Origin of the sequence: Pseudomonas sp. H26/SER47-MNA-CIBAN-0231 (assembly GCF_040310465.1) — a bacterium.
In the GTDB taxonomy this organism is placed as follows: domain Bacteria; phylum Pseudomonadota; class Gammaproteobacteria; order Pseudomonadales; family Pseudomonadaceae; genus Aquipseudomonas; species Aquipseudomonas atacamensis.
In genome coordinates this window covers 1-55,527 of the sequence record NZ_JBEOPW010000021.1, presented here as the reverse complement: position 1 = coordinate 55,527, position 55,527 = coordinate 1, and the positions used below count along the sequence as shown (strand labels likewise).

Genomic DNA, 55,527 nt, shown 5'->3' with positions numbered 1-55,527 from the left:
GAAACCGCTTCTCGGGTATTCACTGCACCAGTGCCGACGATGGTCGGCACCCCGGCAGCGACCAGGCGCGCCACGCCTTCCTGGCGCTCGGCTTCAGTCAGCAGCGGCCAGTCGCCCATCGAGCCGCAATAGACCACGGCGCTCATGCCGACATCGATCAGCTCGCGTCCCTTGGCCACCAGCGCATCGAAGTCCGGTTTGCGCTGGGCGGTGCATGGGGTCATCAGGGCCGGCATGCAGCCGGTGAAGATGTTGTCGCTCATGGTTCAACTCCTTGGCATTTCGTTTGATTCGAGGTGGAAAAGCGGCGTGGCGGCTCAGATGCCCCACGCGAACGGGTCGGTTTCGTCGATCAGCAAGGTGCTGTCGGCGGTCATGTAGGCGCGGCCGGTGATGAACGGGCGAATGCGTTCGCCCTCCCATTCGAAGCGCCCTTCGAACTGGCTGCCGGTGATGCTCGCCTGGATCCACGGTGCGCCCGCTTGCAGCTTGTCGTCGGCGGCCAGGCAGGCAAGTTTGGCGCTGGTGCCGGTGCCGCATGGTGAGCGGTCATAGGCTTTGCCGGGGCACATGACGAAGTTGCGGCTGTCGGCCCGATCGTCATCGGCGAACAGTTCGATGTGGTCGATGACCGCGCCGTCTTCGCCAAAAATGCCCTGATCTTCCAGCGCCTTGAGCATGGCCCAGGTGTACGCGGTCAGGTGTTCGACGTTGTCCATCGTTAACCTCTGGCCATGCTCGGAGACCAGATAAAACCAGTTGCCGCCGTAGGCGATATCACCGACTACGCGACCAAAACCGGGCACGTCCACTGGTACTTGTTTGCGATAGCGGTAGGCGGGCACGTTGCCCAGAGTGACCGAGCCATCGTCGTGCAGCGTCGCGCTGACTTGCCCCACCGGTGTGTCGATCTTGTGCACGCCCGGGTGGATTTTCCCCAGATGCTGCAACGAATTGATCAGGCCAATGGTGCCGTGGCCGCACATGCCCAGGTATCCGGCGTTGTTGAAGAAGATCACCCCGCAGGTGGCATCAGGCGACACCGGTTGGCAATAGAGCGCGCCGACCAGCACATTGTTGCCGCGTGGCTCGAGCAGACAGGCGCGGCGCCACTGATCGTGCTGGCTGCGCAGGGCGTCGCGTTTCTCGACCATGCTGTTGCCGGACAGCTCGGGGAAGCCGCTCATCACCAGTCGCGTCGGCTCGCCGCCGGTGTGGGAATCAATGACGTGTACTCGTTTCATGAAGAGATCCCGTTGGATGATTTCAGTAGGCGCCGGCAGGGCGGGCGGTGACGGTTGGCGAGGGCGCAGGGCTTTCGCTTTCTTCGTCCTCGTCGTCCAGGCGCAGCAGATGGGCAGGCACGCCGGTCGCTGCGCCCCAGTAGTAAATACCGGTGGCGCAAGCGGCGACGACGATCGTATCGAACGGATGGGCGAGGATGCCCAGGCCCCCGAAGGTGCCGAGTTTAGACAGCACGATAGTCACCGCGTAGAACGCGATCAGCCACGCCGATGAGCGCACCTGACGCGCCAGACTCAGGTGTGCGGTCGGCACAAAGCGACCGCAGAACAGGTAGATGACAAACATCTGGATTTGCAGGCCAAGCAGCCACGATACGGTGTTCCAGCCCGACCAGTAGACGATCAGCGCGGCGATGATGAACGACACCGGCCCGAGCAGGCCCATGCTCTTGACCCGGAACGGGCGCGGCATGTCCGGCGCATTGCGGCGCAGCGCCGCAACCGACACTGGCGCCACCGCATAGCTCAACACCAGCGCGGCGGAGACCACGTTGATCAGCGCTTCCCACGACGGGAATGGCAGGGTCCAGAACACCGACAGGGCGAAAGTCAGCCACAGCGCCGGACGCGGGATGCCGGACTTTTCATCGATGTGGGTGAAGACCTTGAAGAAGGTGCCGGTCTGCGCCCAGCCGTAGATCACTCGCGGCGTGGCGTTCATGTAGATGTTGCCGCAGCCGCTCGGCGAGATCACCGCATCGGCGACCACCAGATAGGCCAGCCAGCCGACACCGAGCGCCAGGGCGATGTCGCGATAGGGCAGGGCGAATTCCTTGCTGATACCCGCCCAGCCGTTGGCGAGCATTTCCGTCGGGATGCTGCCGAGAAAGGCCATTTGCAGCAGCACGTAAATCAGGGTCGACAGCAGTACTGAAAGAATCAGCGCGATGGGAATGGTGCGCTGTGGATTCTTCACTTCGCTGGCCACGGAAATGATCGGCGTCAGGCCCAGGTAGGCAAAGATGATTCCGCCGGCAGAGACCGCCATCTCCACGCCGGACAGGCCGAATGGAGCGAATCCCTGAACCTGAAAGTTCTCCGGTTTGAAGAAAGTGAACAGCACGCCGATCACCAGCAGCGGCACGATGAATTTGAACACGCTGACCAGATTGTTGGCCTTGGCGAAGGTCTTCACGCTGCGGTAGTTGAGCAGGAAAAACACGCAGAGCAGGCCGAACTGCACCAGCCAGCCGAGGATCGTCGGATCGCCACTGCCAGCCTTGGTCAGGCCGGGAAACCACGCCGCCGCGTATTGGCGCGAGGCGACCACTTCGATCGCCACCAGACTGGAAAACGCAATCAGCGTAATGAAGCCCATCAGGTAGCCGAGCAGCGGGCCGTGGGAATAAACCGGGTAGCGCACCACCCCGCCGGCCCGGGGCAATGCCGCGCCCAGTTCGCAGTAGACGATGCCCAGCAGCAACACGGCAAAGCCGCCCAGCAACCAGGAGAAAATCCCCGCCGGACCGGCAATCGCCGAGACATGGCTGGCGGCGAACAACCAGCCGGAGCCGAAGATCGCGCCGAGTCCGATAAAGGTGAGGTCGATCAATGAAAGCTGTTTTTTGAACTTGCCTTGGCCTGACATGGCATCGCCTTCTTGTGAGTTATTGGATAGGCAGTTGTGTCACGGGGACGAGCAGACTTTGCACGGGTCGACGGCGGCGGCGATTGATGTTTTATGCAGGGATCGATGACGAATTCAGCACAATGGCGCTGGCGATTGCTGGGCCTCGACAGGGCCGTGACGTTGCTGCACTCTGCTCGCGGACAGCTTTTCTGGCGGTTCATCTCGAGGGGGAAGTGTTTGATGCAGTCAGCGTTTTCGATCCTGTGCCAGGGCACTGACGGCTTGCGTGCGCAGACCCTCGAAGAGATGGTCGCCGGTGCCGCGCAGTTGTTGCCGATACTCGATGTCATCCCCAATGCGGCGATCTTCATCAAGGATCTGCAAGCGCGCTATGTGCTGGCCAACCGTACGCTGGTGCAGCGCTGTGGCTTGAAGGACCTGCGCCCGTTACTCGGCAAAACCAGTGCGCAGGTGTTCCCGGCGCAGTTGGGCCCGGGTTATACCGAGCAGGATCGCAAGGTGCTGGAGGAAGGATTTGTGCTGGAGGATCAGCTCGAACTGCACCTGTATGGCAGTCGCGAACCGGGCTGGTGCCTGACCCACAAACGACCGATCTACAACCGTGACGGGACGATCATCGGCCTGGTGGGGATCTCGGTGGATCTGCAATCAGCCAGCGAAACCCACCCGGCGTTCGAGCGCCTGGCGGCTGTCGATGAATACATTCGCGGCAACTTCAACCGGCGGGTGACGCTGGGTGAACTGACGCGGATCGCCGGGATTTCCGTGGCGCAACTGGAACGCTACTGCAAACGCGTTTTTCACCTGACACCACGGCAGATGATTCAGAAAGTCCGCCTGGAACACGCGCATCGATTGCTGCACAGCGACTTGCCGATTACCGAGGTTGCGCTGCAATGCGGCTACACCGATCACAGCGCTTTCACCCGTCAGTTCAAGGCCTCGACCGGGTTTACACCACGCCAATACCGGCAAGCCACCGGGCATTAGACCAACACGGCCAGCCAGGCCGAGAGCAGCAGAAGAAGGGCCAGTGCCGCGTTCATTCGCTTGAACGCTTGCGGTGAGCTGAGCAACCGCGCGCTGCCGACGCCGAGCAGCGCCCAGAGCGTCATGCACGGCAGCGACACCAGCAGAAATGCCAGCGACAACACCAGCAGGCGCAGCGTCTTGTCGCCGCCGCCAACGAATACGCTGACCACCGCCACAGCCATCATCCACACCTTCGGGTTGATCAGTTGCAGTAGCGCCGCGCCGAATACGCTCAAGCCTTGTTCCTGAGCGGCATTCGGGTCCAGCGATGGCGGCGGGCTGCGAAAGATCTGCCACGCCAGCCAGCTCAACCAGAGCACGCCAGCCCAGGCCATGGCTTGCTGCACGCGCGGAAAGCGCAACAGGGTTTCGCCAGCGCCGAGCCCGACCACCAGCACGATCAACGCGGCCGCCGCACAGGCGCCGAAAATGATCGGCAACGTGGCAATCAATCCGCGCCGCGAACTGTGGCTCAGCACCAGAATATTGGTCGGCCCCGGAGTGATCGAGGCGACGAAAGCAAACAGCAGAAAGGGCAGTAAAGAAGCCATGGTGCAAATTCCTGAAAGTCGAAACAGGACACCATGATCGCCAGCGGGCGGGCCTCAGTCTGGAAGATTTGAGCAGCGTCTGCGGTAGTCCGCCGGGGTCAGTTGATAGGCGCGGCGGAACCAGCGACCGAGGTGACTCTGATCGGCAAAACCAAGCACGCTGGCCACCTGCGCTGGCGTCTCGCCGCGCGCGAGCAATTGCCGTGCCTTGGCCAGGCGCAACTGGATCAGGTAGGCGTGGGGTGCCAGACCGAAAGCGGCCTTGAACGCGCGGGTCAGGCGAAAACGATCGACACCACAGGCTTGCGCTAGGTCGTCGAGGCCGATGTCTTCGTAGGTGTGGGCATGCAGATAGTCGCGCGCAACCTGCGCAACCAGTGGCAGGCGCGGATCGAAGTCCTGACGCTTGCGCCAGTCGAGATGGCGGGTGAGGGACACCAGCAGGCCATCCAGCGCAGTCTGCCGGACGATGCGCAGATCGCCGTCATGTAACGCGTGGAAGGCTTGCACGATCGCCGTCGACAGGCGCGGATCGTGGCTCAGTGTGTCGGCAAAGCCTGGCTGACTGTCGGCGGGTGCCTCTTCGAACAGCGCGTGCAGTTCACGCTCCAGCCAGTGCGGATCCAGATACAGCATCGAATAGGTAAAGCCATCCTCGGTCGGCGCGTGGCCATCGTGGATTTCACCCGGCTCAAGCAGAAACACATGCCCCGGCGTACTGCGATGACGCACCCGGCGACAGTTGAATTGCTGGACGCCTTGCTCGGTAACGCCGACGAGAAAGCTGTCATGCCAGTGCGGATCGTAGGCATGCCCTCGGAAATGCGCACGAATCGACTCGATCCCGGTATCGACATCCTGGGAGAGAGAGATCCAGTTGCGTTTGTCCATGGGAGGATTCCATAGGGCGGTTGAGCAGGGGCGTTTCTAAAATACCGCGTGGAGGAGGAGAGTGTTTAGAAGATTTGTGCAGGTGCGCAGGGCGGGGCGCGTCAGGCAATGTGCCTTGGATGGGACCAGAAAACGCAGACGAAAAAAAACCGCCTTCGCGGGGCGGTTTTTAGTGGGCGTCGATTTGCGATCGAAGCCAGGTGCTTCACCAGCCACCCTAACCAGGATTGCCATGGTAGGGAGTTTTACCGTTCCTTGCAACGGTTGAACAGGCGTTCGAAACAAGCGCGTCTACAGCCCTGCGGAGAATTTATATGTTTATGTTTGTTGAAGAATGTCTGGCAGAAATAACATTTAACAAAGGCGGGTCGTTGTTTGATGGATAACGGTATGAGCGGCACTTTTGTCTTGGGGTTTTCAGGTTAATATGCCCGCGCTCAACTGATAGAGCGGCTGAGAGGTTTGGCCGGGGGCGCGAAAGGTTTTACGCCCTTCGACGCGGATTCGCACCCGTGCCGGAATGATGTCTCGAAGGGATTTCAACCGGCCGCCTCACCAGCCACCCTAACCAGTCGGCTGAAGGCACGCATGGTCCGGTAAGTTTGCTGGAGGTTTGGCCGCCAGCACTGGAGGCCAAAACGTATGAAGCTTTTGCTGCGTACGCTGAGCCTTGTATGGAGATTGTTGAAAGCCTTGCGCTTTTACGAGTTCCTGCGAGATCACTTTGACGACCTGAAATAAGGTCGTCTAAGTGGGGAAAGACCCGTTTCGGTTTCGACTGATACGGGTCTTTTTTTGTGCGCAAAAACTGTCAGAAACGAGATTGTCGGTTTTATGCTTTCGACTTTGTAGGGCGTTTCGCTTAACGACGTAAGCAACAGCATGAAGATCGATCCAATAGCGGCTCATGCTCGATCAGCCATTGATTGCGTCAATAACAACCATTAAGTCAATGAAGTTCTCATATCCACGGTGCGGCGTAAGATCGGCTCCATACCCAACCACTGCAACTCGGAGCACACCATCATGAAACGCCAGACTATCCTCGGTATCGCTTTCTCGGTTTTTGCACTGAATGCCTTCGCCGCCACCGAAACCGACCCACTGTTCAGCGACGCGGTCGCCTCCACTCAAACGGACCGCTTGTTCAGCGACGCAGTAGCCGCAACCGAAACCGACCCGCTGTTCAGCGATGCAGTCGCTGCGACCGAAACCGACCCGCTGTTCAGCGATGCAGTAGCCTCTGATGGCTCCGATCATCTGCAAGGCAATCGGGTCGCCGAAGGTGGCGCTGACCGTCTGCTCGAACGTCGCACCGCTTGAGCGCAACGATGAGCATCGATAACGAATGCCGCCTCAACCACAGGCGGCATTCGTTCTATTCATGCATTACAACTCTGCTCTAAACCGCACTCGGCAGCACGGCCTTGTCGCGATCGCGGCTCTTGAATGTCGCCCAGAAACACAGTAATACCGCCACGGAAAAACCGGCGGGGAACAGCCAGATGCTTCTCCAGTCATGCCCTGCGCTTGATGTGAAGTGGTCGGTAATTCGTCCCGCGATCCAGAAACCAATCAACATGCCCAATCCGTACGTAGCCAAGGTGATCAAACCTTGCGCCGAGCTGCGGAAGCGTTCCGGTGCCTTGGCATCGGTGTAGATCTGCCCGGACACGAAGAAGAAGTCATAGCACACGCCGTGCAGGGCAATGCCGATCAGCAGCATGAATGCCTGATCGTCGTTATTGCCGAACGCAAACAGCACGTAACGCAATGCCCAGGCAGCCATGCCGACCAGCAGGGCGATCTTGATGCCGAAACGATGGATGAACAGCGGCAGCAACAGCATGAACAACACTTCCGAGACCTGACCGATGGCCATCTTCGCTGTCGGGTTGGTCATGCCGATCTCCGCGAGAAACGGATTGGCATTCTGGTAATAGAAAGCCAGCGGAATGCAGATCAGGATCGAGGCGAGGAAGAACACCAGATAGCTGCGATCCTTGAGCAAACCCAACGCATCGACCCCGAGCATCTGCTTGAGGCTTGATGAGCCCGCTGCACTTTTCATCGGCGCAGTACTCGGCAGACTGAAGCTGTAAAGCCCCAGCAACAGCGACGCGACGGCGGACATCAGGAACGTATTGCGCAAGCCTCCGGCCGCGATGCTTTGCTGCGAGTCCCAGGCGAACACGAAGCTGATCACCACGCCGGCGACGATCCAGCCCACCGTGCCCCACACGCGTATGCGCGAGAACTCAAGCGCCGGGTCTTTGATCTGGCGGAACGCCACGGCGTTCACCAGTGCCAATGTCGGCATGTAGACCATCATGTAGGCGAGCACATAGGGATAAAACGCGCTGAAGTCTGCCGCGCGATAGAGCTGATAGAGCAACACTGCGCCAAGCAGATGCAGCACTGCCAGAATGCGTTCGGCATTGAAGAAACGGTCGGCAATCAAGCCAATGACAAACGGCGCCAGAATCGCGCCCCAAGATTGCGTGGCGAAGGCCATGCCGACCTGGCCGCCGCTGGCAGCGAGCGTGGTGGCCAGAAAAGTGCCGAGGGTGACGAACCAGCCACCCCAGATAAAGAACTGCAAAAACATCATCACGCTTAGTCGCGCATTCATTACGTTCATTTCAGATCACCGTATTGTTTTTATGTCGGTAACGCGGATGAATCAATCGTCAGTCAGACCGAGCAGGCGTCGGTTGGAAGCAGCGTCAGCGCTGACTCCGGCGAAATCGTCGAAGGCCTTGGCGGTCTTGCGGATCATGTGTCGCTCGATGAACGCCGCGCCTTGCGCCGCGCCCTGTGCGGAGTCTTTCAGGCAGCACTCCCACTCGAGCACGGCCCAGCCGTTGAAGTCGTATTGGCACAATTTGCTGAAGATCGATTTGAAATCGATCTGGCCGTCGCCCAGCGAGCGGAAGCGCCCGGGACGCTCGACCCAGCCCTGATAGCCGCCGTAGACGCCGGAGCGCGCATCGGGGCGGAACTCGGCATCCTTGACGTGGAACATGCGGATGCGTTGGTGGTAACGGTCGATGAAGCCGAGGTAGTCCATTTGCTGCAGCAGCAGGTGGCTCGGGTCATACAGAATTGCGGCGCGAGGGTGATGATTCACCGCCTCAAGAAACTGCTCGAACGAAGCGCCGTCATGCAAATCTTCGCCGGGATGGATTTCGTAGCACAGATCAACGCCAGCCTCTTCGAAGCAGTCGAGGATCGGCAGCCAGCGCTTGCCCAGTTCGGCGAAACCTTGCTCGACCAAACCGGCCGGACGCTGTGGCCACGGATAGACGTAAGGCCAGAGGAGGGCGCCGGAGAAGGTCGCATGGGCCGTAAGTCCCAAACGCTTGCTGGCACGAGCGGCCAGTTTCAACTGCTCAATGGCCCACTCGGTGCGCTCCTGCGGCTTGCCGCGCAGCGCGGGCGGGGCGAAGTCGTCGAACAGGCTGTCGAACGCCGGATGCACCGCGACCAATTGCCCTTGCAGGTGCGTCGACAGCTCACTGATCACCACACCCGCGCGGGCGCAGACGGCGATGAGTTCGTCGCAGTAATCCTGGCTCTCAGCGGCGCGCTGCAAGTCGATGAAACGCGTGCCGAGGGTCGGTAACTGAATGGCTTTGTAGCCTTGCGAGGCTGCCCATTCGGCGATGTTGGCGAGCGTGTCGAAAGGCGCTTCGTCGGCGATGAATTGCGCGAGGAAAATCCCCGGACCTTTCAGGCCAGTCGAATTTTGCTGATCACTGTGCATTGTGCTGGGCTCCTGTCAGTGGGCCGGGGATCTCGCTCCACTTTTCATTGCCAAGGTGATTGGCGATCGCGGTTTCAATGAAGGCCATGCCGCGCAGGCCGGTCTCGATGCCCGGTACGCCCGGAGCCTGGTGGCCCTCGGCGCCATGCACAATCGCTTCGGCGAGATCGCCGTACAGGTTGGCCATGGCTTCCAGATAACCTTCGGGATGCCCCGCAGGCAGGCGCATGCGTTGGGTTGCGGCGGCACACAGCCACGGCTGACCTACTCCGGATCGCAGAATGCGCATCGGTTCATTCAACGGTCGATGAATCAGACTGGCCGGCTCTTCCTGACGCCACTCCAGCCCACCCTTGTCACCGTAGACGCGGATCTTCAGCGGGTTTTCTTCACCGGCGCAGACCTGACTGGCGAGCAATACACCACTGGCGCCGTCGCGCATTTTGAACAGCATCGCGACATCGTCATCCAGTTGCCGACCCTCGACATGCGAGCCGAGCATCGCGCTGATGAACTGAATCGACTGGCCGGTGACGAACTCGGCGAGGGAAAACGCATGGGTGCCGATGTCGCCGATGCAGCCGCCGATCCCGGATTGCGTCGGGTCGTCGCGCCAGCCGGCCTGCTTGTTGCCCTGCCCGGCGACATCGGTGCTGAGCCAGCCTTGCGGGTACTCGACGAGGACTTTGCGCACGCGCCCGAGCACGCCGCTGGCGACCATTTCGCGGGCCTGCCAGACCATCGCGTAACCGAGGTAGGTGTGCGCCAGCCCGTAAATTCGCTGGCTGTTGATGACCACCGAGTGCAGCGCCTGCACCTCGGCGAGGTTCAGCGCCGCGGGTTTCTCGCTGAACACGTGAAAACCGGCGCTCAATGCCTCACGGGCAATCGGTGCGTGCAGATGATTGGGAGTGACGATGACCAGCAGTTGCATGCGCTGCTCGGCGGGCAGGGCGGCCTCGCGGGCGAGCAGGGTTTGCCAGTCGCCGTAACAACGCTCGGCCGCGACACCCAAGGACGCAGCGGTGCGCTGATTATTCTCCGAGTCGCGGCTGAACGCGCCACAGACCAGTTCGAAGCGTCCGTCGAGGCCGGCGGCTTGCCGGTGGGCACGGGCAATGAATGAACCTTCACCGCCTCCAACAAAACCCGTTCTTATTTTTGCGGCAGCGTACATGGCAGTCGTCTCGGTAGCTGGATGCAATGTTGATGAGTGATGTAACCGGTTACATCGTGGGCGAAATCTAGGCGTGAAATAGCCGGGTGTCAAATGGCAGCGGATGATCGACAGCGTTTCGATCGCTCGTCGCCTGCGGTAAGCTCCGCGCCTGATCGGCATGAAACAACGAGGTGTTTTTGTCCAATATTCGCGAAGTGGCTCGGCTGGCCGGGGTTTCCGTGGCGACGGTTTCGAGGACTTTGAAATCGCCCGAGCGCGTGCTCGCGCCAACCCGTGAGCGCGTCATGGCCGCCGTGGAGCAGGCCGGCTATCGGCCGAACCTGATGGCCGTGCAGTTTCGTTCGCGGCGCACCGGCAATCTGGTGATTCTGGTGCCGACCATCGCTAACACCTTTTTTGCCCGGGTCATCAGCGGCGCGCAGCAAGCGGCGCAGGCGGCCGGTTATCGCCTGCTGCTGTGCGACACCCAGGGCCGGGAAGAACTCGAGCGACAATTCGCCGAGCTGGTGTACGCCTATCAGGCCGACGGGGTGATCCAGTTGCGCGCCTACGATCCTTTCGAAAACGCCCCGGCCGACGCCGATGTGCCGCCGATCGTTAACGCCTGCGAAGTGCTCAAGGCCGGGCGTTATCCAACCATCAGCCTGGACAACGTCGCCGCCGCCAAAGCCATGACCGACCACCTGATCGCCTTGGGACATCGACGCATCGGCCTGATCAAAGGCTCAAAAAACAGCCCGCTGACCCTGGATCGACTGGCAGGTTACGAAGCGGCATTGCGCGAGGCCGGGATTGCCTTCGATGAAGCACTGATCTGCCATGGCAATTTCAGCCTCGAGGCCGGTTTTGCCGGAGCGCAAAAGATGCTCGGCTTGGCCGAGCGGCCCAGCGCGCTGTTCTGCGAAAACGATGAAATGGCCATTGGTGCGCTCAAGCGCATCCGGCAGGCCGGGCTGCGGGTGCCCGAGGACATTTCCCTGGTGGGTTTTGACGACATTCCGATGGCTGCGTACTGCGATCCGCCGTTGACCACCATCTCGCAACCGGCCGAGGCCTTCGGGGCCAAGGCGGTCGAGATGTTGATTGCGCTGATCGAAAAACAGCCGCTGACAGAGCGGCATGTCGTCTTGCCGTTCGAGCTGACGCCACGCAGCAGCGCGGCCCGCATCGACAACACGGGCAAGCGCTAACCGAATCACGCCGCTGGCGGTTTCGCCAGCGCAATCCCCGCTACGCCCAACCGCTTCAACACTTCGAACAACAAATCGCTCTTGGTCAGCCCGACAATCCTCGGGCTGCCGACATAGCCGGTGACCGTGAGGGTTATGCCGTCCGGCGACAATTTGCTGAAACGCACGAACGGCGCCGGTTTATCGAGGATGGTTTCGTTCTCGTGATACGCATCCAGCAGCAGCTGTTTGACCTGCTCAGGATCGATATCCAGCGGAAACACCAGCTCCAGCGATGCCACGCCTTGAGCACTGCCGCCGAGGGTAACGTTGCGCAGGTTCTGCGAGATCAGTTGCGAGTTGGGCACGATCACGATCGAGCGGTCGCTGAGCTGGATTTCCGTGGCACGCACGTTGATCCGGCGGATGTCGCCCTCGACGCCGCTGATGCTGATCAGGTCGCCGACTTTCACCGGGCGCTCGGTGAGCAGGATCAGGCCGGAGACGAAGTTCTTGACGATCTCCTGCAAGCCAAAGCCGATACCTACGGATAGCGCACTGACGATCCACGCCAGATTGGTCCACTGCACGCCCAGCGACGACAGCGTCAGCAGAATCACAAAGGCGTAGCCGATGTTGGAAAACAGCGTGCTCAGTGACGCGCACATGCCCGGGTCCATGTCGGTTTTGGGCAGGAACTCGTTGTCGAGCCAGCGGCTCAATGCACGGATCAGCCAGATACCGATCAGCAGTGCCAGCAGCGCGTTGAGCAGATGCGCCGGGACGATATTCAGCTTTCGCAAACCGGCGCCGCCAAGGATCGACATGATGTTGGTGACCAGTTGGCCGAGCGTGGTGCCGATGCCGCCGACAAACAACGAAATCAGCGCCATCAGCATCAGGCCGGCGCGGCTGACGCCGGACAACAGGATCGACGTCTGCTCAAGGCGCCGATCGCTGACGCCGAGCAATTGCTTGAGCGCCTGGCCGCTCGCGTGTTTCGGCGAAAACAGGTGCTCACAGGCGTCCTTGACCAGCTGAATCAGCAAGTAGAAGCCCGACAGCACGACATAGCCCCACACCAGCTCATAACTGATGAACCGTGCCAGCGAAACATAGCCGGCAAGCAGGGCGATGGCCGTCACCAACATAGAGAGACTGGCGACGCTGTAGATCAGCCCGGCGAACACGCTGTTCGTAGCCGACGCGTCATTGGCTGCGACCAAGGCCTTGCGCACTTTGCCGACGCGCAACAGCATCGTGCCGATGATCGCCAGCACCACAATGGAAATCACGCCGCGCCCGGCCATCACGATGTGGCTGCTCATGCCTGTGGCATTGGCGACTTGCACCAGCGTCACCAACACCAGCAATGAGCAGGCGAGGATTCGCGGATAAGGCTTGAGGGCCAGCGCCACTGGATCGGCAATCGACGGCAGGCGCCAGGACGGGTGCGCGGTGGAGAGCAATGCGCGGCTGAGCCCGGTGATCAGCACGCAGGCATAGACGACTTTCTCGAACTCTTCGGAGAAGGTTTCCAGCACCGGCGGCAGTGCGTCGTGGCGGGTGCAGGCGTAGAACAACAGCTTCAGGGCGATGGCGGTGGTGACGAACGTCGCGATAGCTGAGGCGAAGGCCAAGGCACTGCGGCGCAGTCGGCCCTCCGCCACGCGATGAATGCAGAACCAGGTCAGCCCGCGCTCAGCCAGACGTCGGCCGAAGGTCCAGATCAGCAGCGCCAACAGCACCAGTACGCAGGTGTAAAAACGCTCGCCCGGCGCCCAGACCGTGGCCCAGACGTCGCCCACCTGCTCGACGAACAGTCGCAGGCGCTGGCGGTCGTCTTCGCTTGGATTGACCAGCGGTGTCCAGAAATACGGGCTCAATACGCTGCGCGTGCTTAGGGTCAGTTCGCTTTCCAGCAGGGTGCGGCGGATGCCGGCGATTTGCGTGATCAGATCGGCGGCGTTCTGTTTCAGTGCGGCGAGGCTTTTCAGGGTGCCATCGACCTTGCTTTTCTGCTCCGCCAGCGCCGCCCGCTGCGCGACGATATCGGCTTGCTCGGCGGCCACCTCGGCGTCGGGCGCCGTGCCGAGCACGCCCAGTTGCACCGCCAGTTGCGCCTGTTGCGGCAACAGCGCTGCCGACAACCGATCGACATCGAGAATGAACGCCTGCACCCGATCCTGCGGGCCTTCGAGCTGGTTGTAATTGTTTGCCGCCGAAATCTGCTGCTTGAGCCCGTCCAGGCGTTGTTGCAGGGCTTGCAGATCGCTTTGCGAAATCACCGGCATTGGCGCTGCGCCGGAGTTTGCCGGCGCGGCAACATCCGCCGCCCACAGCGCAGCGCTGCCCGGCATCAGTAGCAGCAACAGAATCAAAAACAACGACTTGAATGAACAACGCATGGGGGCGGCGGGCTCGAGTGGTTCACACAGACTATGAGGGTAGGTGATCGCGCTGAACGGGGCGGAAAACTTTCACTGCAAGAGGCGCTTACACGCTCATCCAATCCGGCGGAATGATCCGCGCAGCGAGCGGTCAACCGGCAATAACAGCTTCGAGAACATGCCATGTCCATCGCCAAGGAAACGATTGAATACCTGCGCCAACATTCGCTGATCATCACCACCGCCGAATCCTGCACGGCCGGGGAAATCGTCATGTTGCTGTCGGAAGTCCCCGGCAGCGGCGAGCTGATCGAGTGCGGCTATGTGGTCTATTCGCCGCAAGCCAAGCAGCGCCTGCTGCACGTCAGCCCGGCGACCATGGATACCTTCAATCTGACCAGCGTGGAAGTGGCCAGTGAAATGGCCATCGGTGCGTTGCGCGACAGCACCGCCAACGTCGCCGTCGCCACCACTGGCATTCTCGGACCCGACGATATGGATGGCATCAAGGCCGGTACGGTGTGTTTCGCCTGGGCATTCCAGTTCGATGACAAACATTTTCTGTTCAGCACCCAGCAATGGTTTCCCGGATCGCGCAGTGAAGTGCAGACCCTCGCTTCTGAATTCGCCCTGCAGCAGTTGCCCGATTATCACCGTCGCGCCTTGCGCGGCGAAGGAGGGTGGCGCCGATGAAGCACGACGCTGACCATCCTGATCTGCGCAGTCGGCAGTTCCCGGTGCAGGAGGACATGGCCTATCAGTTGAAGGTCTGGCGCTTCGAGCACATCGGTTGGAACCTGTTGGTGCTGTGCATGCTGCTGGGCCTGCTGGGGCTGTTTTCCCGTGGCGTGCTCAGTTCGCAGGACGCCCGCAGCGACGACGGCAAAGTCCAGGTCGAATACGAGATGTTCCACCGCAACGGCTCGACCAACCCGCTGAAACTCAGCGTGCACGCGGCGCCTGAAGCCACTGTCGAACTCGACATCGGTGGCGAGATGCTCGATGGCTTCAGCGTCGAAACCATGCAGCCGGCCCCGGTGCGTATGCGCAGCTCAAAACAGGGTATGCGCTTGTGGTTGCAGGCGGATGCCCAAGGCCAGGCGACGCTCTATGTGACGCTGCGCGGTGACGGATTGGGCCTGTTTCGCAGCCAAATCCGCGTGCCTGGCTCGAGCGAAGTGAAGCTCACTCAATTCATTTATCCATAGGTGACCCATGGACTCGGTGTTGCGCGCACTCGCGATGTATCTGGCACTGATGGTGCTGTTCAAAATTGCCGGCCGGCGTTCGCTGGCCGAGTTGACGACGTTTGATTTCGTCCTGCTGATGATCATCGGTGAAGCCACCCAGCAAGCGCTGCTCGGTGATGATTTTTCTCTGACCAATGCGTTTCTGGTGATCATTACGCTGATCGCTGTGGATGTCGGTTTTTCCCTGCTCAAACAGCGTTCCAGTTGGGTGTCGCGGCTGATCGATGGCGAGCCGACGATCATTGTCGAGAATGGCAAGCTGTTGCACCGACGCCTGCGTCATGCGCGGCTGGTCGAGGCGGATGTCATGGAGGCGGCACGCTCCAGTCAGGGCATAGAAACCATCGACCAGATCAAATTCGCAATCATCGAGCGCAACGGCAAGATTTCCGTGATCCGCCAGGATCCGGAAGGCGGCTGAACCTTTGACGCCGCACGGCCGCAATTTTTTTGAACGCTGAAAAAGCCTCACAGCCCAATGCTTACAAGTCATCGGAGGATTGCGAAATGAACGAGGCAGCGAGTTACTTCTCCATCGCCGTGGCGGTGATCATTCTGCTGGTCGACCTGTGGGCGATCGTCAGTGTGTTTCGCAGCAACAAAAGCGTCGGCGTCAAAGCCGCCTGGGCGATCGGTCTGATCGTATTCCCGGTGCTCGGCCTGATCGTGTGGGGCATCGCCGGCCCGCGCGGCGTCAAGGAAGGGCCCTCGTCGCCGGAGCACAGTAAGGGTTGAGAGCCCGATGCACTCCTACAATGAATTTGCGCACATCCCGGAAGAGGGTAAACGATGCTAGGTCAAGCTTGAACCGGGTAGCGATACCACTGCTGACAGGAGATCGTCATGAAAAAAATCTGCGTATGTCTGGGGTTCTGCTCAATGTTTCTGTTGAGCGGCTGCTTCGATTCCAACGATGCACCCAACAAGGACGGTGACAAGAGCAAGCCGTCGGTGCAGATGCAGACCGAGAAGCCTGAGGAGGGCAAGTAACTGCTGGCCAATAATCCCTGTGGGAGCGAGCCTGCTCGCGAAGGCGTCGGGTCACACAACTCTGTGCTGACTGATGCTCCGTCTTCGCGAGCAGGCTCGCTCCCACATTGGTTCATTCGTGTGAATACACGTGTTCCAGCCACACCCAATACATCAGCGCCACAGCACTGATCCCGCCCCCGAGAAGACACACGGCCACCCAGCCAGATTGCGCATAGGTATACGTCGCCGCGATAGCGCCCAAACCACTGCCCACCGAGTAAAAGCACATATACGCACCGACCAGTCGACTCTGCGCATCGGGCCGTGCGGCGAAGATCAGGCTTTGGTTGGTGACGTGCACCGCTTGCACGGCGAAGTCGAGCAGGATCACTCCGACAGCCATGGCCAGCAGCGAACTGTCGACAAATGCGATGGGCAGCCAGGACAGCGTCAGCAGCGCCAGGGCGATGCCGGTGGTGCGATTGCCCAAGCCGCGATCGGCCAGGCGCCCAGCCCGTGCGGCGGCGAGCGCGCCCGCCACTCCGGCCAGACCAAACAGGCCGATCTGTGTGTGGGACAACGACAGGGGCGGGGCGCTGAGCGGCAGCACCATCGAGGTCCACAACACACTGAAGGCGGCGAAGATCAGCAGGGCGAAGATGCCGCGCACGCGCAGTACCCGCTCAGTCAAAAACAATTCCAATACCGAGCGCAGCAGTCGCCAGTAACTGCCCTGTGCGGGCGGTTTTAGGGAGGCGGGCAGGGTGCGCCATAACAGCAGGGCCAAGCCGATCATCATGACTGCCGAGACAAAATACACGCCGCGCCAGCCGGCCAGATCAGCCACTACGCCGGAAACGAAGCGCGCCAGCAAAATGCCCAGTACCACGCCACTGGTGACGGTGCCTACGGCGGCGCCGCGCTGTTCCGGACGAGCAAGGCTGGCGGTGCAGGCGACCACCACTTGCACCACCACCGCCAGCAGACCCACCAGCATCATGGCGCCGAGCAGCACTCCCCAGCTCTCGGACAGGCCCACGGCACACAGCGCCGTTGCAGACAACAGCAGTTGGCTGACGATGAGTTTCTTCCGATCGAGCAGATCACCCAGCGGCACAATGAACAGCAGCCCGACCGCATACCCGGCTTGCGTGGCCGTGACCACTACGCCGATTGCACCGGATGAAACCCCGAGGCTGGCGGCCATCGATCCCAGCAATGGCTGTGCGAAGTAAACATTGGCCACCGCCATGGCGCAGGTGATTGCAAAGAGAAAAGTCTGCAAACGACTCAGCCCGGTCGTTGCGCTGTCAGCTGCGGCTTGCGCATTGATCAGGGTTTGCGTCTGACACGGCATCCTTGCTTCCTCTTAGTGTGGTTTTGAATTGAAACCGAGGCGTTGATCTTTATTCATTCGGGTTGTTAAATGCAACCACATTCAATAGCCGATCCATCAGGAATCACATGGCCCGACAACAAACATTGGCGCAGAGCGAATGCCCGGTGGCCCGAACCCTCGAAGCCATTGGCGATCGCTGGGCCTTGATGATCATTCGCGATGCGTTCGATGACGTGCGCCGGTTCAGCGAATTCCAGAAACGTCTGGGCCTGGCCAAGAACATCCTCACGGTCAAACTGAAAATGCTCGTCGAGCTCGGCGTGTTGCAGATTCAGCCCGCGTCGGACGGCAGTGCCTACAAGGAATACGTGCTCACCGACATGGGCCGCGCGGTGTTCCCCATCGTGGTCAGCCTGCGGCAGTGGGGCGAGCGCTTTCTGTTTGCGGAAGGCGAGGAGCACTCGATTCTGCTCGACAACGAACGGGCCGAGCCCGTTGAAACCATTGTCGTACGCTCCAGAGCCGGTGCCGTGCTGAGCCCGGAGGATTGTCACCGACAGGTTGTCAGGCGCGGGCAGTGAAACCGGGCGGATAGCCGTGGCGCGTATCGATAGCCGCGCCTTCTCGTGACATGTCGGGTCGGCGTCTGGCGGGTTTTTGATCTAGGCTGTTTTCGATCCTCGATCAGCAGCGGTGCGCCGTTGCCATATTTCCAGCAACGCGATTACCGGAGTGCCTGATGAGCCTTTCACCTTTCCACCTCGCCATCCCGGTCTACGATCTTGCCGCTTGCCGGCGTTTTTACGGTGAAGTGTTCGGCCTGGAGGAGGGGCGGTCCAGCGCGCAATGGGTCGACTTCAACTTCTACGGCCACCAATTGGTGATCCACGAACAGCCGAAAACGGCTGCCCAGCAAAGCGTTAATAGCAACCCGGTAGACGGTCACGACGTACCGGTCCCGCACTTCGGCATCATTTTGCAGTGGGAGCAATGGGAAGCACTGGCCGAGCGACTGAAGTCATTCGGCACGCAATTCGTGATCGAGCCCTACATTCGATTCAAGGGTCAGGTCGGCGAGCAGGCGACCATGTTTCTACTCGATCCCTGCGGCAATGCGCTGGAATTCAAGGCGTTCAAAGACATGAGTCAGGTGTTTGCCAAATGATCACAGCGTAGTGGTCTGGCCGTTGCGATCGCGTTCATAAACCTTGTTGGCCTGCAGCTTCTCCTTCAGCCAGCGCTCGGCCGTGCCCAAGGGCCGTTGGCGCGCCCACAATAGATCGACGCCGATTTGCCAGTCGGTATGCGGGTACGCCGACAGCTGCAACTCGACCAGTTCGCCATTGCCCAGTTCACGCTGGATCAGCTGGCGCGGCAGGGTCGCCCAGCCGAGGCCGGCGCGGACCATTTCGAGCAGGGCCAGATAGCTTTCCGCTTGCCACAGTTGCGTCGAACGCAGGTATTCACTGCTCGGCAGTTTGCTGGCGTGCGCACTGAACGCCAGGCGCCGGTGCACGTGCAAATCGTCGAACGTGACATTGTCCAGTTTCGCCAGCGGATGATCGGGATGGCAGACGTGCAGCATGATCAGTTTACCCAGTTGCTGGAACGCCAGTTCCCGAGGATAGCCCGGCTGCGAAAACGCCACGCCCAGCACCGCCTCGCCACTGCTGACCAGTTCGCTGACATCGCCGTAGACCGGGTGGCGAATGATCAGATCGACAAACGGGAAGGCCTGCTCGAACGCTTGCAGCACCGGCATGATCGGGCCGTACGGCGTTTCAATCGCCAGGGTCAGGCTCGGTTCGACGCTGTCCGAGAGGCAATCGGCGTGGGCCTCGAAGGTCATGCAGCGCTCCAGTACCGCCTCTGCCTGCACCAGCAATTTATGCCCGCTGGCGGTGAGGGCAGGGCTGCGATTGCGGCGGTCGAACAACTCGACGCCAAGGTCGGTTTCCAGATTGGCAATAGCCGCGCTGATAGTCGACTGCGTCTTGCCCAGCTTGCGCCCGGCGGCGGAGAACGAGCCGCTTTTCACCACCTGGACGAACATCAGCAACTGATCGAGTGAGAAGCGCACGCGGTGTACTCCGGGTTTGAGCGAGACGGCGATTGTGCCGCGTCTTTGCCATCGAAAAAAGCGATGGTTGCCAATTTGTTTCATCGTTAAAAACATTCAAGGATGACCCCGCGTCTTCGAACGCCGGGGCCGATTCTGTTTGTGCGTCTGTCCCTGACCGCCCGCGATTACAACCAACGCTGCCCCTTCAGGAGCTTGTGCCATGACTACACAACGCGTTCACCCGGTCGATGAGGTGTTGCCCCTGCGGCAGCTGGTCACCTTCGGTCTGCAGCATGTTCTGGTGATGTATGCGGGAGCGGTGGCGGTGCCGCTGATTCTCGGCAGTGCGATGGGGCTGACGTCGGCTCAGGTGGTTTTACTGATCAACGCCAACCTGCTGACGTCCGGTGTGGCGACGTTGATTCAGACCCTCGGCTTCTGGAAGTTCGGCGCGCGGTTACCGTTGATTCAGGGCTGCTCGTTCATTGCGCTGGCGCCGATGATCATGATCGGCAAGGAGTTCGGTCTCAGCCAGATCTTTGGGGCGGTGATCGCCGCCGGCTTCCTGACCATCGCACTGGCGCCGGTGTTCAGCCGCTTGCTGCGATTCTTTCCGCCCGTGGTGATTGGCAGCCTGATCACCATCATCGGTATTTCACTGATGCCGGCGGCGGCAATCTGGCTGGGTGGTGGCAATCCCGATTCGCCTGACTTCGGTCGCCCGGGCAATCTGCTGCTGGGTCTGGCCACGGTCAGTGTGACGCTGGTGATTTATGCGAAATTCAGCGGCTTCATCGGTAACCTCAGTGTGCTCATCGGCTTGTTTGTCGGCAGCCTGATCGCTGCCGCCTGCGGCATGACGCACTTCAATCGGGTCAGCGAGGCGGCGTGGTTCGAATTGAGCGCGCCAATGGCGTTCGGTCCGCCGGAATTCTCTCTGGTACCGATTCTGATCATGACCCTGGCGATGCTGGTGATCATGGCCGAGACCACTGGTAACTGCCTGGCCATTGGCAAACTGGTCGGCAAAACGACTACGCAGCAGACCCTCGGCAACGCCTTCCGCGCCGACGGCTTGTCGACCATGCTCGGTGGTCTGTTCAACAGTTTTCCCTACAACGCCTTCACGCAAAACACCGGCCTGATTGCACTTTCGACCATCAAGAGCCGCTTCGTCGTTGCCGCCGCTGGCGCGATCATGGTGTTGATGGGCTTGTTCCCCAAGCTCGGCGCGTTGATTGCGGCGGTGCCCACTCCAGTGCTGGGCGGCTGCGCGATCGTCATGTTCGGCATGACCACGGTGGCGGGCATTCAGGAATTGTCACGGGTGCAGTTCGAAGGCACACGCAACGCCATCATCGTTGCGGTGTCGGTCAGCGTCGGCGTCCTGCCAATGTCGTTTCCGGCCCTGTTCGAACACGTCGGCCCGACGCTGAAAATGGTGCTCGACAGCGGCATTTTCCTCGGTGCGATCACCGCCATTCTGCTCAATGTACTGCTCAACAAACAAAAACCATCGACCGACGCCGTCGGCGCTTCCACGGCCGAACTGGCTGACTGACCTTTGTTCTTTCCCACTGCCCAGGAGTTACCCATGAATCAATTCACTCAGCTTGTTCCGGCCGGCGTCAGCGATCTGGACCTGGCATTGCTGCGCCAGACCATCGCCCTGTCGCAGGCGTCGAAACAACGTGGCCGGCACCCGTTTGCGGCGCTGGTGGCGGACCGCGACGGCAAGGTCATTGCCGAAGCGGGCAACAATTCGATGACGCCGGAAGGTGATCCCACCCAGCATGCCGAACTGGTCGCGGTCGCTGCGGCGGCGAAGCGGTTGTCACCCACGGAGCTGGAGGCGTGCACGCTGTACACCAGCGCCGAACCTTGCTGCATGTGCGCGGGCGCGGTGTATTGGACCGGTGTCGGGCGAGTGGTGTATGCGTTGTCGGAACATGCTTTGCTCGGGCTGACTGGCGATCATCCGGAGAACCCGACGTTCTCGTTGCCGTGTCGCGAAGTGTTTGCCAGAGGGCAGCGCACGGTCAGCGTTTTCGGGCCAATGCTGGAGGCAGAGGCAGCTGAGCCGCATAAAGGGTTCTGGTCTTAGTTGATATGGATCGTTCCCACGCTCCTGCGTGGGGACGCATCCCCTGACGCTCTGCGTCACTTTTACTTCGCCGGGATGACATCCACACATTCCCCAGCGGAATGCCCCCCATGAAATCATTGGATTTTTCTTCTCCACGCTCACCGCGTAGCGTGTCGCAAAGACAAGGAGAATCGCCATGACCCAACCCGCCACTGACGCCGCCGGCAAATTCGACACCTCCCGCGCCAATGAATATGCCCGGCAAAGCCGCATTGCCTTGGCTGGCTACGATGCCTGTCACGACCTGTCGGCCTGCATGCTCGCCGCCAGCCTTGGGCAGTCGCGTCCGGCAAACGTGCTGGTGGTGGGCGCGGGGGGCACCGCGCAGGAAATCATCGCCATGGCCGCGCTGGAGCCGGATTGGCACTTCACTGCGGTCGATCCTTCCGGGCCGATGCTCGATGCTGCGACCGAACATCTGCGCGCCAATGATCTATTGCACAGAGTCCAGATACATCTCGGTCATGTCGAAGACTTGCCGGCCGACGCATCTTTCGACGCCGCCACCCTGATCGGTGTACTCCATCACCTGGGCGGTGACGAGGCCAAGCAACAAATACTGCGCTCCATTCAGGCCCGCCTCAAACCCGGCGCGCCATTGATCGTGGCCGGCAATCATTACGCTTACGCCAGTCAGCCGTTGCTGCTGCAAGCCTGGAGCCAGCGCTGGCGACAGCAGGGCGCAACCGCTGACGAGGTGCAGGCGAAACTCGGGAAGATTTTGCAGGGCGCTGATCCGCCGCACTCGGAGGCGGCGGTACAGGCTTTGTTACATGGTGCCGGGTTCGGCGATGCAACACGGTTTTTCAGCAGTTTGTTCTGGAGCGCCTGGCTGACGTGCAAGCTCAGCCAGGCGACCCGATTTGCCTAAGCCTCCGTCCAGTCCAGCGCAGCCGTCTCGCGCCACTTCACCTCCGTAATCCCATAACGCTCGGCCTGGGGTTTGGAAACCACTTTCAACGGTGGTTTACCCGGTTTCGGAATCGGCGCAATACCGGCGTCACAGCTCGCCCAATGCCAAGCGTCGGCGTTGCGCATACTCTTGGCGCGGATGACGAATGATTTTGGCTGGTCGTGATGTTTGTATTCGATGACGAAAATATCGGTGCTACGCATGAGTTCCTCCTTACGCTCATACGTAAATGATTTTGTCCGACAAGAAAAATTCAAAGGATTTTCTGGCCGGATGATCAGCGTCACTCAGCGCTCTAAAACGCGGTTCTTCATGAAGCCGCGCAGGTTCATCAGGAACAGGCAAAGCTGCAGAACGATCAGCGCGTAAGCCCCGGCATGGACGCCCCAGATCACCCACAGAAAATTGCTCAGACTGAAACAAACGAAGCCGCTCATGCGCCGTTGCGGTTGTTGCGAACCGATCAGCCACGCGGCCAGAACGGTGACCAGCATCGCCGGCCATTGCACCCAATCCAGATATGCCAACACCCTTTCCTCTGCACAGATTTGCTTGATGCAGAAAGGGTACACAGCAACCGAAGGATGGTCACCGCCCGCACGGCTCTGCGTAGCAATGGCGGTGAAAAAGGTTTCGCCCGGCAGAAGCCGGGCGAAGATTTCAGGCGCGCAATCAGTAATCCCAAATCGCAGGTATCCAACGGAAAGCAGCACCATTGATCGCGACCCTACCCACCGAAGGGAAGGCCAGATGCGTGGCGACGAACAGCTCGCCGCTGGCGGCGGCTTCCTTGAGCATGCGCACGCGCACTTCCACCGATTTGGCCGGATCGTGTTCGAAACCGTTGTGCCAGTCGGGGTGATCGAACGCCACCGGGAACAATGCGTCACCGGCAAAGGTCAGGCGCTCGCCACCGGAGTTGACGTAGACCACGCAGTGCCCTGGCGTATGACCACCGGTGAGTTTTGCAACTACGCCAGGTGCAACCTGACATTCGTCTTCGAAGATGTGCAACTTGCTTTCATAGTGGTCGATGAACGCGTTGGCGGTGCTGCGCAGGACGTCTGGTACTGGTGCGGGCATGTCGGTGCTGGTGAAGTCTGGCGTGGACCAGAAATTCACTTCGGCCGCGGTGACGTGGATGCGCACGTCGTGACGCAGACGGCTCTTCACCGAGTCGACCAGCAGGCCGCCGATATGGTCCATGTGCATGTGCGTGATGACGATATCAGTGATGTCGGCGAGATCCACCCCGGCAGCGGCCAGGCGCTTGGGGAACTGCCCGGCACGCGGGAAACCGGGGAATTGGCCACCGAGGCCGGCGTCGACGAGGATGACTTGTTCGCCGCTACGCACCACCAGCACGTTGAGCGCCCAGTCGAAGGCGTCAGGGCCCAGATACATTTCCTTGAACCAGGCGGCACGGTCGGCGGGGTCGGCATTGGTTGACATGGTCTGGGTCGGCAACGGCAACACGCCGTCGCTGATCACCATCACGTCAATGTCGCCCAGGCGCAGGGCGTAGCGCGACGGCACCAGTTCTTCGCTTTGCGTTTGCAGGGCCACCGCGCGGTTGGCGGTGAAGGAATCCAGATGCAGGGTCATGGTGTTCTCCTTGTTTTCAGGGCTAAAGCGGAGGTGAAATCAGGCTACAGGGATCAGCGGATCGGCGGCCGCGAGGGCAGCGCGACGATCTGCGGCGGGCGGGTAGATCCACACCGTGTTGATCTGCGTCTTCAGCTCTTTGGCTTCGGCCTTCACCAGCTTCAGCTGACGATCCCAGCCTTCGGTGTATACCGCGCCCCAGGCGCCCAGATCCAGGCAAGTCACGTACTTGGGCTGGCGATACATTGTCGGAGCGACGCCGAGTAGATCGGCGGCGGCGTTGTTGCCGGCGTAGCGACCCAGGCTGATCGCGTGCTGGCAAGACATCGCAGCATAGTTGCCGAAGTCGTCTGTGGCGGCGCGAGCGACATCACCAGCGGCAAAGACGTGATCGATGCCGTGCACCTTGAGGTTGCCATCGACGTGCAGGCGGCCCTGGCCATCGCGTTCGGCGTCGAGTTGTTCGGTGAGCGGGCTGGCGCGGAAACCTACGGTCCAGATCACGGTCTGGCTTTCGATGTGGCGGCCATCGGCGAGGGTGACGCCATTGGCATCCACAGCGGCAACGCTGGCATCGACGATCCATTCGATACCCAGGTCATTGGACGCCTCGATGATCGACGGGCGAATGCCATCACCCATGGTCGCGGCGATGTCCTTGCTGCGATCGACAATGATCACGCGCAGGTCTTGATCCTCACCGAGGATCGCACGCAGGCGCGCCGGCATCCCCGTCGCAGTTTCAATCCCGGTGAAACCGCCACCCGCGACCACCACGGTGTTGCGCGCAACGCTGGGCGGTTGGTTGCCGAGGGCGATGAGATGACGTTCCAGACGCGCCGAGGATTCGATCTGATCGACATCGAACGCATGCTCCTTGAGGCCAGGCACCGGAGGCCGAGCGAGCTGGCTGCCGCTGGCGAGAACCAGCCGATCGTAGGCCAGTTCACCCGGACGCCCGGCCTCGTCGCGGTAGCCGACTCGGCGCGCCCGGGCGTCGATGCTTTCAGCGGTGCCTTTGACGAAGCGCACACCCACCGCATCGAACAGCGCGTCGAGCGGCGCGTACATGCTGTGCACGTCCGGCTCGTAGAAGCGCGGGCGAATACGCAATTCGGCTTGCGGGGCGAGCAGCGTGATCTCGACATCCTGACGGGCATGCATATCCAGCAAACGCGCAGCGCTCAGCGCACTCCACAGCCCGCCGAACCCTGCACCGATCACCAATAATTGCTGTTTCATAATGTGCTCCCTGACGCTGATGGATGGATGACACCCGAGTCTGATGCGGACTCTGGCGTGACGATCACTGGCCGCCGTAACTGCTTGCCGTACTGCCTGGCGCTCAATCGCCCGCTGTGTAGAGCCATGCTAGGGCGGGGAGGCTGCGAGCGCAGTTGTCCATCGGTGTGCGTGGGCTACGCATGGGTGGAAGGGGGGTATACGAAGGTATGGGGGGCGAGGTGGGAATACCGGGCGAGGTGTTGTTCGAAACGAACATCGCCGCGATCGGCGAAGTCCTTTCGGGTTATGCCTTTTTCGGAGCTGGTGAGAATCAAGGAATCGATCAACCGCGCGGTGCAGAACAACATTCGCAGCTTTCTGGTCAGCTTGGACAGCGCCCACCTGGCTCGCTGAAATGGGCGACGCAGCGCAGGTGCCAGCACGCCTGCGCGGCCGATGCCGTTGTTCAGTCTGTGGGCACTACGTTATCCAACGCTTTGTTGACGGCCAATTCTCCTAGCATGACCACCTGCGCGATGCCCAACAGGGGATTGCGTCGTGAACCTTCCAGCATTCCGGCGAAATCGCTGAGCATCACCGTGGCGGAAGCCAGGGATTCGCAAGCGTTGACCAACAGTGATTCTGTGTCGGACTCAGGATTGACCATAAACAACGTGTTGGGACTGTAGGGCGTGGCGTTGATCTTGGCCGGCGCGAGGTAATGGTCGAGCGCGCGCTCGGCGGCGTCGTGAAGTTTTTTTGAATGGAAGGATTCATAAGGCGATACCGATTCGGTGACCGGCGGATGGGACGGTGTCTGTGACATCAGCTGAAACTCCGATGAGCGCCGCTTGAGCGTCTGGGTATGAGGACGACGCGCCACGGCTGTGGCGCGTCCGCTGGCAGTGAGGGGAGCACGCCCCCTCATGCCTCGATGGCCGGCTAGTTCGACACGCGTCGGCTGTCGAGCACGCGATTGACGATGAGCTCACTCAACATGATAACCTGCTGCAACATCAGCAGCGATCGACGCTGTGGATGGTCAATCACGCCGCCGATTTCGCGGGCCATGTCATTGGCGGCTGCCAGCGATTCACAGGCTTCGACGAGCAACGTTTCCTCATCCACCGTCGGGTCAATGAGAAAGATCCTGCCTGGCTGGCGCTTGGGAATGGTGGTTTTGAGCGTCTGAGGGTCGAGGTAAAAGTTGATGGCGCGAGCAGCCGCATCTTTTATCCGCTGAGGTTCCAGAGCAGGGTCGTACGGGATTGAATCCGCTTCCGGCGGGTTTGGGGTTACTTTGAACATTGATGAAGCTCCTAACACATTTAAGGGAGGCTTCACCCTTTCGCTACCAAACGAAGGGTGGCGGCCATGCACAGGTTGGTAGACCGGGTGTTAGGATCCGGCGCGCCCTAGGACGCCCTATACATGGCCACCGCAAATCCGAGACAGAAATCTCGACGGCAGATCTGTATATCTAACACTGCGGGCTACCAAACCCGATCACCTATTTCAGTGACCGACAAACGATAGGACCCGCAGCCTAGACGCACAAGCCGGCGGATTCTGAAGTACCCGTAGGCAGCGGCGCAAGGCGTTGTAGGCTTTTTGGAGGAGAAATCGGTGTAATTTAAACGTGCTTGCCAAGTCGTGTTTATGCGCTGTACGTGCCTGCTCATCTCACCTTTTCAGAATATCGGAGACCCGAATCTGTTTAGGCCGATCTCAAGGCCGTTGCGCCGTGGGGCGGAGAGTTTCAAGCAAGTCGCGTCGTAGACGGGCTTTTTAGCTCTTCCACTGTTGGCCGTAGATCAGCAGAAAAACGCCTCGGCTGGCAGGTGAAAAAATTACTTGTCAACACTGGGATCACAAATGACATAGCGCTTAGTCTGCTTTGAAAACGAACTCAAAACCAATTCCCATTTTTCTCAGGAGCTCGGCCACGCGCTCGAAGAACAATTCCCCCTGCTCCGAAACCTCGTACTTGCCGTAAACACGGATTACAAGTGACTTGCCGAGTGCAGCGGGAATCTTGTTATAGATCTCACCGCTTTCGATGAAAGCGATGTAGCCGTTTATCTTCCGTTGTAGCGCGAGCAGGTGCTCGGCTTGTAGGGTCTTATTGCCCCATTCTAGGTGGTCAGCGATGCCCAGGATGATGGCGCCACTGTCCGATTTGGGGATTCCCCACATATCGATAATGTTCGGGTCTGTTAAGGACACTGCGGATCCTTGGCCTCCAGCCGGTTTGTTCAATCCCTCTGAGGGAACCGAGCTACAGCTCTGTGGCTTGCCGCCCTTTGCTTTGCTTTAGCTCTACTAGCTCACACGCCTAGTGTCGAACAGCAAAGTCGTCCTTAAGCACAAATTCCATTCCGATGCCTACGCCTTTGAGTACCTCGGTCACGCGGTCGACAAAGGTTTCACCTTGCTCAGGTAGCTCATATAAACCATTGATGCGAATTTTCGGATTCTTGCCCTTGGCTGGCGGATAGCTTTCCAGCAGTTCGCCGCTCTCGATGAAGGCGATGTAGGTATTGATCTTCTCCTGTAGCAACAACAGGTGTTCACCCTGTTGGGCTTTGTCGCCCCATTCCAAGTGATCAGTGATGACGAGTACGACATTGTCGGGTTCCCACTCGGGCACTGCGATGATGTCGACGACTTTTGTTTCGGTGATGGACATGTCTGCTCCCTCAGAGGGTCGGGTCAGGTCGAATGATGTCGACTCTGGTAGGTGGGATTCGGGTGCCTCCGGTGAAGCCGGGTTTACCTTTGCCGACGACGGTTGCGCCGGTCTTTTCTATTTCTGGAAAGCCCAATTTCTGATTGCGCGTCAGTGGCGCTGTTTCCGAAGATTTGCATTCGACGCAGGAGATGTTGCCGTCCGCATCGCGGCCCATCATATCAATGCGCGTGCGTACACCGCTGTCGGTTTTGACGGTGACCTCACGAGCGGCTTCAGGTTTGATCTTACTGAATTCGTCAAAGGACGCTTCTTCGAACGCTTTGCCCTTTTGCTTATTCTTCTCTAGCTGCGTGCTGAGCACGATGTAGATGGGCTCAATCCCCGCATCCTCCGGGAACCAGATGATCGCATCCTGGAACTCAGGTGGGTGCGCGGGGTTGGCCAGCAGCGTGTCCGACTGTGGTGTCGGCGGATAGACCCAGACGGGAGGTAGCTGAGGGGCACCTTCCAGCGCTGGGATCCCCAGCACTCCATCGGAGCTTGCTCCGGGTGTCCAGGTCAGACCGATGCCGTCGCCGATGTCGGCGATGAATTTTTCGCCGTCTTTCTGCGCTTTGATGACCGGTACATTTTCCCAGTCCTTCTTGCCGCCGGTGTAAAAGCCGTAGGCGTTGACGGAGCCGTCCGGCAACGTTTTTACGTTGACACGAACACGCGTTCGGCCGGTTTCAAGCGTGGCGTATTGCTCGTCCTTATAGAAGGCACTGTCCGGGGCGATGCTGGTGTTGGGCATCAATAGCGCCACCGTGCCCACGGCCGCGCCTGCTGCCATGGCGCCTGCACCGTCGAGTAGGCCTAGCGCGAGTGAGCCACCCAGCCGATGGGCAACGGCACTACCGGTTGCGGAGCCGCCGACAAACTGGAGGGGCGTGCCTTCGGCGGTAATCGCTGCGCCAGTGGCCAACACGCCCCATAGCCCGTAGTCCGCCAGTTTTTCAACGGGGACGAACCCTGTCGGGTTGCTGTGGTTGATTTCGCCGTCGGGCAGGTTGCAGCTTTTGGCGAAGACGCAACCCTTGAGGCCGGGTTTCGCGTCTGGCGCTGGCGGGAGTTCTTTGTATTGCGCCCAGTGTTGGGCGTTTAGGTCGACAGGTTCGACGCCGGTGTTGCGGTAACCCTTGGGTGGGTTGGGGACGTAGCCGCTCAATCCTTGGTTCCTTGTTCTGGTCCTTTTTGAACGGGGTGGAGGGTGACAGGCGGAGTTTGCAGTGGCAGTTAGTGGCGCTTTGATTCTAGATTCTGAGGCGCATCTCATTTCCGTGTGATCAAGTCAGCGCTTAAGGAAATGGGGTAGCTCAACTACCTCCGTAATCTCTGGAGCTTCCCCTCGCTCCCAGCCCTCTCCTCGAGGAGAGGGAGCCGACCGTGTTGTCTTCTGTCAGAAATCGGCCTGATCGACCGAGTCGATAGGGGGCGATAAATCCAGGCGACACGCAATTCAATGCGATGAGGGCCTTATCAAGTGTTTTCAGATTTACGCGGTGCAAACTCAACCCAGGCAAGTAGCTCGTCCGCCGCAAAGGGTTTACGCAGGCAGGCAACGACATCGGCTTCTCGAAACTTGGCGCAAAGCAAACCACTCTGATCCGCCGACACAAAAATCACCGGCATCCGCCAGCCTCGCGCCCGCAGTGCATCCAGCATCTGCAAACCACCCATGCCCGGCATCTGAATATCGGAGATCAAACAATCAGTCTGCACCGGCCCGTCCGAGTCAAGGTAGTCCGCCGGCGCCGCATAGCAGAACACCTGATACCCCGACGCCCGCAGCAGGCTGCTCAGCGATGTGCGCATTGCCTCGTCGTCGTCCACTACCGCAATGACATGCGTCTTGTGCATAACGCTCCCGGGCCGGGCGGCCGAGCTGGTGACTCCTGTCGTTCTTGCACCATACGCTGATGGCCAGCGGGCAAAACTATACGTAGGTATAGCGGTTCAGCCATCGCGGCTGAAGCGACTGCGGTAGTCGCGCGGGGAGATCGACAGGTGGCGCTGGAAGCAGGCGCGCAGGCGTTCTTCATCGTTGAAGCCGCAGATGCGGGCGATTCGTTCGATTTTGTGCGGGGAGTTTTCCAGTAAGCGTTTGGCCGCTTCGAGTCGGAACAGCTCGAGCGCTTTCGACGGTGTGCGCCCGGTGCGCGCTTTATAGACCCGCGTGAAGTTGCGCAGGCTCATTGCGGCTTGCTCGGCGAGGCGCTCCACCGTCAGATTCGGATCGCCGAGGCGCTCCATGAGCCAAAGGTGCAGATCATCGAACATTGCAGCGTCCTGCGCCTGCGATTGCAGCAGCGTGCTGTATTGCGCCTGGCCGCCGGGGCGTTTGATGTACACCACCAATTCCCGCGCGACTTGCAACGTCACTTCACGGCCGCAATCGGCCTCGACCAGCGCCAGCGCCAGATCGATCCCGGCGGTGACTCCGGCCGAGGTCCAGACCTTGCCTTGCTGAATGAAGATCGCGTCGGCATCTACCTCGACCGCTGGAAAGCGATCGCGCAAAGCGTCGCACATCGCCCAGTGAGTGGCAGCGCGGCGGGCGTCGAGCAATCCGGCCTGAGCCAGCAGAAACGCACCACTGCACACCGAGACCACGCGGCGGGCGAGGTGAGCATGGTCCTGCAGCCAGTCGCTCAGTTCGCGGTGCTTCTCAAGGGTCTGGCAGATGTCAGGGGCGCCGGGCACGACCAGCGTGTCCAGCGCGGCGGTGTCGAGCGTGGTTAACGCTTGGGTGTCGATGGACAGCCCTTCGACGGTCTGGATCAAGCCACCGTTGAGGCTGGCGGTGTGCAGTTGATATCCAGACTGCCCGCGCTCGGCCATGGCTTTGCTCGCGGCCCAGAACACGGTTTGCGCACCGCTGAGATCGAGCAGGCTCAGGCGTGGGTAGGCGATGAACACCACGTCGCGCGGAGCCGTTGTAAAAGCGGGATGAGTGGACATCGCGGGCCTGCCTGTTTGCAGCGCTGGCGGCGGACTGCCTCAGCCTGGCCGATTTTCAGGGGTTTCTGGCCGGCCGGCAATGGCGCTGACTGTTAGCCTGATTGCTGACCGTCCGGCAGGTGTCTGGATGCGGTGGCCATCCTGAACTAGATTTATTGACCAGCCCAACGCGTGCTGCGATCTCGCCGAGGAGACACAATGACCTTGTGGTCGCATTCCAGCCCTGCGCAAAGTCCCGGCGTGCTCGGCGAGCCAGTGGTGTACGTGGTCGATGACGATGCCTCAATGCGCCAGGCGCTCGACAGCTTGCTGCGCTCGATCGGCCTCCAGGTGCAAACCTTCGACAGCGCCGGAGATTTTCTCGCGCAAGCGCAACGTGAGGTACCCGGTTGCCTGGTGCTCGACGTGCGCCTGCGCGGCGAAAGTGGCCTGACGTTTCAGGAACAGATGGAAAAAAACGGCTTGCGCATCCCCGTGGTGTTCATGACCGGCCACGGCGACATCGCCATGAGCGTCAAGGCGATGAAGGCCGGCGCGGTGGATTTTCTGGCCAAGCCGTTCCGTGATCAGGACATGCTCGACGCCGTGGCCAGTGCGTTGGCTCGCGACCGTGCGCGGCTGGCAGCCGAACACTCCGGCGCCGTTTTGTGTCGGGCTTACCAAACCCTGACCGCACGTGAGCGCGAAGTGCTCGGCTTCGTCATTGCCGGGCTGATGAACAAACAGATTGCCGGACAGCTCAACCTCAGCGAGGTCACGGTCAAGGTCCACCGTGGCCAGGTCATGCGCAAAATGGCCGCACGTTCAGTGGCCGATCTGGTGCGTATCGCAGAAGCGCTGGGCATCGAGCCTGTCCAGCGCAACCCCTGAGCGCTGGCGACGTGCAACTCACCGTGCGGCAAAAAACCTGAGCAGTGTTGACGCAGATGGGCAGCAGAAAACAGATTTTGTGGGACGACGGCGAGCGGGTGCTGTCCCGTGAGCGCGGTTCGAATGATGGCAGCCTTCTGGCGGTGCGTCCGGCGATGGGCCAGCCATTGCCGAGCACCCTGGAGCGTCTGGCGCATGAATACAGCCTCAGGGACGACCTCAATCCTGCCTGGGCGTTGCAGCCGACAGCTTTCGAGCGTACGGGCACCCGAGTTCGTCTGCTGTTCGACGATCCGGGCGGCGAGCCGTTGTCGCGGTTGCTGGTCGCCCCGCTGGATATCGAAACCTGTCTGGAATTGGCCACGAACATCGCCAAGGCACTGGGCCATATGCATCAGCGTGGTCTGGTGCACAAAGACCTGAAACCGCAGCATGTTTTTGTCCATTGTCATGATGGGCAGGCGCGGCTGACCGGCTTCGGCCTGGCCACGCGCTTGCCACGGGAGCGGCAAGCGCCCACGCCACCGGAATCTATCGCCGGGACGCTGGCCTACATGGCGCCGGAACAAACCGGGCGGATGAATCGTTCGATCGATTCGCGTAGTGATCTGTATGCCTTTGGCGTGACGCTTTACCAGATGCTCACCGGCTCGCTGCCGTTCAGTGCAAATGACCCGACGGAGTGGGTGCATTGCCATATCGCGCGGCTGCCAATGCCCGTGTGTGAACGGGTGGCGACGGTGCCGCCGATGTTCTCGCGACTGGTCATGAAACTGCTGGCGAAAACGGCCGAGGAACGCTATCAGAGCGCAGCCGGTGTCGAGCATGACTTGCGCCGTTGCCTCGATGACTGGCGCCGTATGCGGCAGATCGAGACGTTCACGTTGAACGAGCAGGGCGCCTGCGAGCGCTTGCTGATTCCGGAAAAACTCTACGGCCGCGAACACGAAGTGCAAACGTTGATCGATGCCTTCGCCAATGTGGTGCAGACAGGCGCGCCGACACTGGTGCTGGTATCCGGCTATTCCGGCATCGGCAAATCGTCGGTGGTCAGTGAACTGCACAAGGTGCTGGTGCCGTCGCGTGGCTTGTTCGCCGCCGGCAAGTTCGACCAGTACCAGCGCGACGTGCCTTATTCGACCCTGGTTCAGGCCTTTCAGGGGCTGGTGCGGACGCTATTGGGTAAGCGCACCGACGTACTGGCGGGCTGGCGCGAAGCACTGTTGCGGGCACTGGAAGCGAATGCGCGGTTGATCACAGATCTGATCCCCGAACTCAAGCTGATCATCGGCGAGCCGCCGCCCGTGCCTGAGTTGGAGCCGCAACAGGCGCAGCAGCGGTTCCTTCAGGTCTTGCAGCGTTTTATCGGCGTGTTCGCTCAGGCCGAGCATCCGTTGGCGCTGTTCCTTGACGACCTGCAATGGCTCGACGCGGCCACCCTTGATCTGCTCGAAGATATGCTCAGTCGCGCAGAGACCCCTCATCTGCTGCTCGTCGGTGCTTATCGCGACAACGAGGTAGATGGCGATCACCCACTCAGCCGCACACTCAAGACCCTGCATCACGCCGACGTACACATTGACGAAATTCGTCTGGCGCCACTGGCTGGCGCGCACATCGAACAACTGATCAGCGAGTCACTGCGCTGCCCGCCGGCGAGCATTGTCGCGCTGGCGCGGCTGGTACTGGACAAGACCGCTGGCAATCCGTTCTTCGTCATCCAGTTTCTGCACGCCCTGGCCGAGGAGAAGCTGCTGACATACGAGCCTGCGCGCCAGCGCTGGCGGTGGGATGTGCACCTGATCAACGGCAAGGGCTACACCGACAATGTCGTCGATTTGATGGTCGGCAAACTGGCGCGGCTGCCCCAGGAAACCCGCCAGGCGCTGCAACAACTGGCCTGCCTGGGCAACGTCGCGCGTCTCGACACGCTGGCCACAGTCCTTGATGTGCCGGTGCCTCACGTTCACTCCGCATTGTCGCCGGCGGTGCGGCTGGAGTTGGTCGAGCGTCAGGACGGTGCCTACAGGTTTGTGCATGATCGCATCCATGAGGCGGCGTATTCGCTGATCGCGGAAACCGAACGGGCGCAAATGCACCTGCGCATCGGCCGGCTGCTGGCACTGCAAACCCAGGGTGAGCGGCGCGAGGAGGCGATCTTCGAGATTGTCGGCCAGCTCAATCGCGGTGCGCATCTGATCAGCCTGCGTGCCGAGCGCGAGCAGCTGGCCGAGTTCAACCTGCTCGCCGGCCAGCGAGCGAAGGCCTCGACCGCTTATACCTCAGCACTGACCTATCTGGGCGCCGGCGCAGAACTGTTGGGCGAGCAGGGTTATGACAGTCGGCATGAACTGGGTTTCGCTCTGGAGCTGAACCGTGCCGAGTGCGAATTTCTCACCGGCCAACTGCAGCTTGCCGACTCGCGCCTGGCGACATTGGCCGAGCGCGCCGTGACCACCGTCGAGCGCGCGGCGGTGGCGTGCATGCAGATGGATGTCTACTTGCTGCTCGATCGCAGTGACCGGGCGGTGACGGTGTGTCTGGCCTTTCTGCGTCAGGTCGGCATCGATTGGCCAGCGCGTCCGGACGATATTCAGGTGCGCGACGAATATCAGCAGGTCTGGACCAGGCTGCGCGGGCGCAGTATCGAGCAGATGATCGACTTGCCGCTGATGGAGGATCCTGCCGCGCGGGCCACCCTCGATGCGCTGGGCAAACTCTTCGCGCCGGCGGTGCAGTCGGATCTGAACCTCGCCAGCCTGACCATTTGCAAAGCGATCAGCCTGAGCCTGCAATATGGCAACTGCGACGCCTCCTGCCTGCTCTATGCCAACTTCGGGCGCGTGTCGGGGCCGCGTTTTGGCGACTATGCCGCTGGTTATCGATTTGGCCGTCTGGGCTGCGATCTGGTTGATCGGCGCGGGCTCACGCGTTATGAAGCGAGCACTTGGTTGTGCTTCTCGATCTTCGTGGTGCGCTGGATGCGGCCAGTGCGCGAGTGCCGCGAACTGTTGCGCCGTGCGCTCAACGCGGCCCATCGCAGCGGCGATCTGCCGTATGCAGCGTTCGCTGGAAACAGCCTGATTTCCGATCTGTTGTTTATCGGCGAGCCGCTGGCCGAGGTGCAGGCGCAAGCGGAATCAGGGCTGGTCTATGCACAAAAGGTCGGTTTCGGTCTGGTGGCGGATTTCATGCGCTGCCAGTTGACGCTGATCCGCATGCTGCGCGGGCAGACGCCGACGTTCGGCTGTTTCGACGATGAGGGGTTCGATGAAACAGCTGTCGAAGCGCATCTGGCCGGTTCGGCGGATCTGGCGCTGGCGCGCGGCAAGTACTGGGTACGCAAGTTGCAGGCGCGCTATCTGGCCGGGGATTACGCGGCGGCCGCTGAGTGCGCGGCCCAGGCGCAGGGACTTTTGTGGGTGGTTTCGGCGTTTTTCGAGGAGGCCGAATACCATTTCTACGCGGCTTTGACCTTGGCGGCCCACGGCGAAACTGACGCCGGTGCTTTGCAGCGTCTGGGTCAACATCATGAACAGTTGCAGACGTGGGCGCGCTTGTGTGCAGAGACCTTCGCCAGTCAGGTGGCGCTGGTCGGCGCGGAAATGGCGCGCGTCACCGGGCAGTTGCTCGAAGCCGAATTGCAGTACGAGCAAGCCATTCAATTGGCTCAGGACAATGGTTTGCTCCATATCCAAGCGCTGGCCAACGAACTGGCCGCACGGTTCTACAGCGCTCGCGGTCTGGCCAGGATATCCCGCGTCTACCTGCGCGACGCACGTTATGCCTATCTGCGTTGGGGGGCTGCTGGCAAGGTGCGGGAGCTGGAGCGACGTCATCGTTTTCTGCGTGCCGAAGAGGCGCAACCGAATCCGGTCACCACGCTCATTACGCCAGTTGAACATCTCGACCTGGCAACGGTGCTCAAGGTCTCTCAAGCAGTCTCCGGCGAGATCGTCCTGGACCGTTTGATCGAAACGGTGATGCGCACCGCGATCGAACAGGCCGGGGCCGAGCATGGCCTGCTTATTTTGTTGAACGCCGACGTTCCCTATGTCGCTGCGCGAACCCGTATCGGCGACGGTGCCACGCAGTTGTGCAACGCGCCGCTGCACACGGTGGCGCTGGCAGAGTCGGTGCTCTACCAGACGCTGCGCACCGGCGAAAACCTGTGCCTGGACGACGCGGTTGCCGATCCGCTGTTCGCCGCTGATCCATACGTTCAGCAACGAGGCGCGCGCTCGATCCTTTGCCTGGCATTGATGAATCAGGCGCGGGTCGCCGGGGCGCTGTATCTGGAAAACAACCTGTCCGCCGGGGTGTTCAGCCCGACGCGTCTCGCCGTGTTGCGCCTGGTGGCGTCGCAGGCAGCGATCTCGCTGGACAACGCGCGCCTGTACCGCGACCTCGCCGAGCGAGAAGCGAAGATCCGTCGGCTGGTCGACGCCAACATCATCGGCATCATCGTCTGGGGCGTGGAAGGGGAAATCATCGAGGCCAACGACGCGTTCCTGCGCATGGTCGGTTACACCCGTGATGAGTTGCTTTCGGGCAATGTCCATTGGCGTGACATGACCCCGCCGGCGATGCGCGCTAACAGCGATATTGCACTGGCAACGGCGATCCACACCGGCCGGGCCCAGCCATTCGAAAAGGAGTACATCCGCAAGGACGGCAGTCGGCTGCCGGTGATTGTCGGTCTGGCCGCCTTCGAAGCGAGTCAGCAACAGGGCCTGGCCTTTGTGCTGGATATCAGCGAACGCAAGCTGGCTGAAGAGCAAGTGCGCGAAGGCGAGCGTCGTTATCGTCAGGTGCAAACGGAACTGGCCCACGCCAATCGTGTGGCAACCATGGGCCAGTTGGCCGCATCGATTGCCCACGAAGTCAATCAGCCGATCGCCGCCACGGTGACCCATGCCAATGCCGCGTTGCGCTGGCTCGGTGCAAAGCCACCAAATATCAACGAAGTCGAGCAGGGCCTGCGGCATATCATTCTCGACGGCAACCGCGCCGCCGACGTACTCGGGCGCATCCGCGCGCTGATTCACAAAACGCCACCGCAGCGTCAGCCTGTCAGCCTCAATCTGCTGATTGAAGAAATGGTCGGTTTCAGCCGTGGCGAAGCGCTCAAGCACGGCGCCGAAGTCAGCGTTGAGCTGGCGGCAGATTTGCCTTTCGTAGTGGCGGACCGGGTCGAACTGCAACAGGTGCTGCTTAACCTGATCATCAACAGCCTCGAAGCCATGACGATCATGGCAGAGGGGCAGCGACGTCTGCTGATTCGCAGTGAGGCGCTGGGTGATAACGTGCACATCAGTGTCAGCGATTCAGGGCCGGGCTTTGCCTGCGAGCGGGCGGAGCAAGTGTTCACGGCGTTCTACACGACCAAATCCACCGGGCTGGGCATGGGCCTGTCGATTTGCCGCACGATCATTGAAGGACACGGCGGCAAATTGTGGGCCGAGCGCAATGAGCCGAGCGGGGCGCGGGTGGTGTTTGGCTTGCCGCGTTGTGAATGAACATGATCAACAGCCAGGCTACCCGGGCATTGAGCCCGGGTGTTTCTGTCGGTGAGTTCAGGCCACCGGAATAGGATTTTCCAGCAGCGACAGATTGAACTGCTCGATCAACCCATGCTCGTTCGCGCCCTGGTTGGCTCGCAGCGGCAAGACTCGGTCAACCAGCACTTCGGTAGTGGCGGTTTCCAGCTTGATCAGGGTTTCCTCGATAAACTCGCCCAGCGGCATGGCGCGCTCGTCGCCGCTCTTGTGAATCAGGTCGGTATCAACCCAAGGCGGCGCGATTTCCAGGACCTTGACGCTGGTGTCGCGCAGCATGAAACGCTGCGACAGCGAGTAGGAATGGATCGCCGCTTTGGTCGCCGAATATAGCGCCGTGGTCGCCAGCGGCAGGTAGGCCAGCACCGAGCTGTTGTTGATGATGTAGGCCTCGGGCTGGCGCTTGAGGTGTTCGACGAACGCCGCGCTGACGCGCACAGGGCCGAGCAGGTTGGTCTGCAACAGACCGACGGCCTGCGCATCGTCGTAGTCGCCGGAACCCGCGTTGTCGAAGGGCATGATCCCGGCGTTGTTGATGATTACGTTCAACGACGGATGGCGGCGGATGACTTCGGCGGCGACGTCCTTGATCTGCTGCGCATCGTTGATGTCCAGCTGCACGGTATCGATGCCCGGATTCGCTTGGGCAATCTCTGCCAGCAGGGTCTGGCGACGACCAGCGATGATGACCTTGTTGCCGCGCTGATGCAGGGCCTCGGCCAGTGCGCGGCCGATGCCGGAAGTGCCGCCGGTGATGAAGATCGTGTTGGCTTCAAGTTTCATGAGCTGCGTCCCGCAAGTGGATTGATTGGTATGTGAGCCATGATGGAGAAAACCTGCTCCGACCTGAATGACGTATGTGGTAGTGTTTCAGGACATTCAACAAACGGAGCGCGACCATGCATCGAGTCGGGTATCTGCTCACGGAAGGTTTTCAGGTCATGGCGCTGGCGACCCAGTCGGTGTTCGAGTTCGCCAACATCGTCACCGGCAAAGCCGTGTACAAGGTGCAGAACTTTTCCCAGGCCGGCGGCATCGTCAGCTCCTCGCTGGGCTTGCACGTCGATACGTTGCCACTGACGCAGGCGGGGCTGGCCGACAGTTGGCTGGTGGCTGGCACGCTGACTCCGCTGACGCCGCCCGATGCTGACGTGCTGCAAAGCGTGCGCGGGCTCGCCGACGGCGCACGCCGCGTGGCCGGCATCTGCACCGGCTCGTTCGTACTGGCGCAGGCCGGTGTACTGGATAATCGCCGCGTGACCACGCACTGGGCGTTCGCCCCGGCGCTGCGCAGGATGCATCCGTCGGTGAATGTCGAGGACGACCGCATCTTCATCATCGACGGTCCGGTGTGGACATCGGCGGGCATGACCGCTGGTGTCGACATGGCGCTGGGTATGGTCGAGAAGGATCTGGGCAGCGAAATCGCCCGCTCGGTCGCCCATCGAATGGTGATGCATCAGCGTAGGTCCGGAGGGCAGTCGCAACATTCGGAATTGCTGTCGCTGTCGCCCAAATCCGACCGCATTCAGAGTGCGCTGGATTACGCGCGCAAGCACCTCAATCGCCCGCTGAGCGTCGAAGAATTGGCCGAAGTGGTGCACTTGAGTCCGCGGCAATTCACCCGCGTTTTCACCGCCGAAACCGGCCAGTCACCAGCCAAGGCGATAGAGAGCCTGCGCCTGGAAGCGGCGCGTTTGCTGATCGAGCAGAGCAGTCACAGTCTGGATGTAGTCGCCAGGGAAACCGGGTTTCGTGACCGCCGGCACATGCGCGAGGTGTTCATGCGCGGCTTTGGCGTGCCGCCGCAGGCGGTACGGCGGGATTCGCGGCGGATGGTGTGAGGCTCGTGTTGGTTAATCAACGTCCCAATACCAAGGAGCGAGCCTGCTCGAGATGACGCAGCCCATTCACAGCCACATAAACAGAAAACCCTCAGCCCGTTTAAACAGTTACTCCAGCCTTAAGCAAACGGCTACAACGCCTTGCGCCATTCCCTACGACTACGCCAGAATCCGCCGGCTTGTGCGTCTGCCGTTCCCTCCGTAACTTGATTCCTGTCACTGCTCATCAGTGATCGGGTCTGCAAGCCCGTCGGAAATCAGTCGCATAGCCCTGCCAAGGACACTCGTTCGTGTCCGCTCAATGGCGGCTTTGTGCGGGAGACCTTCGGGTCTGCCGGGTTCCTGATTTCCCGGTCTTGCAGACCCGCACACAGCTGCCACCCATCATCTGCAAGTGATGTTGGTAGCTCCAGACGAATAATCAGGAGTTTCACCATGTTCAAAGTCACACCCAATCCCCCAACCACCGACCCCGCATCGCCCTACGAATCCTGCGGCTCGAAAAAGCTTCACGAAGCCGCCGAACGCGCCCTCGATCACTACCTCGGCCCCGCCGAAATCCTGGCCAGCACCAACACTCCGGAACAGATGTTCCTCGCCAACCCGAAATACGACACCGAGTCCCTGCTGGCCAACGCCAGCGAATCCCTCGGCTCGGCCACCACCATGCTCTACGACTTCGCCGCGCTGCTCGACAACCCGCGCCGCAAGACGCTGCTGGGCATTGCCCAGGTCGTCATGCTTGGCGAGATCGCGGTAAATCAGGCGTTGGATAAAGTCGAAGTAGCCAAATGACCCGCAATGCGACGAGCGCAAAACCTCGTCCCAATCCCCGGGCGCGCCATGGCTGGCACACGGCCACGGCTTGCACCACCCGGCCTCGACTGTCACCCTTCGGGCCGTTCTTCAAGGATTAGAACAAGGAATCAAGGATTGAGTGGCTACGTTCCAAACCCGCCGAAAAACTACCGCTACGAACAAGCCAAACCCGTCGACCTGCACGCCCAGCACTGGGCCGAGTATGAGAAACACGGGAAAGAGCCCGCGCGCGAGCCTGAGAAAATAGGCATTGCGTTGAGGATCGGGGTTTTCTTTGATGGCACAGGCAACAATGCGAACAACTCTGCTGCGGGGTTGTTGTGTGGTGCTCAGCATCCGATTGCGCCTGAGGATATTCCAGCTAGCTGCATGCCTTATATGAGTGACCCGGATAGTAGTTATGGTGCCGGGCCTACGAATATCAAGAAATTGTTTTCTCTGTATAAAAAGACCCAGAAAGCCGAAGGCGATGGCTTTCTTAAGTACGTCTCAAGCCCAATATATGTCGAAGGTATAGGCACTGAAAGCAATCAGATGGATAGCGCTGTAGGTGCTGGAACGGGGCGAGGTGAGACTGGTGTCACGAGTCGCGTACAAGCGTCCTTCACGCAGATAAAACAAGCTATCGAAGAGGCACTGCAAGAGAACCCCGACAGTGAAATTGCGTCCCTGACGTTCGATACATTTGGCTTCAGTCGTGGGGCTGCTGCTGCACGGCACTTCGCAAATGAAGTGGTGCGGGGTAAGCAAGGAGCTTTAGGAGATCTCCTAAACCGGAACGCCGCAGATTTCAGTCGCACCTTTGATAATAAATACGGAAACGGCATCAAAATGGGTTTCATCGGGCTCTTTGACACGGTGCCCTCAATTGCCGGCTTCACCAATCTTGGCCGGGTGAAAAGTCCTATAGCTCCCGGTGTGAGGCTCTACCTGGACCGTCAATACTTCACGGATGTCGTACATCTCGTAGCGCGTGATGAGTGTCGCGCTAATTTTGCGCTCAGCCGAGTGAAGCCCGCGCACCCTGAGTACACTCTTCCCGGGGTTCATTCGGATATTGGCGGCAGCTATCTTGATGAAGTAGAGGAACGCGTGCTTGTCAGTCCGATGCAAACTCTCGATGTACCTCGGTACGTAGACGTTTCAACGACGTCGATTTATCACGACGCCGCGCGCGTAAAAAGCGAGTGGCTTGCTAAAGGATGGCCTCCGCATCTGCTGGAGGTTGTCACCCCGGCTTCCGTGGAAATTCCGCAGGAGCATCAAGACAGACTCTCACCGGGGCAGAAGCGGGTATATGCCGCTCTACAATTGAAACGTCCGGTGAGTGGAAAACTTTCGAGAGTTTATTTAAGAGTCATGTATCAGCTGGCAAAAGAAAAGGGTGTTCAATTCATTGATATACCGGAAGATGACGAATACTCCGTGCCGGCAGAACTGCAACCTCTGTGTGACCGATTTCTCACCGGAAACTACAGAACAACTGCAGAAGAAGAGGCTTTGCTCAAGCTGAAGTACATTCATACCTCTGCAAACTGGAATCATCCCCTTGGAAGAAGAGACGGGAGCGGTATTGATGCTGTTTACATCAACGCCCCGACGGAAGACGCGATCCGTGTACAACATCCTCACGTAGCTGATTGGAAGCTCTGGTAATGAAGTCTGTAATCGCTCTGCTTGTCGCCTTATTGTTAATGGGCTGCCAGAAAGGAGGTTTCGAAAGTGGAGAAAATGACCCCAAGTCTCCTTGGTGGCAAATAGGATTCGTTGAGCCGAATTACATGAAGATCTGGGTTGAGGACAGCTCGGTGCTGGATATCAATAACAGAATGTTTTTCAGAGTCGGTGGAAAATCCGCTCCCGGAGGCGAACCAGAAGATGGGACGGAGTCTGCCCGTGGTTGGGGAACAGTCGGTGGTTCTGGAGTTTTGGTTACCGGTGCTGACCTTCCTCGAATGATTTTTGTCCGTTGGCAGTCGATATCGGAGCAGAAAACCTATAAAGGCTTCATAGAGATTCCAGAAGAAGCGAGGCAACTGATGGTGCAGTCCACACATCAGCGGTGCCCGAAGACTCCCGAAAGAACCGCACGTTACTCCGCAACGCTGCTTGTGGGGCTCGCCCCGGGGGGAGTGCTTCAAGCGTGGGTCAGGGACTCCTGCCACCGCCCGATAAAAGTCTCCCATGCTCAAGGCGAACTCGAACCTCTCGGCCCGGAGCAGGGCAAGCATGGCGGGCGCTATGCCTATCCCGTGAGTGAGAAGGCCAAGCGTTACATTGATAAGTTCGGCATCCCGTACGGTAGTTGGTAAATGACGTTGATGGAGCGCCATCTACTTTTCAGGCGCCAGACCGTTTCAATTTCGCTGAGTCGAATTAGCGGGGCGGCGTCTTGAGAATAGAAAAGGCCGACCGTTTCGATGATGTCGACTACGATGCAGGCTATGAGTATCGAGGGTTCAATTACCTGATTCTGGATGGTGTCGATCAGTTTCTCGTCAGAACTTACGATGACCAACCCGGTAGCGCGACGGTTGTACGCCCTGCCATGACCACAAGCACCAGACTCAGAACGCTGGCGGAATTCTTACGAACGGAGCTGGAGGTAACTGCGATTTATCTCTACAGGGGTGAAATAGGAAGCTATGCCCAGGTAGACCTCGAGAGCCTGCAATTCTGCTGATCCGGTATCGAGCCGGGGGCGATAAGCAGGACTCGCCAACCAAGAGTCCCGCCACCACATCCCCTCAAACCTCAGCCTTCACCCCAACCTTCACCGGCGCTTTGCGATACGTCAGCAAAACAATCCCGCTCACTACAATCACTCCACCCACGATCTGTCCCCTGCTGAGCATTTGATCCAGCACAATCCAGCCCATCAACAACGTCGTCAGTGGTTCGATATTCATCACCGGGGCGTTGCGCGGCATGTCCAACCTGGGCACGGAAATGAACAACACAATGAAGCCGGTCCCATAAAGCACCACAAGCGTGGCGAGGGCCAGCCAGCCGGTTGAGGTGGCGGGAAGGTTGAGTCCGCCGGGGAGGGCGCCGGTCAGGCCGGCCAGGTTGACGCTGCTGAACACGATGAAGATAGTCAGCAGGCTGCGCACCGAGCCGCGCACCTGCGACAGTTTGTGGTCGGTGATCCACAGCGCGCAGGCGAAGACGCTGGCGGCGCAGAAGGCGAGTGCGACGCCCAGTAGCCATTCCGGGCCGACGCTGGCGCTGTCTGACAGACGTCCGGGGACGTCCAGTACGAACACCAATCCCACGAGAATCAAGCCCATCAACATCGCGGTGCGCGCGCTTGGTCGTGGGCCGCCCAGCGCCCAGGTCAGCAAGGCGAGCAGGATCGGAAACACGTTGGCCACCAGCAGCGCCAAAGCGACCGGGACCCGCGCGACAGCGGAGTACAGACACAGGCTCTGCGCAGTAATCAGCAGGCCCAACAACAGTTGCCAACGCCACGCGCCCGTCGGCAGACGCAGGCTTTGCCGCTGCCACAGAACGAGAATGGCCAGCACCAGCAAGGTCCCGCCCGAGCGCATCAGAATCGCCAGCAACACGCCCGCGCCATCATCAAAAGCGACCCGTGCCGCGACGTGGTTGCCGGCGAACGCACAACCCATGCACAACAGAATGATCACGGCGAGATAACGGGGGAAGGGCGGCGGTACGGTTGGCGCAAACTCAGGACGGGACATGGCAGATCTCAAAAATGATAGCCACTCGGGGTGGCTCAGGTTTTTATTATGTTGTCGTACAACTGCCCGATTTGTACCGTAATCGAGCAGACGCGGCAAGCTAGAAAGGCTTGAAAGACCGCGTAGGCGTGATGCTGGTTGAGTTTCAGAGGTCGTATAACTTGCTTTTAAGCCCGAGCATCGAGGAGAGCGGCCCAACCATCCTCCCGAGCCTGACCGACCAGGAAATCCACAAACGCCCGGGTTTTGGCTGGCAGCAGTTTCTGGCTGGAAAAGTACAAATAGATCTGTCCCGCATCGACATGCCAGCCCGGCAAAACCCTTTCCAGCGTGCCGTCCCGCAGATAAGGCAGCACATCGGGAACCGCCAACAGCGCAACCCCCAATCCCAAGCGCGCGCACTGACACAGCGCTTGCGGGTCGTTGACCAACAGGCGCGGCGTCAACTCCAGCGGTGCTCGTTTCCCGTCGGGCCCTTGCAGCATCCAGCTGCGCACCTTGCCGGTCTGTACCGAGCGCATGGCCAGATGATCCAGCGTCGCCAGCTCTTCGATGTGCCGGATGCGCTTGTGTGCCGAGAGGTATTCCTTCGATGCCACCAGAATCAGATGCGCCGGCGCGATGGCCCTGGCCACGACACCTTGCGCGAGTTCGATGCCGCCGCCGATAGCCGCATCAAACCCGTCCGCGATGAGATCGACCTGGCGATTGTCGACGTGCCATTCAGGGGTCACGGCGGGGTATTGCTTGAGAAACTCGGGCATCAGCGGCAACAGAAAATCCCTGGCGAAACCGGGTGCTGCGCTCAGACGCAAAAGCCCTGAAGGCTCTCCGGCATTGCCGGCCACGTCGGCAATCGCCGCTTGAACACTTTCCAGTCCCGAACCGACGTTGGCCAGAAAGCGTTCTCCCGCTTCGGTCAGCGTGAGTTTGCGCGTGCTGCGCTGAAACAAGCGTACGCCGAGGTTGGCCTCCAGCTGCGCGACATTGCGACTGACCGCCGCGGGAGTCAGGCCCAGGCGCCGCGCCGCCGCAGAAAAGCTTCCCGCCTCGGCGCTGCGCACGAATGAGAGCAAATTGCCTAAGGTTTCCATCTGCGCACCTTCAACGAATGATTGAAAGTGATTCTAGGTGGCTTCCACTACTGGTGGAAGATCAAAAGGCGTCTCATAGCCTCATCAACTCCAACCACCCAGAGGCTCGACCATGAACACTTCTACGCTTCCACTGACCGGCAAAATCGCCATCGTGACCGGAGGCTCACGCAGCATCGGCGCAGCAATCGCCAAGCGGCTCGCGGCAGATGGCGCCACCGTCACTATCACCTACAACGCATCGCCAGATCGCGCCGAAGCGGTGGTGCAGGAAATCGTTGCGGCGGGCGGCCAGGCTGTGGCGCTGGCGGCCGATGCGGGCAATCCCGAGGCTGTACGTGCAGCGATTGCCGAGGTTGCACAGCGTTTTGGCAAGATCGACATTCTGGTGAACAACGCTGGTATCAGCCTGCTCGGTGCCCCGGAGGACATCGCCTTTGAGGACTTTCAACGCATCCTTGCGGTGAACGTGACCGGCGTCTTCGTCGCCACTCAGCAAGCGCTCAAACACATGGGGCAGGGCGGTCGCATCATTCACATCGGCAGCTCGATGGTGCAATACGCTGCGTTCGCTACCGCCTCCGTCTACACCCTGAGCAAAGGTGCGCTGACCGGTTTCAGTCGTGGACTGGTGCGCGATCTGGGCCCGCGCGGCATCACTGTGAACACCGTCCATCCCGGCCCGACCGACAGCGACATGAACCCGGCCGACGGGCCTATTGCGGACTTCTTACGCCCGAGCATCGCCATGGGGCGGTACGGCGAGGGCAAGGATGTCGCCAGTGCGGTGGCGTACCTGGCCAGTGCGGACGCCGGGTTTGTCACCGGTGCAGAATTAATCGTCGACGGCGGCTTCACAGCGTAAGGAGAGCATCATGACTATCAGCATCATTGGTACAGGCTCCATCGGCACCGCCATCGCTCGGTTGCTCGTCAACGCAGGCCTGCCGGTCAGTCTGGCCAACAGCCGTGGGCCGCAGAGCCTTGCCGGTTTGGTCGACGAATTGGGTCCACTCGCACAAGCGGTGACGGCTCAGCAAGCCAGTCAGGCGGACATTGTTTTTCTGGCGGTGAACTGGTCGAAGATCCCCGACGCGGTACGCGATCTCGGGCCTTGGGATGGACGTATCGTGATCGACGCCAACAACCCGATCGAGGCGCCACTGTTCAAACCGTTCGATCTGGGCGGCCAGCCGTCTTCGCAAGTGGTGGCGCAGATGCTGCCCGGTGCGCACGTGGTCAAGGCCTTCAACCATGTGCTCGCGGCTCTGCTGAGCGATCCCTCCGCCGAGGGCGGCAAGCGGGTGCTGTTTTATTCCGGTGAAGATGCCGCGAGCAAAACCAAAGTTGCAGAGCTGATTACTCAACTGGGTTTTTACGGCATCGACCTGGGCGGTGTGCAGCAGGGAATGCTTGCGCAGTTTCCGGGCGGACCGCTGCCAGCCTTGAACCTGGTCAAACATGGTTGACCGCTGAGCCCGGGCAACCGGGCTTCACATACCAATCGAGGATTCAAAAATGTCTGGCTCAGATTCGCGAAATATCAATGAGGTGGAAAACTACGACGCCTTGCTGCGGGCCAACCTGCAGCGCGTGTTCAACGAGCGCGATGCACACAAGCGCATTGCGGCGGTGCAGGAGCTTTTTGCAGACACACCGACGATGTACGAACCGACTGGTATCGTCACCGGGCGGGCGGCGATTTCAGAGGTGGCCGGTGCGTTGCTGGATCAGTTCGGGGCGGACTTCGCTTTTGTTCCGGAGGGGCCGGCGGTTGGGCACCATGGCTTGGGTTACCTGCGCTGGCATGCGGGCCCGAGCGCTGGGCCAACTGTTGTCCGCGGTGTTGACGTGGCGGAAATCAAAGCGGGGAAAATCGTGCGGTTGTGGGTGTTGCTGGATGCGCCCCAAGGCTGAGCCGCACGGCAGGGTGGCAAATCGGATCCCGTTGCCGCCTGTCGCCGACTGCCGATCAGATTAATATCGCGCATTGACATATCGAAAAATCTCGATATCCTCGGCGCATGGAACTGATCGAAATCTTCAAAGCCCTCTCGAACCCGACGCGCCTCAAGATCCTTGAAGGCCTGAAGGATCCCGTCAAGAACTTCCCCCCGCAGGATGAGGGTGACGTTCTCGTCGAGGGTGTCTGCGTCAGCAGCATTCAGGAAGGTATCGGCTTGTCGCAGTCGACGGTGTCGAGTTACCTGGCCACGTTGCAGCGGGTGGGGCTGGTGGAAGTGCGACGCATCGGTCAATGGACCTACTACAAACGCAATGAGGCTGCTATCAGCGCGCTTGCAGAGATCATAGGGAAAGAGCTGTAAATTTTTTTTACTCTAGGATATCGAGAATTCTCGATATCCCTCTTTATCGATACGAGGTTTTGCCATGAAAGCGATGATTTTGAAATCCTTCGGCGGTCCTGATTCGTTCGAACTCAGCGACGTTCCAAAACCGGTTCCGCAAGCGGGCCAAGTGCTGGTCCGAGTGCACGCTACTTCCATCAATCCGCTGGATTATCAGGTTCGGCGCGGTGACTATCCCGATCTGGTGCCGCTGCCGGCCATTACCGGTCACGACGTGTCGGGCGTGGTTGAAGCCGTCGGCCCGGGCGTGAGCGCTTTCGCGCCGGGCGACGAAGTCTGGTACACCCCGCAGATATTCGACGGGCAGGGCAGTTATGCCGAGTACCACGTCGCAGCCGAAAGCATCATCGCCAGAAAGCCTGGCTCGCTGAGCCACCTTGAGGCGGCCAGTCTGAGTCTGGTCGGCGGTACGGTTTGGGAAGCGCTGACCGTGCGCGCCGTGCTCCGCGTTGGCGAAAGCATTCTGATCCACGGCGGCGCCGGCGGGGTCGGCCATGTGGCGATTCAGGTGGCCAAAGCCATGGGCGCCAGAGTGTTCACCACCGTGCGCGAGGCCAACGCCGATTTCGTCCGCAGCCTGGGTGCCGACGTGGTGATCGATTACACCCAAGAGGATTACGTCGAAGCGATCATGCGCGAAACCGCCGGGCATGGCGTTGATGTGGTGTTCGACACCATCGGCGGCGATACCCTGTCCCGCAGTGCCGACGCGCTCGCCCAGCTTGGCCGCGTGGTCTCGATCGTCGATATCGCGCAGCCACAAAACCTCGTTCAGGCCTGGGGCAAGAACGCCAGCTACTATTTCGTCTTCACCCGGCAGAATCGCGGCAAGCTCGATGAACTGAGCGCGTTGGTCGAGCGCGGCCAGTTGCGGCCCCACGTTGGCGCGGTCTATTCCCTCGCCGACATCCCGCTCGCCCACGCTCGACTGGAGAGCGCCAACAACGGTCTGCTGGGAAAAATCGCCATCGCCGTCGAGCCTTCACTCATCGTCTGAATCCGCTCACTGATTTTGGAGAAACATCATGGTTTACGAGATCGCTGTGCTGCCCGTTCACCCGCATCAGACTGAAGCCTTCCGACGCGCATTTGCCGAAGTCGAACCGTTGCTCACTCGCGCCAAAGGTTACGGCGGCCACTTGCTGGCGCAAGGTATTGAAACCCCCGAGCAATTCAATTTGATCGTGCGCTGGCAATCGCTTGAGGATCACTCGCCGGGGTTTGAAGAAAGCGAAGACCACGAGCGGTTCATGCTGGGGCTGGAGGATTACTTTTCGGCAGAACCGAGGGTCTATCACATTGAGGGTGGCGCTTTTCCGGGTGGCGACTTGAGCGTTGCGGGCAGTAGCTCAAGCACAGGGAGTTGAGTGTTCTGACGGCTTTCGTCACAAGCGGCTGCTGCCGATTTTCCTCCCGCGTTGAACCACTGCAATGATGGTAGGCTGCACGAGGTCAGCCGTACCTTCTGTACTCCTGAGTTTGTTCTTTTACTGTCTGCGCCGGCGCGCCTGTCGGCGCAGATGGATTTCCTCTATGGATTACAGCCATGCGCCTGCCAGATTTCATTCTCGAAAACCTAGAGCCGATCCTGCAGGCCTGGGAAGATTTCGCCCGCACCATTGAGACACCTGGTGCGGAACTCGATAACGTCGCGCTGCGCGATCACGCCGAGCAGATGTTGCGCGCCATCGTGATCGATCTGCGGACCAAGCAGACCATGAGCGAACAAATCGCCAAAGCCCAGGGCCAAGCGCCGCGCGACGATGAAGAAACAGCTGCGGAAACCCACGCGGTGACGCGGCTGATGGCCGGTTTTACCATCGATCAGATGGTGTCGGAATACCGCGCGCTGCGCACCAGTGTGCTGACCCAATGGCTGCGTCAGGTCAAGGATGGCAAATCGGTGAATGTCGACGACATGACGCGTTTTCACGAAGCCATCGACCAGGCGCTGGCCGAGTCGATTGCCAGCTACTCGCGCGCCGTCGAGGCGTCGCGCAACGTGTTTCTGGGGATTCTCGGCCATGACTTGCGCACGCCGCTGGGGGCGATTCTGCTCGGTGCGGATATGTTGCGTCGTACCGAAGCCACCGACCCGCGCACCGGCAAAGTGGCCAGGCAGATCTACGCCAGCGTGCAGCGCGCCAGCCAGATCGTGGGCGACCTGCTGGATCTGACGCGCTGCCAGATGGGGCCGGGGATTCCGGTGAAAAAATCCTTGATCGATCTCAGCCCTGTGTGCGAGCGGGTGATCGAGGAAATCCGCGCCTTTCATCCGCAGGCCAACGTGCGGTTCGATGCGACGGAAGCGGTGATGGGAGCGTTCGATGGCGCCAGGATGGAACAGGTGTTTTCCAACATCATCAGCAATGCGGTGACCCACGGCGATGATAAGTTTCCGGTCTCGGTCGAGTTGCAGGTCCGCGAGGATTGCGCGGTGTTCACCGTACATAACGGCGGCGAACCGATCCCGGAGGATGTATTGCCGTTCATCTTCAATCCTATGGGGCGCTTCTCGCAGCGCTCCGTAGTTGATCACGGGCCCGTCGCTGGCCTCGGGCTGGGCCTGTTTATCGCTTCGGAAATCGTCGCCTCGCATGCCGGGTCGATCGAGGTCAGCTCTGACCTGAAGGGCGGAACCGTGTTTCGCGTAAAGCTTCCGGTTAATACCGAAAGCCCCGTCACCATCTAGGCCAATCGATGGAGGGCCGGCCCCGGCCCTCCAGCCTGATCACTCCTCCATCACCTCAACCAAACCGCGATCCTCACCGAGAAACCCGCCACTCTGGTGCTGCCACAGCCGCGCATAGGTGCCGTTCTTCTCCAGCAATTGCGCGTGGGTGCCTTGTTCGATGATGCGGCCTTCGTCCATGACGATCAGCCGGTCCATCGCTGCAATGGTCGACAAGCGGTGGGCGATGGCGATCACGGTTTTGCCCTGCATCATTTCATCGAGGCTTTCCTGAATCGCGACTTCAACTTCGGAATCCAGTGCGCTGGTGGCTTCGTCGAGCAGCAGGATCGGTGCGTTCTTCAGCATCACCCGGGCGATGGCGATGCGTTGTCGCTGGCCGCCGGAGAGCTTGATGCCGCGTTCGCCGACCAGCGTGTCGTAGCCGCTGTGGCCCTGCTTGTCGCTCAACTGGCTGATGAAACCATCGGCCTGGGCGTTCACCGCCGCGCGGTGGATGTCTTCGTCGGTGGCGTCCGGGCGACCGTAGGCGATGTTGTCGCGGATCGAGCGGTGCAACAGCGAGGTGTCCTGGGTGACCATGCCGATCACGCTGCGCAGACTGTCCTGAGTCACCTCGGCGATGTTCTGCCCGTCGATGCGGATCTCGCCGCGATCAACGTCGTAGAAGCGCAGCAGCAGGTTGATCAGCGTCGACTTGCCCGCACCGGAGCGGCCGACCAGGCCGATTTTTTCGCCTGGGCGAATATGCAGGGTCAAGCCGTCGAGCACCTGGCGTTCGCCGTTGTAGTTGAAGCTGACATTGTCGAAAACCACTTCGCCGCCGGCAGGCTCCAGTACTTTGGCATCCGGCGCGTCCTGGACTTTCGGGCCGCTGGTCAGGGTGGCCATGCCGTCCTGGACGGTGCCGATGTTCTCGAACAGCGAGGTCATCTGCCACATGATCCAGTGCGACATGCCATTGATGCGCAACGCCATGGCGGTGATCGCCGCAACAGCGCCGGTGCCGACTTCGCCCTGATGCCACAGCCACAACGCATAACCGCCGGCACCGAGAATCAAAGCCACCACCAGCGCCTGATTGACGATTTCGAACTGGCTCACCAGACGCATCTGGCGAAATCCGGTGAGCTTGAAATCTTCCATCGCCGCGCGGGCAAAGTGCGCTTCACGCTTGGAGTGCGAGAACAGTTTGACCGTGGTGATGTTGGTGTAGGCGTCGGCAATCCGCCCGGTCATCGACGAGCGCGCATCGGCCTGTTCCTGGCCGACCTTGCCCAGACGCGGCACGAAATACACCATCGCCAGCCCGAACAAAACGATCCACGCCAGAAACGGCAGCATCAGCTTCAGCGCAAAGCCACCGGCCAGCGCGATGATCGCAATGAAGTACACGCCGATGCCGGGGAGAATTTCGATCAGGGTGAAAAGCACCTCGCGCACCGACAACGCAGTCTGCATGACCTTGGTCGTCACCCGGCCGGAGAACTCGTCGGAGAAGAAGGACAGACTTTGCCGCAGCATCAACCGGTGAAAGTCCCAGCGCAGGCGCAGCGGCAGATTGATCGCAAGGATCTGGTGCTGGACCATCGTGCGCAGCGCCACCAGGCCTATGCTGACTACCAGCACGATGCCGATGCCCCACAACACGCGGCTTTCCTCATCACCCGCGGCGCCGCCGGATTGCCAGGTCGAGAGCAGATCCACCACTTGCCCGAGGAAAGAAAACAGCCACGCCTCGTAGATCGACACGCTGGCGCTGAGCAGGGCGAAGGCCAGGATGTAGCCGCGCGCCCCCCGGGTGCAGGCCCACAAGAAGCGCATCAGACCGACTGGCGGTGGCGGCGCCTCGTCGGGCGGGAAGGGGTCGAGCCTTTCTTCAAACAGGCGAAGCATTGTGGTCTCCGAAGTGATCAGGGTGTGGGGATTCTGCCATCTATCGGCGTTGTTGCGGGTTTCAGCGTCGTGTTGCAGATAAATGCTTGTGCCTTGTCTTGACCGCAGTCAGGCGCAGAAGCTCAACGCAATCGTGCCAAGCGCAACCTTTCGTCGCTGATCCAGACCTGACACGGCACGCTCATCAACCTCTTTGAACTCTCGCGCAAGCTGCTCCGTCATCTTCTATGTGGGGGCTCGAGGCAATGTTGCCGTGTAGTCCCGTTTTTCCGTTTTCAAGTCAGAACGCGAGGGGCCACATGAATACTCAAGACAGCAGGGCAGGCTTTGAATCAGCTGATCCGAACAGCAAGCCTGGACAGGCTTTTGAACATTTGAAGGACGACGTCAACGAAGCAATTGGCGGCGCGCGGCAACAGGCCGACGCGCAATTCGGACAGTACCGGGACACCGCGGCCGAACAGATAGAGGCACTGGCCCAAGGGGCAAAGAGCTTCGTCTCGGAGTTGCAGGACAAGGACACGCTGGGCATGTCCGACTACCTGACGGACATGGCGGATTCCATGACCGGGCTGGCGGGCAACTTGCGCGGCAAGAGTGCCGAGCAATTGCTGCACGATGCGGCGGATCTGGCGCGCAGCAATCCGGGCCTGTTCATCGCCGGCAGCATTGCTATCGGTTTCGGCCTGTCGCGGTTTCTCAAAGCCGGCACGGCCGCAGCAGCGACGGTCAGCGCCGAACATGATCCGGCGGCGGGCACGTCATCGACGCCACCGCCAGCCGATTACGGTGCGCAGCGACCCTATGAATCGTCAGTGCCGTCATCGGCCCACGCCAATCCGGGACTGGCCACCGGCATCACGCCGACCTCGCCCAGTGACAGCGATCACCCCTCTGATTTCGCCGCGGCTTCCGTACCGCACGCACCCGACGCCAAAGGAGAACTGTGATGAACAGAGATGAATCTGATCTGAGCGGAGCAAGGCCCCTCGGCCAAACGGATGACGCTTCGGTGGTCGGCCTGTTGCGACAACTGTCCCGCGAAGTCCCGGCCTTGTTCACCAAGGAACTGGCACTGGCCAAAGCCGAACTGCAGAGCAGCCTCAGCACGTTGAAGGCGGGCATCGGTGCGGTTGCTGGTGGTGCGATCGTGTTCCTCGCCGGCTTCATCATTCTGCTGATGTCGGCGGTGTACGGCCTGAGCCTGTTCATGGCGCCATGGCTGGCCGCGCTGATCGTCGGCGTGGTGGTGATGATCATCGGCTTCGCCATGCTGCAATCCGGGAAGAAGCAATTCGAGCCATCTCACTTCAAACCTGATCGCACCCTCGACGCCTTGAACAAGGATCAGGAAGCGCTGCGGAGGAAAGTCTCATGAAAAGCGAACTGGATATCGAAGCGGAAAAAAGCCCGGAGCAGATCGAGCGCGAAATCGATGCGCAACGCGCGAGCATCGGCAACATCGTCGATCAACTCGAGAGCAAATTCACCCCCGGACAGATGATCGATCAGGCCTGGGGAATGATGCAGAGCAACGGCTCGACGTTCCTCACCAATCTCGGCACCAGCGTGCGCAATAACCCGGTGCCAGCGGTGCTGACTTCCGTGGGGCTGCTCTGGCTGATGATGAGCCAGAATCGCCCGCCAGTGCCGCAACCGACCTATCGCAGCGGGCCGGATCAGGACAAGGCCGGCGAGTGGGCCGACGGTTTGGCCGACGGCATCGACACCGCCCGTGCGCATTTGCACTCGACTACAGACTCGCTGAAGGGCGGCTATGAGGCGCTGAAAGGCAAGGCCAGCCACCTCGGTGAAAACGTTGGTGCAGCGAAGGAAAACCTCAGCCATGCGATGCATGACGCCAGTGATCGACTGTCGCGTAATTCGCAAGTGCTTGGTCAGCAATTCAGCCACCTGCTCAAGGAGCAACCGCTGATGGTGGCTGCCGCTGGGGTTGCGCTCGGTGCATTACTCGGCGCGGCGTTGCCGACCACTTCAACTGAGCAGCGCTACATGGGCCGTACCAGCGCTGGTATGGTCGACAAGGCCAAGCAAAAAGCTCAGGAAGGGTATGAAGCAGTGCGTGACACGGTGACTCGAACCACTGAACAAACCGAGGTTGAGACCAATCCGGATCCGGCGCGGCCGTCGTCTTCGGATTTGTCACAGGGTCTGGGTACGTCTTGAAAGTGAGCAACAAGGGAGGCCTGCAATGGGCCTCCCTTTTTATTGGACTGCGAGTCAGGTCGATACCTCATTCTGCAAGCCTTTCAAATATTCGACCAACGTCTGTGCGCAGGCTTCAATTGCGCCGTCGACTACCAGTTCGAAACCATGGGTATTTTCGGTCGGGATCGCGATGCAGCCGGCCTGGGCGCTGATGCCTGAACTCATCACCGCACTGGCGTCGGAAGCGAAATCCACCAGCAGCGCGAACTGTGGATCGAAGCCGCAACGCTTGGCGGCGTCGGCCAAAGCCATGACCACGCCGCGCGAGTAATAGCCTTTCTGGTCGCCGGTATCGATGATCGGGTCGACGCCCAATCGCGTTGCGTATTCGCTCATCACTGGGCCGACCTCCACGGCAATCGTGGTGTCACCGGGCAGGTGCGCAGCGGCATACATCGCACCGGCGTTGCTTTCTTCCTCGAGGGTGGTGAAGACGAAGTAGGTGTCGTGCGCCAATTCGGTCGGGCTGCGCTTGAGTTGCTCGGCGGCCTGGAGCATGGCGACGACGGGCGCGCGGTCATCGAGAAAATGCGCAGCGGTGGCGTCACCCACCCGGAACGGCGTGCGCCAATGCTGGCTGAGCACGACGCGGGTGCCAGGACGCACGCCCATGTCTTGCAAGGTTTGCGGGTCGTGGCGGGTGATGATGTGCACGTCTTTCCACTCCACCGCGCCGCTCATCACATCCTGGCCCTGCGGCGAACCTGTGGTGGCGTGCATCGAGCCGAATGAGAGCACGCCGGGCAGGGTTTGCGCATCGCCGAGAATATCCACCGGACAGACACCGAAATTCACCGGGTTCGCACCGCCGAGGGCAACCACCCGCAACGTACCGTCCGGCTCGACGCGTTTGACCAGCATGGCGATCTCATCCATGTGGCCCATGATGCGCACAGCGTGCTCGCCGTCCGGATCGGGTTCGCGGCCCTTGAGCAGGCCGATGACATTGCCGGCCCGATCGGTCCAGACCTCGTCGCAATGGCGCCGCAGTTCTTCCAGGCAGATCGTCCGAACTTCGTCTTCCTGACCGCCAGGCCCGCGTGCCATGAGCAAGCGGCTCAATAGTGTTTGGGTGGATTCCTCTGTGTTGCGCGGCGAAGGCGTTTGGTTATCCGACATGCATGCTGACCTCCTTGCATCGGCGGACGTGTATCGACCGCTCAGAATTTAGGGGGCAGATTGGCGGAAAAATTCAGATTGCGTGGTGCCAGGCTATTCGCGATGCCGCTGGACCTGTGGGAGCGAGCCTGCTCGCGATATCGGTGTGTCATTCAACGTGGATGTATCTGATCTGGCGCCTTCGCGAGCAGGCTCGCTTGTATGGTAGGACTTGAAGGGAGGAGGAGGGACAAGGCTCGATTCTGACTGTTAG

Annotated in this window: 56 protein-coding genes (1 of these 56 only partly in view); 29 read left to right on the top strand and 27 right to left on the bottom strand. The window is 60.3% G+C overall.

Annotation, left to right across the window (positions count from 1 at the left end; translation table 11 throughout):
* The 3 genes in view from AAEZ10_RS24150 to AAEZ10_RS24140 are tightly spaced (at most 54 nt apart) and all read right to left on the bottom strand, a layout consistent with a single transcriptional unit that may run on beyond the window.
* Positions 1–263, bottom strand: the beginning of a protein-coding gene (locus tag AAEZ10_RS24150) for a dihydrodipicolinate synthase family protein (RefSeq protein WP_110599051.1). 685 nt of this gene lie to the left of the window's left edge; the window shows 263 of its 948 coding nt (coding positions 1–263); its start codon is at positions 261–263; its stop codon lies off the left edge, out of view.
* 54 nt (positions 264–317) lie between these two features.
* Positions 318–1,244 (bottom strand): 4-hydroxyproline epimerase, encoded by a 927-nt coding sequence (locus AAEZ10_RS24145; protein WP_273525580.1) that lies wholly within the window; start codon positions 1,242–1,244, stop codon positions 318–320.
* A 22-nt stretch (positions 1,245–1,266) separates the two neighbouring features.
* Positions 1,267–2,892, bottom strand: coding sequence for an APC family permease (locus AAEZ10_RS24140; protein WP_350571309.1), 1,626 nt, complete (start codon positions 2,890–2,892; stop codon positions 1,267–1,269).
* Between the two features lie 222 nt (positions 2,893–3,114).
* On the opposite strand from AAEZ10_RS24140, the gene AAEZ10_RS24135 reads away from it, so the two are divergent.
* A complete protein-coding gene (locus AAEZ10_RS24135; protein WP_073475236.1) occupies positions 3,115–3,885 on the top strand; it encodes an AraC family transcriptional regulator in 771 nt (256 codons plus the stop codon).
* Here AAEZ10_RS24135 and AAEZ10_RS24130 read toward each other — a convergent pair.
* Positions 3,882–4,478, bottom strand: coding sequence for a LysE family translocator (locus tag AAEZ10_RS24130; RefSeq protein WP_323167084.1), 597 nt, complete (start codon positions 4,476–4,478; stop codon positions 3,882–3,884). The two genes, AAEZ10_RS24135 and AAEZ10_RS24130, sit on opposite strands and share 4 nt — an antisense overlap.
* Before the next feature lie 54 nt (positions 4,479–4,532).
* Entirely contained in the window at positions 4,533–5,369 is an 837-nt protein-coding gene (locus AAEZ10_RS24125) for an AraC family transcriptional regulator (RefSeq protein WP_073475231.1), read from the bottom strand.
* A 1,026-nt stretch (positions 5,370–6,395) separates the two neighbouring features.
* On the opposite strand from AAEZ10_RS24125, the gene AAEZ10_RS24120 reads away from it, so the two are divergent.
* Entirely contained in the window at positions 6,396–6,692 is a 297-nt protein-coding gene (locus AAEZ10_RS24120) for a hypothetical protein (protein WP_024012526.1), read from the top strand.
* Positions 6,693–6,771: 79 nt separating this feature from the next.
* Here AAEZ10_RS24120 and AAEZ10_RS24115 read toward each other — a convergent pair whose 3' ends face one another.
* From AAEZ10_RS24115 to AAEZ10_RS24105, 3 genes are read right to left on the bottom strand one after another with little or no spacing between them, the layout of a single operon-like run.
* Positions 6,772–8,010, bottom strand: coding sequence for a nucleoside permease (locus AAEZ10_RS24115; protein ID WP_073475229.1), 1,239 nt, complete (start codon positions 8,008–8,010; stop codon positions 6,772–6,774).
* A gap of 42 nt (positions 8,011–8,052) precedes the next feature.
* A complete protein-coding gene (locus AAEZ10_RS24110) occupies positions 8,053–9,135 on the bottom strand; it encodes a sugar phosphate isomerase/epimerase family protein (RefSeq protein WP_073475227.1) in 1,083 nt (360 codons plus the stop codon).
* Complete coding sequence (locus AAEZ10_RS24105) at positions 9,125–10,312, bottom strand: Gfo/Idh/MocA family protein (RefSeq protein WP_350571305.1); 1,188 nt, start codon at positions 10,310–10,312, stop codon at positions 9,125–9,127. The genes AAEZ10_RS24110 and AAEZ10_RS24105 overlap by 11 nt, the downstream gene beginning before the upstream one ends.
* Before the next feature lie 179 nt (positions 10,313–10,491).
* Here AAEZ10_RS24105 and AAEZ10_RS24100 point away from each other — a divergent pair, with 179 nt between their 5' ends.
* The gene (locus AAEZ10_RS24100) at positions 10,492–11,505 is read left to right on the top strand and encodes a LacI family DNA-binding transcriptional regulator (RefSeq protein WP_350571303.1); all 1,014 of its coding nucleotides are present in this window, start codon (positions 10,492–10,494) and stop codon (positions 11,503–11,505) included.
* Between the two features lie 5 nt (positions 11,506–11,510).
* Here AAEZ10_RS24100 and AAEZ10_RS24095 read toward each other — a convergent pair whose 3' ends face one another.
* A complete protein-coding gene (locus AAEZ10_RS24095) occupies positions 11,511–13,892 on the bottom strand; it encodes a DUF3772 domain-containing protein (protein WP_350571301.1) in 2,382 nt (793 codons plus the stop codon).
* A gap of 165 nt (positions 13,893–14,057) precedes the next feature.
* Between AAEZ10_RS24095 and AAEZ10_RS24090 the strand changes: the two genes are divergently transcribed.
* The 5 genes from AAEZ10_RS24090 (at position 14,058) to AAEZ10_RS24070 (ending at position 16,114) form a co-directional block, all read left to right on the top strand.
* Positions 14,058–14,567 (top strand): CinA family protein, encoded by a 510-nt coding sequence (locus tag AAEZ10_RS24090; RefSeq protein WP_073475221.1) that lies wholly within the window; start codon positions 14,058–14,060, stop codon positions 14,565–14,567.
* Positions 14,564–15,082: a hypothetical protein gene (locus AAEZ10_RS24085; RefSeq protein WP_350571299.1), complete on the top strand. Its 519-nt coding sequence runs from the start codon at positions 14,564–14,566 to the stop codon at positions 15,080–15,082. The genes AAEZ10_RS24090 and AAEZ10_RS24085 overlap by 4 nt, the downstream gene beginning before the upstream one ends.
* A 7-nt stretch (positions 15,083–15,089) precedes the next feature.
* Complete coding sequence (locus AAEZ10_RS24080; RefSeq protein ID WP_024012534.1) at positions 15,090–15,545, top strand: DUF421 domain-containing protein; 456 nt, start codon at positions 15,090–15,092, stop codon at positions 15,543–15,545.
* An 86-nt stretch (positions 15,546–15,631) separates the two neighbouring features.
* Positions 15,632–15,859, top strand: a complete 228-nt coding sequence (locus AAEZ10_RS24075) for a PLD nuclease N-terminal domain-containing protein (RefSeq protein WP_024012535.1) — start codon at positions 15,632–15,634, stop codon at positions 15,857–15,859.
* Between the two features lie 108 nt (positions 15,860–15,967).
* The gene (locus tag AAEZ10_RS24070; protein ID WP_016774259.1) at positions 15,968–16,114 is read left to right on the top strand and encodes a hypothetical protein; all 147 of its coding nucleotides are present in this window, start codon (positions 15,968–15,970) and stop codon (positions 16,112–16,114) included.
* 112 nt (positions 16,115–16,226) lie between these two features.
* On the opposite strand, the gene AAEZ10_RS24065 is transcribed toward AAEZ10_RS24070, so the two are convergent.
* Positions 16,227–17,453, bottom strand: coding sequence for an MFS transporter (locus AAEZ10_RS24065; RefSeq protein WP_350571296.1), 1,227 nt, complete (start codon positions 17,451–17,453; stop codon positions 16,227–16,229).
* A gap of 107 nt (positions 17,454–17,560) precedes the next feature.
* Between AAEZ10_RS24065 and AAEZ10_RS24060 the strand changes: the two genes are divergently transcribed.
* Both AAEZ10_RS24060 and AAEZ10_RS24055 read left to right on the top strand, forming a co-directional pair.
* Complete coding sequence (locus AAEZ10_RS24060; protein ID WP_130888629.1) at positions 17,561–18,016, top strand: winged helix-turn-helix transcriptional regulator; 456 nt, start codon at positions 17,561–17,563, stop codon at positions 18,014–18,016.
* A gap of 158 nt (positions 18,017–18,174) precedes the next feature.
* Positions 18,175–18,600, top strand: coding sequence for a VOC family protein (locus AAEZ10_RS24055; RefSeq protein WP_073475213.1), 426 nt, complete (start codon positions 18,175–18,177; stop codon positions 18,598–18,600).
* Here the strand turns inward: AAEZ10_RS24055 and AAEZ10_RS24050 are convergent, their stop codons facing one another.
* Positions 18,601–19,515, bottom strand: coding sequence for a LysR family transcriptional regulator (locus tag AAEZ10_RS24050; RefSeq protein ID WP_016774263.1), 915 nt, complete (start codon positions 19,513–19,515; stop codon positions 18,601–18,603).
* Between the two features lie 202 nt (positions 19,516–19,717).
* On the opposite strand from AAEZ10_RS24050, the gene AAEZ10_RS24045 reads away from it, so the two are divergent.
* The 3 genes from AAEZ10_RS24045 to AAEZ10_RS24035 all read left to right on the top strand — a co-directional run bounded on the left by AAEZ10_RS24045 (position 19,718) and on the right by AAEZ10_RS24035 (position 22,514).
* Complete coding sequence (locus AAEZ10_RS24045; RefSeq protein ID WP_350571293.1) at positions 19,718–21,058, top strand: nucleobase:cation symporter-2 family protein; 1,341 nt, start codon at positions 19,718–19,720, stop codon at positions 21,056–21,058.
* A 33-nt stretch (positions 21,059–21,091) separates the two neighbouring features.
* Positions 21,092–21,601 (top strand): nucleoside deaminase, encoded by a 510-nt coding sequence (locus tag AAEZ10_RS24040; RefSeq protein ID WP_350571291.1) that lies wholly within the window; start codon positions 21,092–21,094, stop codon positions 21,599–21,601.
* Between the two features lie 178 nt (positions 21,602–21,779).
* The gene (locus AAEZ10_RS24035; protein ID WP_122750668.1) at positions 21,780–22,514 is read left to right on the top strand and encodes a class I SAM-dependent methyltransferase; all 735 of its coding nucleotides are present in this window, start codon (positions 21,780–21,782) and stop codon (positions 22,512–22,514) included.
* On the opposite strand, the gene AAEZ10_RS24030 is transcribed toward AAEZ10_RS24035, so the two are convergent.
* The 11 genes from AAEZ10_RS24030 to AAEZ10_RS23980 form a co-directional block, all read right to left on the bottom strand.
* Complete coding sequence (locus AAEZ10_RS24030) at positions 22,511–22,759, bottom strand: DUF6555 family protein (RefSeq protein ID WP_041480580.1); 249 nt, start codon at positions 22,757–22,759, stop codon at positions 22,511–22,513. The genes AAEZ10_RS24035 and AAEZ10_RS24030 overlap by 4 nt on opposite strands.
* 84 nt (positions 22,760–22,843) lie before the next feature.
* Positions 22,844–23,050: a hypothetical protein gene (locus tag AAEZ10_RS24025; protein WP_502947706.1), complete on the bottom strand. Its 207-nt coding sequence runs from the start codon at positions 23,048–23,050 to the stop codon at positions 22,844–22,846.
* A 178-nt stretch (positions 23,051–23,228) separates the two neighbouring features.
* Positions 23,229–24,161, bottom strand: a complete 933-nt coding sequence (locus AAEZ10_RS24020) for an MBL fold metallo-hydrolase (RefSeq protein WP_016774269.1) — start codon at positions 24,159–24,161, stop codon at positions 23,229–23,231.
* Positions 24,162–24,200: 39 nt separating this feature from the next.
* Positions 24,201–25,403 carry an NAD(P)/FAD-dependent oxidoreductase gene (locus tag AAEZ10_RS24015; protein ID WP_073475203.1) on the bottom strand — a complete coding sequence of 401 codons (1,203 nt, stop codon included), beginning with the start codon at positions 25,401–25,403 and terminating at the stop codon, positions 24,201–24,203.
* A gap of 448 nt (positions 25,404–25,851) precedes the next feature.
* Entirely contained in the window at positions 25,852–26,211 is a 360-nt protein-coding gene (locus AAEZ10_RS24010; protein WP_339100072.1) for a DUF6124 family protein, read from the bottom strand.
* A 116-nt stretch (positions 26,212–26,327) separates the two neighbouring features.
* Positions 26,328–26,693, bottom strand: a complete 366-nt coding sequence (locus AAEZ10_RS24005; RefSeq protein WP_016774271.1) for a DUF6124 family protein — start codon at positions 26,691–26,693, stop codon at positions 26,328–26,330.
* 579 nt (positions 26,694–27,272) lie between these two features.
* Positions 27,273–27,611, bottom strand: a complete 339-nt coding sequence (locus AAEZ10_RS24000) for a DUF6572 domain-containing protein (protein WP_071171895.1) — start codon at positions 27,609–27,611, stop codon at positions 27,273–27,275.
* 109 nt (positions 27,612–27,720) lie between these two features.
* Positions 27,721–28,074: a DUF6572 domain-containing protein gene (locus tag AAEZ10_RS23995; RefSeq protein ID WP_016774273.1), complete on the bottom strand. Its 354-nt coding sequence runs from the start codon at positions 28,072–28,074 to the stop codon at positions 27,721–27,723.
* A 10-nt stretch (positions 28,075–28,084) separates the two neighbouring features.
* Positions 28,085–29,284 (bottom strand): S-type pyocin domain-containing protein, encoded by a 1,200-nt coding sequence (locus AAEZ10_RS23990; RefSeq protein WP_350571287.1) that lies wholly within the window; start codon positions 29,282–29,284, stop codon positions 28,085–28,087.
* A gap of 311 nt (positions 29,285–29,595) precedes the next feature.
* Positions 29,596–29,976: a response regulator transcription factor gene (locus tag AAEZ10_RS23985; RefSeq protein WP_016774274.1), complete on the bottom strand. Its 381-nt coding sequence runs from the start codon at positions 29,974–29,976 to the stop codon at positions 29,596–29,598.
* Between the two features lie 96 nt (positions 29,977–30,072).
* Positions 30,073–31,077, bottom strand: coding sequence for a GlxA family transcriptional regulator (locus AAEZ10_RS23980; protein WP_110645792.1), 1,005 nt, complete (start codon positions 31,075–31,077; stop codon positions 30,073–30,075).
* Between the two features lie 198 nt (positions 31,078–31,275).
* Here AAEZ10_RS23980 and AAEZ10_RS23975 point away from each other — a divergent pair, with 198 nt between their 5' ends.
* Entirely contained in the window at positions 31,276–31,947 is a 672-nt protein-coding gene (locus tag AAEZ10_RS23975; RefSeq protein ID WP_016774275.1) for a response regulator transcription factor, read from the top strand.
* Positions 31,948–32,003: 56 nt separating this feature from the next.
* The gene (locus AAEZ10_RS23970) at positions 32,004–37,466 is read left to right on the top strand and encodes a trifunctional serine/threonine-protein kinase/ATP-binding protein/sensor histidine kinase (protein WP_350571284.1); all 5,463 of its coding nucleotides are present in this window, start codon (positions 32,004–32,006) and stop codon (positions 37,464–37,466) included.
* 57 nt (positions 37,467–37,523) lie between these two features.
* Here the strand turns inward: AAEZ10_RS23970 and AAEZ10_RS23965 are convergent, their stop codons facing one another.
* A complete protein-coding gene (locus tag AAEZ10_RS23965) occupies positions 37,524–38,288 on the bottom strand; it encodes an SDR family oxidoreductase (protein WP_073475193.1) in 765 nt (254 codons plus the stop codon).
* A gap of 116 nt (positions 38,289–38,404) precedes the next feature.
* Between AAEZ10_RS23965 and AAEZ10_RS23960 the strand changes: the two genes are divergently transcribed.
* The 4 genes from AAEZ10_RS23960 to AAEZ10_RS23945 all read left to right on the top strand — a co-directional run bounded on the left by AAEZ10_RS23960 (position 38,405) and on the right by AAEZ10_RS23945 (position 42,480).
* Positions 38,405–39,349, top strand: coding sequence for a GlxA family transcriptional regulator (locus AAEZ10_RS23960; protein ID WP_110645790.1), 945 nt, complete (start codon positions 38,405–38,407; stop codon positions 39,347–39,349).
* Between the two features lie 435 nt (positions 39,350–39,784).
* The gene (locus AAEZ10_RS23955; protein ID WP_073475188.1) at positions 39,785–40,144 is read left to right on the top strand and encodes a DUF6124 family protein; all 360 of its coding nucleotides are present in this window, start codon (positions 39,785–39,787) and stop codon (positions 40,142–40,144) included.
* A gap of 138 nt (positions 40,145–40,282) precedes the next feature.
* A complete protein-coding gene (locus AAEZ10_RS23950) occupies positions 40,283–41,824 on the top strand; it encodes a T6SS phospholipase effector Tle1-like catalytic domain-containing protein (protein ID WP_350571281.1) in 1,542 nt (513 codons plus the stop codon).
* Complete coding sequence (locus AAEZ10_RS23945; protein ID WP_041480571.1) at positions 41,824–42,480, top strand: DUF2931 family protein; 657 nt, start codon at positions 41,824–41,826, stop codon at positions 42,478–42,480. Before AAEZ10_RS23950 ends, AAEZ10_RS23945 begins: the two co-directional genes overlap by 1 nt.
* Positions 42,481–42,915: 435 nt before the next feature.
* Here AAEZ10_RS23945 and AAEZ10_RS23940 read toward each other — a convergent pair whose 3' ends face one another.
* On the bottom strand, positions 42,916–43,875 hold the full coding sequence (locus tag AAEZ10_RS23940; protein WP_350571279.1) for an EamA family transporter: 960 nt from the start codon (positions 43,873–43,875) through the stop codon (positions 42,916–42,918).
* 167 nt (positions 43,876–44,042) lie between these two features.
* Entirely contained in the window at positions 44,043–44,969 is a 927-nt protein-coding gene (locus tag AAEZ10_RS23935; RefSeq protein WP_350571277.1) for a LysR family transcriptional regulator, read from the bottom strand.
* A 112-nt stretch (positions 44,970–45,081) separates the two neighbouring features.
* Between AAEZ10_RS23935 and AAEZ10_RS23930 the strand changes: the two genes are divergently transcribed.
* The 7 genes from AAEZ10_RS23930 to AAEZ10_RS23900 all read left to right on the top strand — a co-directional run bounded on the left by AAEZ10_RS23930 (position 45,082) and on the right by AAEZ10_RS23900 (position 50,030).
* A complete protein-coding gene (locus AAEZ10_RS23930) occupies positions 45,082–45,834 on the top strand; it encodes a 3-oxoacyl-ACP reductase family protein (protein WP_243243144.1) in 753 nt (250 codons plus the stop codon).
* A gap of 7 nt (positions 45,835–45,841) precedes the next feature.
* Positions 45,842–46,438, top strand: coding sequence for an NADPH-dependent F420 reductase (locus tag AAEZ10_RS23925; protein WP_350571345.1), 597 nt, complete (start codon positions 45,842–45,844; stop codon positions 46,436–46,438).
* A gap of 49 nt (positions 46,439–46,487) precedes the next feature.
* Positions 46,488–46,886, top strand: coding sequence for a nuclear transport factor 2 family protein (locus AAEZ10_RS23920; RefSeq protein ID WP_350571275.1), 399 nt, complete (start codon positions 46,488–46,490; stop codon positions 46,884–46,886).
* Between the two features lie 107 nt (positions 46,887–46,993).
* Positions 46,994–47,296 carry an ArsR/SmtB family transcription factor gene (locus tag AAEZ10_RS23915; RefSeq protein WP_024012559.1) on the top strand — a complete coding sequence of 101 codons (303 nt, stop codon included), beginning with the start codon at positions 46,994–46,996 and terminating at the stop codon, positions 47,294–47,296.
* A gap of 64 nt (positions 47,297–47,360) precedes the next feature.
* Positions 47,361–48,335, top strand: a complete 975-nt coding sequence (locus AAEZ10_RS23910; RefSeq protein ID WP_350571273.1) for a zinc-dependent alcohol dehydrogenase family protein — start codon at positions 47,361–47,363, stop codon at positions 48,333–48,335.
* Between the two features lie 28 nt (positions 48,336–48,363).
* Entirely contained in the window at positions 48,364–48,705 is a 342-nt protein-coding gene (locus AAEZ10_RS23905) for an antibiotic biosynthesis monooxygenase family protein (protein ID WP_122750677.1), read from the top strand.
* Positions 48,706–48,884: 179 nt separating this feature from the next.
* Positions 48,885–50,030 (top strand): ATP-binding protein, encoded by a 1,146-nt coding sequence (locus tag AAEZ10_RS23900; protein WP_350571271.1) that lies wholly within the window; start codon positions 48,885–48,887, stop codon positions 50,028–50,030.
* A 39-nt stretch (positions 50,031–50,069) separates the two neighbouring features.
* On the opposite strand, the gene AAEZ10_RS23895 is transcribed toward AAEZ10_RS23900, so the two are convergent.
* Complete coding sequence (locus tag AAEZ10_RS23895) at positions 50,070–51,926, bottom strand: ABC transporter ATP-binding protein (protein ID WP_056784851.1); 1,857 nt, start codon at positions 51,924–51,926, stop codon at positions 50,070–50,072.
* Positions 51,927–52,225: 299 nt separating this feature from the next.
* On the opposite strand from AAEZ10_RS23895, the gene AAEZ10_RS23890 reads away from it, so the two are divergent.
* Genes AAEZ10_RS23890 through AAEZ10_RS23880 form a run of 3 tightly spaced genes read left to right on the top strand, consistent with a single transcriptional unit; the run spans position 52,226 to position 54,113 of the window.
* Positions 52,226–52,876: a hypothetical protein gene (locus AAEZ10_RS23890; protein WP_350571269.1), complete on the top strand. Its 651-nt coding sequence runs from the start codon at positions 52,226–52,228 to the stop codon at positions 52,874–52,876.
* The gene (locus AAEZ10_RS23885; protein ID WP_243243135.1) at positions 52,876–53,304 is read left to right on the top strand and encodes a phage holin family protein; all 429 of its coding nucleotides are present in this window, start codon (positions 52,876–52,878) and stop codon (positions 53,302–53,304) included. Before AAEZ10_RS23890 ends, AAEZ10_RS23885 begins: the two co-directional genes overlap by 1 nt.
* Complete coding sequence (locus AAEZ10_RS23880) at positions 53,301–54,113, top strand: DUF3618 domain-containing protein (RefSeq protein WP_350571267.1); 813 nt, start codon at positions 53,301–53,303, stop codon at positions 54,111–54,113. Before AAEZ10_RS23885 ends, AAEZ10_RS23880 begins: the two co-directional genes overlap by 4 nt.
* Positions 54,114–54,167: 54 nt before the next feature.
* Here the strand turns inward: AAEZ10_RS23880 and AAEZ10_RS23875 are convergent, their stop codons facing one another.
* Entirely contained in the window at positions 54,168–55,274 is a 1,107-nt protein-coding gene (locus AAEZ10_RS23875) for a M28 family peptidase (protein WP_350571265.1), read from the bottom strand.
* Between the last annotated feature and the right edge of the window lie 253 nt (positions 55,275–55,527).

Excerpts from the sequence above, each read along its gene's own strand:
- AAEZ10_RS24145 (WP_273525580.1), bottom strand. The coding sequence starts at position 1,244 with ATGAAACGAGTACACGTCATTGATTCCCACACCGGCGGCGAGCCGACG.
- AAEZ10_RS24140 (WP_350571309.1), bottom strand. The coding sequence starts at position 2,892 with ATGTCAGGCCAAGGCAAGTTCAAAAAACAGCTTTCATTGATCGACCTC.
- AAEZ10_RS24135 (WP_073475236.1), top strand. The coding sequence starts at position 3,115 with ATGCAGTCAGCGTTTTCGATCCTGTGCCAGGGCACTGACGGCTTGCGT.
- AAEZ10_RS24130 (WP_323167084.1), bottom strand. The coding sequence starts at position 4,478 with ATGGCTTCTTTACTGCCCTTTCTGCTGTTTGCTTTCGTCGCCTCGATC.
- AAEZ10_RS24125 (WP_073475231.1), bottom strand. The coding sequence starts at position 5,369 with ATGGACAAACGCAACTGGATCTCTCTCTCCCAGGATGTCGATACCGGG.
- AAEZ10_RS24120 (WP_024012526.1), top strand. The coding sequence starts at position 6,396 with ATGAAACGCCAGACTATCCTCGGTATCGCTTTCTCGGTTTTTGCACTG.
- AAEZ10_RS24115 (WP_073475229.1), bottom strand. The coding sequence starts at position 8,010 with ATGAACGTAATGAATGCGCGACTAAGCGTGATGATGTTTTTGCAGTTC.
- AAEZ10_RS24110 (WP_073475227.1), bottom strand. The coding sequence starts at position 9,135 with ATGCACAGTGATCAGCAAAATTCGACTGGCCTGAAAGGTCCGGGGATT.
- AAEZ10_RS24105 (WP_350571305.1), bottom strand. The coding sequence starts at position 10,312 with ATGTACGCTGCCGCAAAAATAAGAACGGGTTTTGTTGGAGGCGGTGAA.
- AAEZ10_RS24095 (WP_350571301.1), bottom strand. The coding sequence starts at position 13,892 with ATGCGTTGTTCATTCAAGTCGTTGTTTTTGATTCTGTTGCTGCTACTG.
- AAEZ10_RS24090 (WP_073475221.1), top strand. The coding sequence starts at position 14,058 with ATGTCCATCGCCAAGGAAACGATTGAATACCTGCGCCAACATTCGCTG.
- AAEZ10_RS24085 (WP_350571299.1), top strand. The coding sequence starts at position 14,564 with ATGAAGCACGACGCTGACCATCCTGATCTGCGCAGTCGGCAGTTCCCG.
- AAEZ10_RS24080 (WP_024012534.1), top strand. The coding sequence starts at position 15,090 with ATGGACTCGGTGTTGCGCGCACTCGCGATGTATCTGGCACTGATGGTG.
- AAEZ10_RS24075 (WP_024012535.1), top strand. The coding sequence starts at position 15,632 with ATGAACGAGGCAGCGAGTTACTTCTCCATCGCCGTGGCGGTGATCATT.
- AAEZ10_RS24070 (WP_016774259.1), top strand. The coding sequence starts at position 15,968 with ATGAAAAAAATCTGCGTATGTCTGGGGTTCTGCTCAATGTTTCTGTTG.
- AAEZ10_RS24065 (WP_350571296.1), bottom strand. The coding sequence starts at position 17,453 with ATGCCGTGTCAGACGCAAACCCTGATCAATGCGCAAGCCGCAGCTGAC.
- AAEZ10_RS24060 (WP_130888629.1), top strand. The coding sequence starts at position 17,561 with ATGGCCCGACAACAAACATTGGCGCAGAGCGAATGCCCGGTGGCCCGA.
- AAEZ10_RS24055 (WP_073475213.1), top strand. The coding sequence starts at position 18,175 with ATGAGCCTTTCACCTTTCCACCTCGCCATCCCGGTCTACGATCTTGCC.
- AAEZ10_RS24045 (WP_350571293.1), top strand. The coding sequence starts at position 19,718 with ATGACTACACAACGCGTTCACCCGGTCGATGAGGTGTTGCCCCTGCGG.
- AAEZ10_RS24040 (WP_350571291.1), top strand. The coding sequence starts at position 21,092 with ATGAATCAATTCACTCAGCTTGTTCCGGCCGGCGTCAGCGATCTGGAC.
- AAEZ10_RS24035 (WP_122750668.1), top strand. The coding sequence starts at position 21,780 with ATGACCCAACCCGCCACTGACGCCGCCGGCAAATTCGACACCTCCCGC.
- AAEZ10_RS24030 (WP_041480580.1), bottom strand. The coding sequence starts at position 22,759 with ATGCGTAGCACCGATATTTTCGTCATCGAATACAAACATCACGACCAG.
- AAEZ10_RS24025 (WP_502947706.1), bottom strand. The coding sequence starts at position 23,050 with ATGCTGGTCACCGTTCTGGCCGCGTGGCTGATCGGTTCGCAACAACCG.
- AAEZ10_RS24020 (WP_016774269.1), bottom strand. The coding sequence starts at position 24,161 with ATGACCCTGCATCTGGATTCCTTCACCGCCAACCGCGCGGTGGCCCTG.
- AAEZ10_RS24015 (WP_073475203.1), bottom strand. The coding sequence starts at position 25,403 with ATGAAACAGCAATTATTGGTGATCGGTGCAGGGTTCGGCGGGCTGTGG.
- AAEZ10_RS24010 (WP_339100072.1), bottom strand. The coding sequence starts at position 26,211 with ATGTCACAGACACCGTCCCATCCGCCGGTCACCGAATCGGTATCGCCT.
- AAEZ10_RS24005 (WP_016774271.1), bottom strand. The coding sequence starts at position 26,693 with ATGTTCAAAGTAACCCCAAACCCGCCGGAAGCGGATTCAATCCCGTAC.
- AAEZ10_RS23995 (WP_016774273.1), bottom strand. The coding sequence starts at position 28,074 with ATGTCCATCACCGAAACAAAAGTCGTCGACATCATCGCAGTGCCCGAG.
- AAEZ10_RS23985 (WP_016774274.1), bottom strand. The coding sequence starts at position 29,976 with ATGCACAAGACGCATGTCATTGCGGTAGTGGACGACGACGAGGCAATG.
- AAEZ10_RS23980 (WP_110645792.1), bottom strand. The coding sequence starts at position 31,077 with ATGTCCACTCATCCCGCTTTTACAACGGCTCCGCGCGACGTGGTGTTC.
- AAEZ10_RS23975 (WP_016774275.1), top strand. The coding sequence starts at position 31,276 with ATGACCTTGTGGTCGCATTCCAGCCCTGCGCAAAGTCCCGGCGTGCTC.
- AAEZ10_RS23970 (WP_350571284.1), top strand. The coding sequence starts at position 32,004 with ATGGGCAGCAGAAAACAGATTTTGTGGGACGACGGCGAGCGGGTGCTG.
- AAEZ10_RS23965 (WP_073475193.1), bottom strand. The coding sequence starts at position 38,288 with ATGAAACTTGAAGCCAACACGATCTTCATCACCGGCGGCACTTCCGGC.
- AAEZ10_RS23960 (WP_110645790.1), top strand. The coding sequence starts at position 38,405 with ATGCATCGAGTCGGGTATCTGCTCACGGAAGGTTTTCAGGTCATGGCG.
- AAEZ10_RS23955 (WP_073475188.1), top strand. The coding sequence starts at position 39,785 with ATGTTCAAAGTCACACCCAATCCCCCAACCACCGACCCCGCATCGCCC.
- AAEZ10_RS23945 (WP_041480571.1), top strand. The coding sequence starts at position 41,824 with ATGAAGTCTGTAATCGCTCTGCTTGTCGCCTTATTGTTAATGGGCTGC.
- AAEZ10_RS23940 (WP_350571279.1), bottom strand. The coding sequence starts at position 43,875 with ATGTCCCGTCCTGAGTTTGCGCCAACCGTACCGCCGCCCTTCCCCCGT.
- AAEZ10_RS23935 (WP_350571277.1), bottom strand. The coding sequence starts at position 44,969 with ATGGAAACCTTAGGCAATTTGCTCTCATTCGTGCGCAGCGCCGAGGCG.
- AAEZ10_RS23930 (WP_243243144.1), top strand. The coding sequence starts at position 45,082 with ATGAACACTTCTACGCTTCCACTGACCGGCAAAATCGCCATCGTGACC.
- AAEZ10_RS23920 (WP_350571275.1), top strand. The coding sequence starts at position 46,488 with ATGTCTGGCTCAGATTCGCGAAATATCAATGAGGTGGAAAACTACGAC.
- AAEZ10_RS23915 (WP_024012559.1), top strand. The coding sequence starts at position 46,994 with ATGGAACTGATCGAAATCTTCAAAGCCCTCTCGAACCCGACGCGCCTC.
- AAEZ10_RS23910 (WP_350571273.1), top strand. The coding sequence starts at position 47,361 with ATGAAAGCGATGATTTTGAAATCCTTCGGCGGTCCTGATTCGTTCGAA.
- AAEZ10_RS23905 (WP_122750677.1), top strand. The coding sequence starts at position 48,364 with ATGGTTTACGAGATCGCTGTGCTGCCCGTTCACCCGCATCAGACTGAA.
- AAEZ10_RS23900 (WP_350571271.1), top strand. The coding sequence starts at position 48,885 with ATGCGCCTGCCAGATTTCATTCTCGAAAACCTAGAGCCGATCCTGCAG.
- AAEZ10_RS23895 (WP_056784851.1), bottom strand. The coding sequence starts at position 51,926 with ATGCTTCGCCTGTTTGAAGAAAGGCTCGACCCCTTCCCGCCCGACGAG.
- AAEZ10_RS23890 (WP_350571269.1), top strand. The coding sequence starts at position 52,226 with ATGAATACTCAAGACAGCAGGGCAGGCTTTGAATCAGCTGATCCGAAC.
- AAEZ10_RS23885 (WP_243243135.1), top strand. The coding sequence starts at position 52,876 with ATGAACAGAGATGAATCTGATCTGAGCGGAGCAAGGCCCCTCGGCCAA.
- AAEZ10_RS23880 (WP_350571267.1), top strand. The coding sequence starts at position 53,301 with ATGAAAAGCGAACTGGATATCGAAGCGGAAAAAAGCCCGGAGCAGATC.
- AAEZ10_RS23875 (WP_350571265.1), bottom strand. The coding sequence starts at position 55,274 with ATGTCGGATAACCAAACGCCTTCGCCGCGCAACACAGAGGAATCCACC.